Genomic DNA, 57,671 nt, shown 5'->3' with positions numbered 1-57,671 from the left:
CCAGGTGCACCAGTGCCCGGGCCAGCCCCCGGCGCCGGTGCTCCGGCCGGACGTACACCCGGAACAACTGGGCGGTGCTCTCCTGCGGGTACCGGTCGACCAGGAACCGCGGATGCGGTGGGCTCTCCGGTGCCGCCGCCCGTACGGCGGTGGTGCCGACCACCTCGTCCCCGAGGGTGGCGACGAACAGCGCGTGACGGGCCGGCCGCAGGTAGGTGTCGGCCAGGTCGATCACGTCGGCGTGCCACTGTGGGCGGTAGCCGTGACCGAAGTCGTGGTAGAAGGTGTCGAGCATGACGCTGCGGGCACCGGCGAGGTGCCGGGGCGCGGCCTGCCGCACGGTGTGGTCGCCGACGAGGTGTCCGGTCACAGTGGTTCGCTCGCTTTCATGATCACATGCTCGGTGGGGCACAGCAGGGCGCGGGTCAACGGTTGCCGACCGGCGGTGAGCAGGTCCGCGGCCGGGCCGTGCTCGACGATCCGGCCCTGGTCGAGGACGACGACGTGGTCGGCGAGCCGGGCCACGACCTCCCGGTCGTGACTGATCACGACCAGGCTCAACTCCTCCGTCCGGCGTAACTGCCCGACGAGGTCGAGGATGCGGTCCTGGGTTCCGGCGTCGAGCCCGGAGGTGATCTCGTCGCAGATCAGCAGCCGGGGCCGGGCCAGCAGGGCGCGGGCCAGGGCAGCGCGTTGTAGTTCCCCGCCGGAGAGCCGCTCGGGGTGCCGGCCGGTGAACTCCCCGGTGAGGCCCACCCGGGTGAGGACGGCCTGCGCCGCGTGGCGGGCCGCCGCCGTCTCCAGGGCACGCAGCCGTACCGCGACCCGGGCCACCTGGTCGAGCAGCGGCAGGTACGGGTGGAAACTGGCCCGGGGGTCCTGGAAGACGTACTGCACGGCGGCGAGGTCGGCCCGGCCGCGCCGGTCGAGGCTCGCCGCCAGCCGCCGCCCGTCCAGCTCGACGGTGCCGCCGGCCGGTCGGTGCAGGCCGGCGATGCAGCGGGCCAGCGTGGTCTTGCCACTGCCGGACCGGCCGACCACGGCGACGCACTGCCCGGCGGTGATGCTGGCGTCGATGCCGTGCAGGACGGTGTGCCGGCGGGCGCCGTCGCGGTGCCGGGCCATCAGTCCCGTGACGCGCAGCACCGGGGGCCGGTCCCGGTCGGGTCGGTCCCCGTCCGCCGGTCGGTCGTCGACGGCTGCGGCGGGCGGCTGGTGCAGGGCGAGGACCTCGGCGGTGGGGCCGGTGGCGCGTACCGTCCCGTTCGCCAGGACCAGGGTTCGGTCGGCGACCAGGCGTACCAGGTCCAGATCGTGGCTGAGCAGCACGACGGCCAGGCCGGCCGTGGCGAGTCCGCGCAGCTCGGTGGCGATGTCGGCCCGGTTCAGGTTGTCCTGTCCGGTGGTGGGTTCGTCGGCGATCAGCAGCCGGGCCCGGGACAGCAGCGCGTGGGCGAGGACGAGACGCTGCTGCTGCCCGCCGGAGAGCTGGTGCGGGAAGCGGCGCAGCAACTCCCGTCCGTTCGGCAGGCCCACCCGGGCGAGTGCGTCGGCCACGGCCCGGCGGAGCTGCGCCCGGCCGGTCGCGCCCGCGGCGGCGTGCCGGTGGGCGATCTCGCGGAGCACCGCCCCGATCCGGCGGACCGGGTTGAGCACGGCAGCGGGCTGCTGGGGTACGTAGGCGACGGTGCCCGGTGACGGTGGGCGGTCCGGGGTGACCGGCTGGCCCGCGATCTCGATCCGGCCGGTGAGCCGTACCCCCGGCCCGGTCTCGCCCAGCAGGGCGCGGCCGGTGGTGGTCTTGCCGCTGCCGGACGCCCCGATGACGGCCAGGACCTGCCCGGCCGCCACGCCGAACGACACGTCGTCGACCAGGAGTTTCCCGTTGTCGGTGCGGGCGCCGAGCCCGGTGACGCGGACCAGCGCGGGACTCACCGGAGCACCTCCGCCGGATCCCGGTCGACGGTGGACCGCCGGCCGGCCAGCAACTGGTCGGCGACCAGGTTGACGCCGACGGCCATGGCCACGATCAGCGCGGCCGGTACGACGACCGCCCAGGGTTGCAGGAACATGCCGGTCCGGTTGCGGTCCACCATCACCGCCCAGTCGGATACGTCGGGTGCCACCCCCACGCCGAGGAAGCTGGCGGTGGCCACCAGGTACAGGGCGCCGATGAACCGGACCCCCGCGTCGGCGAGCAGCACCCGACGGATGCCGACGGCGACGTAGCCGACGGCCCGCCGCCACCAGGTTTCCCGGTACAGCCGCATGGCCTCCATCACCGTGCCGTGGGCCAGCGGCAGCGCGGCGGCCCGGGTGACCCGGGCGATCTCGGGCAGGGCGATCAACGCGACGATCACCGTCAGGGTGGCCGGGCCGCGCGGCGCGGTGGCCGCGACGAGGATGAGCAGCAGCAGGGACGGTACGGCCAGCAGCAGGTCCAGTGGCCGCATCAGCAGCTCGTCGACCGGGCGGTGCCGGGTCGTCGCGGCCAGCAGTCCCACCGGTACGCCGACCAGGTACGCCAGCGCGGTGGCGGTGAGCGCGACCAGCACCACGGACCGGCCGCCGAGGAGCAGTTGGTCGACGACGTCCCGGCCGACGAAGTCGGTGCCGAGCGGGCCGGCCGGGTCGAACGGGCGCCCGTGCCCGGCCGGGCCGTTAACCAGCAGCGGCCCGGCCAGGGCGAGCAGCAGCGGTCCGCCGAGCAGCACCGACCCGGCGACGGTTCGCAGCCCGCGGTTCACCGCGCATCCGCCGTGCGTGGAGCGAGCCGGAACGCCACCAGGTCGGCGGCCAGGTTGACGGTCACGGTGGTGACCGCGACCAGCACGCACAGGCCCTGCACGGTGGGCACGTCACGGGCGGTGACCGCGTCGACCAGGGCGGTACCGAGGCCGGGGATGACGAACACCGCCTCGACCACGATCACCCCGCCGAGCAGCCAGTCGGTGGTGCGGGCGAGCTGCTGCACCACCGGGGCGAGGGCGTTCGGCAGCGCGTGCGCCAGCCACCGTCGGCGGGCCGGGATGCCCAGCCGGCGGGCGTGGGCGACGTACTCGGAGCGCACCGCGCCGACCATGCCGGCCCGGGTGAGCCGGCTGATCGAGCAGATCGGTCGGGCCAGCAGCACCAGCAGCGGCAGCACCAGCACCGCCGGCTGGGCCAGCAGGTCACCGCCGGTACCGACGGCGGTGGGCGGGAACCAGCCCAGATGTACGCCGAACAGGGCAGCGAGCAGGATGGCCAGCGCGAACTCGGGTACGGCGTAGAGGCCCACCGCCACCGCGGACAGTGACCGGTCGAGCCGGCCGCCCTCGCGGCGTGCCGCCAGCATGCCCATCCCGACGGCGAGGGGAACGAGCAGCAGCAGGGTCGCCGCGGCCAGCAGGACCGTCGGTGCGGCGGTGGCCGCCAGCACCTCGGTCACTGGCCGGTGCGAGATCAGCGATACACCCAGGTCGCCGTGCAGCAGGTCGACCAGCCAGTCCAGGTAGCGTTCCCCGGCCGGTCGGTCGAGTTCGAGCTGGGCCCGGATGAGCGCGATGCGCGCCGGGTCGGGCTGGTCGCCGGCGATCACCACCGCCGCGTCCCCGGGCAGCGCCTCGGTGAGGACGAACACGGCGGTGGCGACACCGGCGACCTGCCCGACGCCGAGCAGTAGCCGCCCGGCGGCGTAGCGGGACAGGCTCAACCCAGCCAGACCTTGTCGAAGCGGGCCCAGTCCAGGGTGTTGGCAGGGGCGTCGGCGGAGACCCCGCCGACGTTCGGGCCGGTGGCGACCAGGAAGTCGGCGAACCCCCAGATCAGGAAGCCGCCCTCGGCGTGCAGCATCCGCTGCATGTCGTCGTACGTCTGCCGGCGGGCCGCCCCGTCGGCGGTGGACACCGCCTTGGCGTAGAGCGCGTCGAAGTCCGGGCGGGCCCAGCGGGTGGCGTTGGTGGTGGAGTTGGTCAGCAGCCGCTGGGAGATGTGCGTCTCGATCGGCATGGCCCCGGAGCGGTAGCAGGCCAGGACCCCGTTGGTCAGGATGTCCTTCCAGTAGGTGTCCTTGTTGCCGGTGGCCGGTACCACGGTGAGGCCGACCTGGCGGGCCTGGTCGGCGAGCACGGTGGCCGCCTCGACGAATCCGCTGGCCACGGCGGCGGTGTCCAGGGTGATCCGCAGCCCCTTCGCGCCGGCCCGGTCGATGAGGAAGCGGGCCCGGTCGAGGTCCCGGGTGCGTTGCGGGATGTCTGCGGCGTAGTACTGGTAGCCCTTGCCGTAGAGGTCGTTGCCGACCTGGCCGGCACCGGAGAGGACCGTGTCGACGAGCTGCTGCCGGTCGGTGAGCAGGAACATCGCCTCGCGCAGGTCCCGGTTGTCGAACGGCGGCCGGTCGACCTTCATGGTGAAGCCCTGCATGGTGCTGTTCGCCATCCGGGTGATGGCCACCCGTCGGTCACCGGCGTGGGTACGGGCGGTGGTGGGGGTGATGTCGTGTGCGTACTCCACCTGCCCGGCGAGCAGCGCGTTGATCCGCGCCGACTCGTCGTTGCTGATCAGGTACTCCAGCTCGTCTAGGTACGCCGCTCCGTCCCAGTGCTCGGGGTTGCGCTTGAGCAGCAGCGACCGGCCCGGCTGGAAGGAGTCGAAGACGAACGCGCCGGAGCCGACCGGCCGGTCGAAGGTCTCCGTGCCCTCCGGCACGATGTAGGCGCCGAACGCGGCGAGCAGGTTGCCGAACTCGGCGAACGGGCGGGTCAGAGCGAACTCGACGGTGCGTTCGTCGACCGCCCGGCTGGCCCGAAGGTCGATCATCGCCAGGCTGGCCTTCGCCCGGAACGCGCGCTTGGGGTCGGTGATCCGGGCGTAGCTGGCCAGCACGTCGGCAGCGCGGACCGGGCGGCCGTCGTGGAAGGTGGCCTCGCGCAGGCTGACCCGCCACCGGGTGAGATCGGCGGTGGGTTCCCAGCGCTGCGCCAGGCGCGGCTGGATCGACACGTCCGGGCCGTAGTCGGCGAGCTTGTCGTACATGGCCTTGGCTCGGGACGCCTCGACGAAGAGGTTCGCCAGGTGTGGGTCGAGGGTCTCGTTGGCGCCGCCACCGGCGAATGCGGCCCGCAGCCGGCCGCCGCGCCTGGGCTGCCCGGTCGGGACGGTGGCCGGCGCGTTGTCGGTACCGCAGCCGGTGAGCAGCACCGCGGAGAGCGCGGCGGCACCGCCGAGCAGGCCGCGACGGCTCAGCCCGCCTGCGGTGCCGGTCAGAAAGGGGGTCATGCGTGGCTTGTCCTTCCGAGGGTGTGCGTGGTTCGGGCCGCGTCGCCGCGGCGGCGGGCGACCAGGTGCAGGCGGTCACCGGAGAGCGTGGTGGACAGTTCGGCGTCCGGCTGCCACGGCGGTTCGGTACGCGGGCCGGGCAGGTCGAACAGGGCGAGTACGTCGAACCCGGCGGCGTCGAGCAGGTGCCGCAGTTCCAGGGGGAACAGCAGCCGCCAGGCGGAGTTCTGCACCAGCGGCTGCCCGCAGCCCGGCCAGGTCCAGACCCGTTCCCGGCGCAGCAGTTGCGCGGCGTGGTCGATCCAGAGCCGGGTCCGTGAGGTGTAGGCGACGCCGCGCCAGGTGACCGTGCGGGTGCGTGGGGCGTCCAGCAGGTCGGTGTTGCCCAGGAAGTACGCGCCGTTGCGCATCTCGGCGACCAGCAGCCCGCCGGGCACGAGGTGGGCGTGGCAGCGGTCCAGGAACGCGGTCAGGTCGGCGTTGCGGTGGCAGTACAGCATCGCGCTGTCCAGGCAGGTGACGACGTCGAAACGGGTACCGAGGTCGAAGTCGCGCATGTCGGTGGCCACGAACCGGACCTGCCGGTGGTGCCGGCGGGCGTGGAGCAGCATCCGGGCGGAGGTGTCCAGCCCGGTCGCCGCGTACCCGATCCGGGCCAGGTGGCCGGCGTCCCGGCCGGTACCGCAGCCGATGTCGAGCAGCCGCCGTCCCGGTCCGCCCTGCGGGGCGAAACGCCGCACCAGGTCGTCGACGAAGGTCGCCGCCGCATGATGCGGGTCCGGGAACTGCGCCTCGTACAGTTCGGGGTTGTCGGTGAGCAGGTTGGCCGTGGCCACGACCGGGTCGGTCATGCGGGCACCTCCGCGTCGACGGGTACCGGTCGGGGTCCGAGCCGACGCCGGCGGTGCAGCAGCCGGACCGCTGCCGCCGAGGCCAGGCCGAGCGCCGCGCAGAGCAGCCAGGCGCCGGCCGGTACCGCGGCACCGTCGCCGTCGCCCATCACCCGGCCGACCGTCGTGGTGGCCGCCGCCGCGACCACTCCGGAGACCAGGTAGAACAGGCCGAAGTAGGTGCCGGTCAGGCCGGCGCGGGCGAAGCCGGGGATCAGTTCCAGTACGAACGGCTGGGCGATCATCACCCCGACGGCGAGCAGCACGGCTGCGCCGAGGACGGGCAGCAGCCCGACCGGCCCGGTGCCGGCCGGTAGCAGCGGCAGCAGGAAACCGCTGCCCATGGCCGCCATCCCGACCGTGATCGCGGTGCCCCGGGCCATCCGACCGGACAACCAGCGGGTCAGCGGGACCTGCCCGGCCAGGGTCACCACGGTCGACGCCACGAACAGTGCCGCCACCGCCACGGGTGACCCGGTGGCGTGTTCGGCCTGGACCGGCAGGACCAGGTAGAGCTGGTTCTGCAGGGCGAACATCGCACTCAGCGCGAGGGTGAAGACGAGGAACCGGCGGTCGGTGAGGCACTCCCGCCAGTCCCGGCCGAGGGCCTGCCCGCTGCGCGCCACCGGCTGCGGGGGCAGGACGAGTGCCTGCGCGACGGTCAGTGCCGCGAAGACCGCCGCCGCGCCCCACGCGGCGGCGGTGAAGTCGACCAGCAGCAGCGCGCTGCCGACCAGCGGGCCGAGCAGCGCGCCGGCGCTGGCGAACACGTTGAAAAGGGCGAACGCCTCGGCCCGACGGTCGGGGGCGGCCTGGGCGAGGTAGGCGCGGACCGCCGGGTTGAACAGCGCCCCGGCCAGCCCGGACAGCACCGACGCGGCGAGCAGCGCCGGCAGGGACACTCCGAGGGCGAACACCGCGAAACCGACGGTACGCAGCGCACAGCCGGCGATGATGACACCCCGGGCACCGAGCCGGTCGGCGGCGGACCCACCGATCAGGAACATGCCCTGCTGGCTGAGGTTGCGTACCCCGAGCACCAGCCCGATCAGGGCGGCGGAGAGGCCCACCTCGTCGGCGAGGTAACCGGCGAGGTAGGGCAGCAGCATGTAGAAGCCGATGTTGACGCCGAGCTGGTTGACCACCAGCAGCCGGACCGGCAGCGGGAAGCTGCGCAGCGTCGCCCAGGTGGCGGTCATCGGGGCGCCACCGCCCGGTCACCGGTCCCGGCCGGGGTGACCCCGAGCCCCGACGTGCCGGCCAGCCGCAGGGTCCCGTCGTGACCGCCCAGGCCGGTCCACGGGTCGTCGGCCAGCAGCAGGTGCCCGTCGAGGTCCACCCAGCGGGCCCGCGCGCTCAGGTGTACGGCAGGGGCGATGCCGAGGGAACTGGCGACCAGGCAGCCGAGCATGATGTCCATGCCGTAGCCGGTGGCGACGTCGATGATCTCCCGGGCGGCGGTGATCCCGCCGCACTTGGCGAGCTTGACGTTGACCCCGGCCACCGCTGCGGCCAGCCGGTGCACGTCGGTGACGGTGACGGCGTCCTCGTCGGCGACGACCGGCACCGGGGTACGGGCCGCGATCCAGGCCAGCCCATCCGGGTCACCGGGTGGCACCGGCTGTTCGACGGCGTCGACGCGGTGTGCCGCCATGGCCTCCAGCAGCCGGACGGCCTGCTCGGCGTTCCAGCCGCCGTTGGGGTCCAGCAGCAGCCGGGCCTGCGGGGCGGCGGCCCGCACCGCCGCGACCCGGGCCAGGTCGGTCGCGTCGCCGGCCTTGATCTTCAGCGTGGTGAAACCGGCTGCGACCAGCCGCCGCGCGGCCGCGGCCGCCGCGTCGGGCGCGACCAGCCCGAGGGTGTACGCCGTGCCGACCGGGGTGCCGTCGCGCAGCCCGAGCAGTCGGTGCACCGGTACGCCGGCCCGCCGTGCGACGAGGTCATGCACGGCGGCGTCCAGCGCGGCCCGTACTCCGGGCGTCACCGCCCCGGTCAGCGTGGACAGGTCCGCGTGCAGTGTCTCCGGGTCGGGGTAGCCGGCGATCCGGCCGGCGACACCGGCCAGCGTGGTGATCGCCGTGGTCAGGTCCAGCCGCTGGTAGTTGCTGGTCACCAGCTCGCCGTGGCCACTGACCCCGTCGTGGCTGACGGTGACCTGCACCGCGTCACGTCCGGCCATGCTGGACCGGGAGATTCTCAGCGGCTCACGCAGCACCAGCGGGTACGACCGCCAGGTCAGTTCCATGCCGGCCCCCGTGCCCCGCCCGGTGCAGCCGTGCCCGGTGCCGTGCCGCTCGCCGTGGTCTCGCGCCGCCCGGTCGGACCGACCGGATCGACGACGACCCGGCAGCGGCTCCACCGGCTCACCTCGACCGCCTGTGGATGATGGATCTCCACCGGATGCCCCCGGGTCGGGCCGAGCAGCCCGTGCCGGGCGCAGTAGCCGTCGTCGAAGATGGAGTCGAGGTAACGGTGCGGTCCGTCGGGGAAGACGGTCAGTACCCTGGCGCCAGGCTGGGTACGGGCCGCCCAGGCGGATACCCGGGCCACTGCGCCGGTGCTCCACCCGCCGGTGACGAAGTTGCTGGTCGCCAGGCGCCGGCAGCTGTCCACCGCCTCGGCCGGGCCCACCCAGTGCACCTCGTCGAACGCCCGGTAGTCGACGTTGCGGGGGTGGATGCTGCTGCCCAGGCCCCGCATCAGCCGAGAGCGGGCCGGCTGGCCGAAGATGGTCGAGCCGACGGTGTCGACCCCGACCAGTCGCAGCGCCGGCCAGTGCCGGCGCAGCGCCCTGGCCAGTCCGGCGCTGTGCCCGCCGGTGCCCACACTGCACACCAGCACGTCGACGGCGTCGACCTGCCCGGCGATCTCGTCGGCCAGCCCGGCGTAGCCGGCGGCGTTGTCCGGGTTGTCGTACTGGTCCGGCCAGTACGCCCCGGGCAGGCCGGCCCGGATCTCGGCGAGCCGGTCGAGGCGGGCCTGCTGCCAACTGCCCACCGGGTGCGGTCGGTCCACCACCTCCAGCCGGGCCCCGTACGCGCGCAGCAGGGCCCGCATCGACGGTTCCAGCTCACCGTCGACGACCAGGACCACCGGGTGCCCGAGGGCCTGCCCGGCGAAGGCCAGCCCGATGCCGAGAGTGCCGCTGGTCGACTCGACCACCGGGGCACCCGGGCGCAACTCGCCCCGCATCCGGGCTCCGGTGAGCATGGACACCGCCGCGCGGGCCTTCATCCCACCGGGGCTGAGACACTCCACCTTCGCCCAGAACCCGTCGTGCGGGTACGGCAGCGGGGTGTCCACGAACAGCACCGGGGTGTGTCCGACCAGGTTCAGCAGGTGCGGGGCGGTCACGGTGCCGCCCGGTACTGGTAGAGCGGCGTCGGGCCGCCGTCGAGCCAGAAGAACGGGTACGGCTCGGCGGACACCGCGGTCACACCCGTGCCGACGAACCAGGGAAGCACCCCACTGCCGGTCTGGGCGAACATCACCAGCGGGGTACCGGTGGCCGCCGCGTGTGCCAGCAGCGGCGCGAAACTGCCGTTGCCCAGGGTCATCCCGGAGGCCAGGATCGCGTCGGCCGCGCCGAGCAGCGCCTGCGCGTCGGGCAGGCAGGCCTCGTCCCACTCGGTCCGGCCTCCCGCGTAGTCGCAGGGCAGGTAGCGCAGACCGCGTCGGCGCAACTGCTCCAGCAGCGAGTTGACCACCCCGATCACCAGTACCGTCTGCCCGGGTGTGCAGGGCAGCAGGTCCACGACGGCCGCCGCGCGGGCGGTCGACTTCGCCAGGGACGTACCGGCGGGCACGGTCAGCACCGTGTCGGCCGCGTCCAGGTGCGGGCGGACCGTGAGCAGGTACGCGTCCAGCGCCGCGACCCGCACCGGCAGCGCCGGATGGGTCAGCAGCTCCGCCACCGACTGGCCGACGCAGGCGTAGGCAACGTCGTCGGGCAGTTCGTCCGGCTCGACGGCGCACGAGCCGACCGCCGCCCCGACCCGCAGGCTGAGCACATGGTTGCGGTAGCCCCGGCCCCGGGTGACGTGCCGGGCCCCCTGGCGGGTGACGAAGCCGACGCTGACCCGCTGCTGTGCCGGATCGGGGCCGACCCGGCCGTCGCGCACGTCGGTGACCAGCGCGCCGAACGACCGGTACCCGGGTCGGACGGCCGGGCCGGTCACGCCGGCACTCCGGCCGGCACCCCGGCGTACCCGACCCGCAGGCCGGCGACCAGCCGGTCCGCCAGCGACCGGGCGCCGGCACCCGTGGGGTCGACGACCATGACGTGACCCAGGTAGTGGTTGTTGCTGCTGGCCTCCCCGGCCCGGTGCCCGGCCGGTTTCACCGCCCAGTCCACCACCCGGGGCTCGGCGGCCACCGCCTCGGTGCCGGTGATCCCGGTGACCGTGCCGGGGCGTGGGGGTAGCAGGAACGCGATCGCCGCGCTGCGTACCCCGGTGTCGGTCGGGGTCAGGTCGGGCCGCTCGCCGAGCGCCAGTTGCGCGTACCCCATCGGCAGGTCGATGCCGGTGACCCGGCGGACCAGTTCGGTGATCTGGTTGCCCGCGGGCCGGGGGTTGACCTCCACCACCCGGGGGCCGTCCGGGGTCAGCCGCAGCTCGGTGTGGGCCACGCCGTGGTCGAGCCCGACCGCGGCCAGGGCGGCGGTGGCCGTCGCGCCGACGGCGCGGGCGAGGGCGGCGTCGACGGGCGCGGGGAACATGTGCCCGCTCTCCACGAATCCGGAGGTGCCGGCCAGGCTCTTGTCGGTCACCCCGATCACGGTGGTGACGCCGTCCACAATGACCGTCTCCACACTCACCTCCGGCCCGTCCAGCAGTTTCTCCAGCAGCACCAGCGGCATCCTCGGCTGGCGTCGGGCGTTGACCGGGAAACCGGCCAGTGCGTCGTAGGCCGCCCGCAGTTCGGTCCGGTCGTCCACCCGACGGACGTACATGCCGGCGCAGAGGTCGACGGGTTTGACCACCAGCGGGTAACCGATGCCGTCGGCCGCGTGGCTGGTAGCGGTCCAGTCCTGGGTCACCGCGAACGCAGGCTGGGGGACCCCGGCCCGATGCATCGCGGCGCGGGCCAGATCCTTGCGGTACGCGCACTCCACCGCCTCCGGCGCGGCGCCCGGTAGGCCCAGGTGCGCGGCCAGCCGGGCGACGGTGCCGAGGTAGTAGTCGCAGGAGGTGACCACCCCGTCGAAGCGCAGCACCCGATGGACGTCCTCCACGAAGGACACCAGTCTCGGCAGGTCGTTGGTCTCGGTCGTCAGCACGTTCTCGGCCGCCAGTAGCGGGTGCGGCCTGTCTGTCGGCGCGCTGCGGAGGTAGTGGTGCAGGTCGCGGGTCAGGAACGAGAAGCGGTGACCGGCCTCTCGGATGGCCCTCGGTAGCAGGCCGCTCATGGCGCCTACCCAACTCTCGACCACCAACAGATGCGCCATCGCCGACTCCGCTCCCTGCGACTACCGGATTCGGTGATGGTAACGGTTTTCATTTCGAATGACTAGGTCGACACTCCCGTCACATCTGGTGTGGATCGGCCCGGCTGACCTCGTCGATCAGGCCGGCGAGCAGTGCCGTCCGGGGTGCGACGGAGCCCAGGTCCAGCCATTCCGAGGGGCTGTGGTCGTTGCCGCCGACCGGGCCGAGCCCGTCGAGCACCGCCGCGCCGGCTTCGGCGAGAAGGTTCGCGTCGGCGCAGCCACCGGTCGCGGTGTGTGACACCGGTACGCCGAGCCCGGCGCCGACCTTCGCGGCGAGTTCGGTGAGCCGCTGCCCGGCCGGCCCCAGTTCCCACGGTGGGGTGGGGGCGTGCACGGCCACCTCGGCGCGCACCCCGCAGACCCACGGCTCGACGACCAGGCGGCGGATCTCGGCGAGCGCGGCCTCGTACTCCCGGCTGTGCCAGGCACGCAGGTCGACGAGCATTCTGGCCCGGTCCGGGACGACGTTGGGCCGGTCGCCGGCGGTCAGGTGGCCGACGTTGACGGTGACCCCCGGCCACCGGCCGTTGAGGGCGTCCAGGGCGACGGTCAGCCGGGCGGCGGCGAGCAGGGCGCTGGCTCCGCGTTCCGGTTCGATGCCGGCGTGGGCGGCCCGACCCCTCAGGGTGACCTCCAGGTCGGCGACGCCCTTGCGCGCCGACACCAGGTCGCCGTTGTCGCGGGCGCATTCCAGGCAGAGGGCCACGTCGGCAGCGGATCCGAGGGTACGCAGCAGCGTCCGGCTGCCCGTCGACCCGATCTCCTCGTCGGGGGTGCAGACCAGCACCAGCTCGGCGTACTCCGTCCGGTCGAGCGCGAGGAGGACCTCGACGGCGGCCAGACCCGCGAGCACGCCGCCCTTGTCGTCGCTGACCCCCGGTCCGTACGCGCGGCCGTTCTGCACCCGGAACGGACGGGCGGCGGCCGTGCCGGGCGGGAAGACGGTGTCGAGGTGGCCGGCGAGCAGGATCCGCCGGCGGCCCCGGCCGCGGTGCCGGCCGATCAGCACGTCGCCGAGGGGCCGGCCGGACGGGTCCGCCACCGGTTCCCGCTCGACGGCCATGCCGGCTTCCAGGCACCAGGTCTGCATCAGGTCGGCGACCTGCCGCAGGCCGTCCACCTGTCCGGACCCGGAGTCGATGTCGACCAGCCGGGCGAGTCGCTCGTGGTAGGGGGCGAGCCGGTTCCCGGCCGCCGCGAGCAGCTCCGCACTGTGCAATGCCCCGCCGCTCACGGTGCCTGCCTTTCGTTCGGGGCTGCGGGGCTCCGCTTCGCTGCACTCCTCGCGCTCACGGTGCTTGCCTTTCGTTCGCGCCTGCGGGGCTCCGCTTCGCTGCACTCCTCGCGCTCACAGGACCTTGTCCAGGAAGGCGCGGGTGCGGTCGTGCTTCGGGTTACCGAGCACGTCGCGCGGTGTGCCCTCCTCGACGACGCAGCCACCGTCGAGGAACGCGACGGAGTCGGCGACCTCACGGGCGAAGCCCATCTCGTGGGTGACCACGACCATCGTCATGCCGTCGGCGGCGAGGCCCTTCATCACGTCGAGGACGTCGCCGACGAGTTCCGGGTCGAGCGCCGAGGTCGGCTCGTCGAAGAGCATCAGCTTGGGGTGCATGGCCAGTGCGCGGGCGATGGCGACCCGCTGCTGCTGCCCGCCGGAGAGCTGACCGGGGTAGCTGTTCGCCTTCTCGGCGAGACCCACCCGTTCCAGCAGGGCCGTCGCCTCGGCGCGGGCCTGGTCGCGGGGGGTGCCGAGGACACGTACGGGTGCCTCGACGACGTTGCCGAGCGCGGTGAGGTGCGGGAAGAGGTTGAACCGCTGGAAGACCATGCCGATGTCGCGGCGGCGACGGGCGACCTCGCGGGCCTTCAACTCGTACAGCTTGTCGCCCTGGCGACGGTAGCCGACCAGTTCACCGTCGACCCAGAGCTGGCCGCCGTCGATGCGTTCCAGGTGGTTGATGCAGCGCAGGAAGGTGGACTTGCCGGAGCCGGAGGGCCCGAGCAGGCAGGCAACCTCGCCGGGGGCGACGGTCATGTCGATGCCCTTGAGGACCTCGACCGGCCCGAACCTCTTGGTGACGCCCTCGGCCCGCACCATGGGTTCGGCCCCGGCCTGGCGGGTGGGGCTGATGGAGGTGTCGGTCTGGGTGGTCATCGGACTCCTCCCCGGGCGAAGCCACGGCCGAACCGCCGCTCGATCGCCCACTGGCCGGCGGACAGCACGCTGACGAGCGCGAGATACCAGATCGCCGCCACGACGAGCAGCGGGATCACCTTGTAGTTGCCCTGGTAGACGGTCTGCACGGCGGTCATCAGGTCACGGCCGGCGATGATCGACACCAGCGCGGTGGACTTGAGCATGGTGATGGTCTCGTTGCCCATCGGCGGGATGATGACCCGCATGGCCTGGGGCAGGACGACCCGGCGCAGGGTGAGCGTGGGGCTCATGCCGAGGGCTGCGGCGGCCTCGCTCTGCCCGGTGTCCACGGCGAGGATGCCACCCCGGATGACCTCGGCGGCGTACGCCATCTCGTTGAGCGACAGGGCGAGGACGGCGGCGACGGTGCCGGTGACCACGACGCTGGTCGGTTTGTCGAACAGGACCAGGTCGGTGAACGGCAGGCTGAACGTGATCCGGGGGAAGAGCGCGCCGAGGAAACCGAAGAAGATGATCTGCACCAGCAGGGGAGTGCCCCGGAAGACCCAGACGAAGGCCCAGGAGACACCCCGCAGTACGGGGTTGGCCGACAGCCGCATCACCGCGAGCAGGACGCCGCCGAGGGTGCCGAGCACCATGGCCAGCAGGGTCAGCCAGAGCGTGGTGACCACGCCGTCGAGGATGTAGTCCCTGAACAGGTACTTGCCGATGGTGGCGGGTTCGAGGTTGGGGCTGTCCAGCAGAGCCCGGAGGAAGAGGGCCGCCACGCCGACCACGAGGATCGCGGCCAGCCAGCGTCCGTAGTGTCGTACGGGGACGACCCGTACGGTCTCGGTGTCGCTCGTCATTGGGTTGCCTCCAGCGGGGGACGGGGTGCGGCGGTCGCCGGGCGCGCCTTCCGGGCCCGCCCTCACGGGGTGTCGAAAGGGCGCCCGGCGACCGCGGTTCAGGGAGTCGTCTCCGCCGGGGTCAGTCGATGGCCTGGTCGATGGTGGCCTGCTTGACCGCGATCGGCTCCTGCTTCCACTGGGCGAGGATCTTGGTGTAGGTGCCGTCGTCGATCAGCGACTGCACGGCGGCCTGGTACGCCTGGGCGAGTTCCCTCTGTGCCTTCAGGAACCCGAAGCCGTTGGGGCTGGCCAGCCAGCCGTTCGGGGCGGACGGGTCCTCGACCAGGTCGGCCTTGCCGGTCAGGGCGGGGGCGATGTCCACCAGGTTGACCTTGGTGGCGGCGACCACGTCGACGTTGCCGGCGATGAGGGCCTGCACCGCCTGCGGGTTCTCCGGGTACTCCTTGACCTCGACGGCTCGGCCGGCGCAGTCGGACCTGCTGTACTCCGCGAGGTTCTTGGCCTGGTTGCTGGCCTTCTGCACGGCCACCTTGCGTCCGCAGAGGTCGGCGACGGTCTGCACGCCGAGCGGGTTGCCGGTCTTGACGAGGAAACCGGTGCCGGAGGCGGAGTAGTCGACGAAGGTGGCGACCTGCTGGCGTTCCTTCTTGTCGGTGATGCCGCCGGCGATGGCGTCGTACTTGGCGGCCTGGAGGCCGGGCACGAGGCCGTCGAAGGGCTGCTGGGTGAAGGTCGCCTTGATGCCGAGCCGGGCCGACGCGGCCAGGAACAGGTCGTGGTCCAGACCCTTGAACTCGTCGGTGCGGCCCTCGGTCTTGAAGTCGATGAAGGGTTCGTACGGGGCGTTGGTGGCGACGGTGATGGTGCCCCGGTCCCGGATGTCGCCGGGGACCTTCCGGGCGAGGGCGGCGTCGGTGGTGACCTCACCGACACCCTCGATGGTGACGGAGACGGTCGTGACCTCGTCGCCGGAGCCGGCGGCGGTGGAGTCGCCGCCGCAGCCGGCGGTGACCGCGAGGAGGGCCGAGGCCACGGTGGCCAGGGTGAGGTGACGGATGCGCATGGGGTGTCCTTCCGGGTGCCAGCCGAACCAGCACCCGGACTGTAACGCACATTACTATTTCGGTGGGGTTACAGTTTTCTGTAACGAGCCTCCGGCGCTCTCAGCTGCCCCCGTACGTCTGCTGGGCCTGCTCCATCGCCTTCAGGCGCTTGCCGGCGACCGGCCCGAGACGGTCGATCAACGCCGCCACCAGCGTCTCCACCAGCGCCAACGTGGGTACGAAGCTGTCGTACGGCGACGGCGACTCGACCCGGCTCGGCAGCACCACCTCGGCCAGGCCGGCCACCGGGGAGAGCCACCGATCGGTGAACAGGAGCACCCGGGCGCCCCGTGCGGTGACCTCCCGGGCCAGGGCCAGGGTGGGCTCCTCGTACCGGCGGAAGTCGAAGAGGACGAACAGGTCCCGGCGGCCCACGTCGACGAGCATGTCGGTGCGCTCCACCGGCGTGGACGGCAACAGGCGGCTGCCCCCGCGCACCTGCATCAGGTGCAGCACCAGGTAGTGCGCGAGCAGACCGGAGAACCGGCCACCCACCGCTGTCACCCGCAGTTGCTGGTCGGCCAGGAGGCGGACCGCCGCGTCCAACTCGCCCTGCGGCAACTCGGCCAGCGTCCCGGCCACGGCCTCCGGTAGGCTCGCCGCCGCCCGGGGCAGCGCGCCCTCCGGCCGACCGCCGGTCCGCTCCGCCGCCCGGTACGCCGTCAGCGGCGACGTCTCCCGCTCGGTGAGCTCGTCGCGCAGCGCGCGCTGGAACTCCGGATAGCCGCCGAACCCGAGCCGGCTGAGGAACCGCAGCACGGTCGGCCCGCTCACCTCGGCCCGCTCGGCCAGCGAGGCGACCGTGCCCAGCCCGGCGGCCGGGTACGAGGCCAGCAGCGCACGCGCCACCCGACGTTCGGCCGGGCTGCACTCACCCAACCGCTGTCGGACCAGGGCGGCCACCCCGACTGCGGGCGGCTCGACGGCGGCGTCGTCGGGCAGGTGTTCCGAACCGGCACCCGTGCCCGGCTCACCAGCGAGATCGAAGGTCGACACGCGCTGAGCGTATCCGCCGCTCCGTGCCGGCCCGCCCCGACACGGAACGGGCGAGGTGTCCCCGCCCGCGCACCACCCACTGGAGGATGGTCCCGGTGGTCAGACCACACGGGCCGAGGGCGCGCCCGCCCCGGGGGTGAGGAGGGCGCGCCTTCGACCGGGTGGGATCAGGACTTGGCGACGGTGCAGGCGTAGTCGGCCGTGCCGGATCCGGAGTACGCCTCCACCTCGACGTAGTAGGTGGCCGATCCGGACGACGTACGGGTCAGCGAGACCGACTCGTCCGCGCCCGCCCCGTCGTTGACCGACCGGGTCAGCGTGCTGCCGTTCGAGCTGAGCAGGTAGAGGTCGGCGTCGTACGCGCTCGGGACCGCACAGTCGACGGTGAGCGTCTGGCCACTGGTGAGGCTCACCTTGAAGTAGTCCCGGTCGCTGCCGCTCTTCATGTCACCGGTCACGGTCAGCGGGTAGCTGCGGCCGCTGACGTCGTTCGCGGCGGTGCGGCTGTCGTTCGGCTCGACCTCGGCGTACGCGGAACCGCCCCCGGGCGGGGGCGGCGGCGTGGTCGAGCAGTCGGTGACCGGCGTACCGCTGTAGAGGTTGCTGCTCGGCACCCCGTTGGTCACGCTCTTCAGGTAGTAGCCGCAGGTGGGACGGTTGGCGAAGTCGTAGGTCTGCCCGCCGGACAGCCGCCAGATCTTGAAGTTGGAGTACGTCAGCGGCTGCCCGGAGACCGCCACCTCCGGCTGGTGGTCGCCGAGGACCACGTACGCGTTCGAGCCGCTCAGCGTGGCCATCCCGGACTTGTCGATGAACAGCGACGCGCCCTCGTTGACGCCGACGCCCCAGGCCGCGCCGCCGCTGGTGCGACCGTCCTTGACCGCCCGCGCGACGAACGCCATCGTGCGACCCATCCGGTCGCGCTCCTGGAAGTGCGAGTCGTTGACGGTGTTGGCGTAGTTCGCCCAGCGGAACATGCCGGTGGTGAACGTCATCGACCGGTCGTACGGGTCGTCCAGGGCGACCGCCGACGTGGCGCTGGCGGCGCACGCGTCGTACACGATGTCGCTGTTGATGTGGTGGCCGGCACTGCCGCCGCCGACGCCACCGCCCTTGGCCACGACGGACTCCACGGACGCCTCCAGCGCCGTGCCCTTCCATGCCGCGTAGTTGCACTGGTTGCCGCCGGCGAAGTAGACGAACTCGGCGTTGCGGATGTCGGTGTTCACCTGGCTGTTGTTGCCGTCGTTCGTGGCGGTCAGCGTCAACGTGGTGCAGGAGTTGACCCCGGCCAGGCCCATGATGTCGTCGCATTCCGGGGTGCCGCCGTCGGACGCGGCGACGACCGCCACGTCGATCGTGCCGCTACCACCGCGGATCGCGTTGATCGCCCGCGTCATGGTGGCGGACACGACGCCGCCGGAGCCGTTCATCGTGTACGCCGGGCCGGACCAGCTCGCCCGGCTCACATCGGTGGAGCTGCCCTGCCGGTCGCGGATGACCTGGGCGTGGGCTGCGGTCGCCCCGATCGGGGTGAGGGTCGCGACGAGGCTCGCGGCGGTCAACACCGCGAGACGGGTACGCAGGGGGTTGCGGACAGGGGACATGGGCACCTCCGAGGGGCCACGGATCGATGAAACAGAAGTTACATCGATTAAGTTCCCTGCTCAATACGTAATCCCTGTTACGTCCGATGACGTGCTCCGACCCCACGCACGACTGTGGAAGGGCCCCTCGACAGGCGTCGAACGGCCCTTCCTCACCTCTCTACCGGACGACGCCTACCGGGCGGCGATGCCGATCACGACGCCGGTGAACGAGGTCGACTCACCGGCCCGGAACGCGGCGAAGCCCCGTCCCCGGGTCAGCGTCGCCTCCCACCGCGGGTCGTCCTCGTACGACACGTCGGACACCGACGCGCAGCCGGCGTTGCCGATCAACGCCTCGGCGCCGGTGACCAGGCCGTAGTTCCAGAACACGTCCCCGGTGGGCGTCACGTCGCAGCCCGGCGCCCCGCTGACCCGCTGCTTCGACCGGGCGACGACCGGCTGCCAGCGGTCCGAGCGGTACTGGTCGCCCTCGGTCAGCCGGGTCCAGCGCACGCCCCCGACACCCCAGACGGGAGTACGGTTGGCGCGCGCCCACCGCAGGTCGAGCACGGTCACCCCGTGCTGGCCGAGCACCCGCAGCTGCTGGTGCCGCGAGCCGACGCCGGTCACCTCCAGCGCGGTGTTCTCGTCCAGGCCGAAGACCCGCTTGTTGCGGGTGTCGGTGGCGAGCCGGATCGACCGGGCCTCCCGGCCGCGCCGGGAGAAGTGGGTGTCCACCAGACCGTCGCGGAAGAAGCCGAACCCGCCCTTCGGCAGGTACCCGAGGACGCTGGAGTCGTCGAAGTAGCCGGCCTTCGACCCGTCCCGCAGGCCGGGGTCAACCGACCCGCCGGTGATCATGTCGCGGCCGGCCATGATCTGCGCGCCCGCGCTGGTGCCGGCGACGACCGCGCCCGCGCGCAGCTTGCGCCGGACCGCAGCCAGCGCCGCCGAGTCGCGCTGCGCCCTGCCCCGCGTCATGGTGGTGACGTACCGGTACTGGTCGCCACCGCCGAAAAAGAAGCCGGTCATCGAGTTGATCTGGGCCACCACGGCCGGGTCGTCGGCCTTCTCGGGGTGGTCGACGTCGATCGGGATCCACTGCGCGTCGGCCACGCCGTACGTCTTGAACAGGTTCGCGTAGTAGTCGCCGTTGCAGACGCTGTTGTTGCAGTCCGGGGTGTCCGCGTCCGGATCCTCCGACGGGGTGGGCGCCGCCGCCGTGAAGATGCCGATGCGGGCCCTGCCGGTGCCGCCGGCCAGCCGGACGATGTCGCCGTAGATGGTCGCGTTGTCGTCGGCGAGCGCGCCGCCGACCAGCACGAGGCTGCCACCGGAGCGGTGGGACGACGAGGTTGCCGAGGCGGGGACCGCAGCCAGGGGGACGCTCAACGCGACCGCCGTGCACGCGCCGACCCCGAGGGCCAGCAGACGGTTCAAGGGCATGACTGTTCCTCACTGGAGACCGTGAGGGCGGGCCGACGTGAGCGTACGACAGAACACCCACCCCGACAACGGCCGATCGCGACCGCTCGTCGATGGGTGGGTTCGGCTCACCGGCGCGGCAGACAGGACCGGTCCCCGCGGTGGTCGGCGCGTCGACGATGCCGTGGGTGCGGGCCGCGCCTCGCCAGGCTCGGACAGCCCCGGCCGTCACCCGCCGGACACTCAGCGTCGCGTAAAAGCCGATCGGCGGTACGGCCGCACGCGGGACGGTAGCGCCGACACCGGCGTCGTGGAGCGGATCCTGCCCTTGACCGGGTGGCGCACGTCAACGCAGCACCGCTGTCTCGGTGGGCGGCCGGCCCTGGTGACGCATCCCGAGGCGAACGAGCATGTTCGATTTCTTGACACCTCAGATGGTATCGCTAACACTGGTCCGCAACGCGAGCTTAACGAAGAGAACACACTGCGCCTGCGCCAGCGTGGCGCATCAGAGCTGCCCGCACGGCAGACCACCCACCGTCAGAATCGCGGAGCCCGAAACCGTCATGCTGCTCCTGTTATCGCTAACATGACAGTCGGGTCCGGAAGGGGGACGTCACCGTGGCCCCACGGCGATTAGCAGCGGCTTCGGCCGTCCGGTGTGCCCACGAGACCTGTGTCAGCACGGATGGCATGCCGGACAGGCCTTCGGGCCGCCCCTCGTGACGAAGCCGAAGCGCCGGCCCTCGGCCGGGCGCCCAGGTCGCGGCAATGTGTCCTTCGTTCGTTGCCGACCCACCAACTGAACCCGGCCGGGTATGGAAACAGCGTTTCCGACGGTCCCCGGACACGCCCCACAAAGGCCCGGAGGCGGGCGCCGGCACACCGCCCGCCCGAACCATCCGTGGCGCTGCGGTACGGCTTCCGCGCCGACAACCGGCTGTCGACACAGGGGGCGACGGCGTGCGGCGGATGGGAGGCGCCCGGCACCGACACCTGCTACATCCGCCCCGTCACACCGGCCCTCTAGCTGACTTGAACGCCCCTCCGCGAAGGAGAGAACCCATGTCGAGAGTCCTTGCCCGGCTGGGCGCGGTTTCGGTCGCCGCGTGCCTGCTGTTCACCACCTGGTCGGTGGCGACGCCGAAGGAGGCGGCCGCGCTCGACCCGACCGTCGGCTACCTGATGGCGCACTTCACCGGTGAGTCGTCGACCGATCAGCAGATCCACCTCGCCCACAGCACCGACGGCCTACGCTGGACGGACCTCAACAACGGGGGACTCGTGCTGCGTTCCACCGTCGGCACCCGCGGCGTCCGCGACCCCGCTCTGGTCCGCTCGCCCGCCGGCGACCGGTATTGGATCGTCGCCACCGACCTGTGCATCGGCTGTGGCCAGGACTGGTCGACCGCGATCAACAACGGCAGCCGTAACCTCGTCGTGTGGGAGTCCACCGACCTCGTCAACTGGTCGGCACCGTGGCTGCTGAACGTCGCCGGCGCGATCCCGGACGGACGCAATGCCTGGGCTCCGGAGGCGATCTGGAACCCGGCCACCGGCGACTACGTCCTCTACTGGGCGACGAACGTCCCACTCGACGGGGCGACCAAGCATCGCGTCTACTCCGCGCGCACGGCGGACTTCCGCAGCATCACGGCCCCGCAGATCTACATCAGCCGGCCCGGCAGCCAGGAGATCATCGACACCCAGATCGTCGAGGTGCCGGCCGGCGTCGGCGCCTACCGCTACGTCCGGGCCTCCCGGGACGACCAGATCACCGTCGAAGGCAGCAACTCCATCCTCGGCACCTGGACGAACCTTGGAAACCTGTCCGGCCTCGGACTGACCGGCGCCCAGGTCGAGGGTCCGATGTGGCTGAGGTTCAACAACCGCAACGAGTGGGTGCTCTACCTTGACCAGTACGCGTCCGGGCGCGGCTACCTGCCCGTCCTGACCACCAACCCGTCGAGCCCCGGCGGCTTCCGGCTGCCGGCGTCCGGCTCGTACGCCATGGGCGGCACCAGGAAGCGGCACGGTTCGATCCTGAATCTGACCGCCGCCGAGCAGAGCCGCGTGCTCGCCCGCTGGGGCACCACCGCGGCCAGCCGGATCCAGTCGTACAACTTCCAGGACCGGTACGTGCGGCACGCCGACTACGACGCCCGCATCGACCCGAGCGTCAGCCCCGCCCAGGACGGCCAGTGGCGGCTGGTGCCCGGCCTGGCCGGCTCCGGCACGGTGTCCATCCAGTCGGTCAACTTCCCGGGCTACTACCTGCGCCACTACGGGTTCGACCTCCGGCTGGAAGCCAACGACGGCACCGCCGTCTTCGCCGCCGATGCCACCTTCCGGCAGGTCGCCGGCCTCGCCAGTTCCTCGTGGACGTCGTTCCGGTCCTACAGCCACCCGGACCGCTACATCCGGCACTCCAACTACCTGCTCCGGCTCGATCCGATCACCGACGCGCAGGGCCGTGCTGACGCCACCTTCCGCGTTACCGGCTAACCCGGCCCCCCGTGCGAGGAGGTCCGATCGGATCCACGTCGGCAGGTACCCCAGCGGTGGTATCTGGACGGCGACGAGCGCGAACCTCACCCGTCCCAGGTGGCGACCAATGGTTCGTCGCCTCGCTACGTCGCACCACGTCCGTCGAAAGGACCCGCATCATGCGCACACGTACACGATCCATGGCCATCGCGTTGGTCACCGCTGTCGTGCTCAGCGTCAGCGCGCTCGCCGTTTCCACCCCGAGCAGCGCCGCTCCTGGAGCGTCGTTCCAGAATCCCATCGTCGGTACGCCCAACAGCGCCGACCCGTGGCTCGGTTACCACGACGGCAACTACTACTACACGGCCACCACCTGGACAGGGAACATCTACATCCGTAAGGCGTCGACCCTTGGCGGCCTCCGTACCGCGCCGGAGACGCGGGTGTTCACGATGTCGCAGCCGAACGCGACATCGAACATGTGGGCGCCCAGCATGCATCTGCTCAACGGTCCGAACGGGCAGCGCTGGTACCTGTACTACTCGGCCGGCCCGAGCTCGTGCTGCGGGGGGCAGCGACAACATGTGCTGGAGAGCGCGGGAACCGATCCGATGGGTCCCTACACCTATCGAGGCCCGCTCAACCTGATGCCGAACAACGGCTGGTCGATCGACGGTAGCGTCATGACGGTCAGCGGAGTGAACTACTTCGTGTTCTCCGCGTTCAACAACAACTCCGGGTTCGAGAATGGCGGCCTGCAGAGTCTGTACATCACGCGTCTGACCAACCCGTGGACGCCCGCGTCGTTGGGAACGCTGATCTCTGAGCCCACACTCTCGTGGGAGCGCCAGGGCAACCCCGTCAACGAGGGCCCCTACGTGCTGCAACGCGCCGGCCGCACGTTCCTCACGTACTCGGCCAGCTTCTGCGGCACACCCGACTACAAGATCGGGGCGCTTGAGCTGACCGGCTCCAACCCGCTGAGCCGCACCTCGTGGACCAAGCTCACCAACCCGCTCTTCCAGCGCAACGACGCCAACGGGGTGTACGGTCCCGCCCACCACTCCTTCTTCACCTCGCCCGACGGCACGGAGGACTGGATCGTCTACCACGCCAACTCCTCGTCCTCGCAGGGATGCGGGACCACCCGCACCAGCCGCGCGCAGCGGATCTCCTGGAACCCGGACGGCACGCCCAACCTCGGCGTTCCCGTATCCACCTCGACCGTCCTGGCCGGCCCGTCCGGCGAATTCGGCAACGCGGGCGCGGTGCCCGTCCAGCGGTTGCAGTCGTTCAATTTCCAGGACCGCTATGTGCGGCACCAGAACTACGCCGTCCGGATCGACCCGAACGTCAACCCGGCGCTGGACGGGCAGTTCCGGGTGGTCCCCGGGCTGGCGAGCAGCGGGCCCGGGTACGTGTCGTTCGAGTCGGTCAACTTCCCCGGCTACTACCTGCGGCACAACAACTATGTGCTGGGACTGGAACCGAACAACGGCTCGACGACGTTCAGGGCGGACGCCACCTTCCGTGAGGTAGCCGGGATGGCGAACTCGTCGTGGTCGTCGTACCAGTCCTACAACTTCCCCGACCGGTACGTCAGGCACAGCAACTACGTGTTACGGATCGACGTGATCAGCACCGGCACCGACCGCGCCGACGCCACCTTCCGCCGGACATCCTGATACCCCGACATCACGTCGCGGTGTGGTGCGCCGTAGCGCGGGCGTGCGACGGCCACCGCGTGACCATCGATCACCAACGGTCACGCGGTGGCCGCGGGCGGCCGGCGCGGTCCGTCGTGGAGCGTCACCGGTGCTCGCGGTGGCTGAGCGGGATGGTCGCGGCGGTCCCGCGTCGACGCAGGTAGCGGCAGTTGACCCGACACGTGTACGCCTTGTCCGCCAAACCCGGTGCGGCGGGTGCGGAGGTCGACCGAGCCCGCTCATCCCTCGCCGCGGACCTCGGCCGAGCCCCTACGCCGCGCCGGTCGGTCGCCGGTGACCGCCCGCCGCAACTCGCCCCACGGTGCTCTCCCGTGCCACGAGGCGGTGCGGTGCGCGCAGCTCCATGCCGGGCAGCGGTGTGCGACTGGCGATACGCAGCAGCAGACGCTCCACCGCAGTCGTCGCGATCACCTGCTTGTCCGGGGAGATCGTGCTGACCGGCGGGTTCGAATATGCGCCGTCCTCGATGTCGTCGTAGCCGATCACGGCGACGTCCTCGGGCACCCGCAAGCCGCGCGAGGCCGGTCGGGGGTGTGCGCCGACATTGCCGGAGAGCGGCTCGTACTTCTCGACGAGCCGTGCGCGGACCCTCTCCGGAAACGCCCACCGGTGGCCGGGTGGTGCCGCGCTGCGCAATTCCACGCTCGCTCAAAGTAGTCAATGTGGATCGACCTCCGAGCTTGACATCCATCGATGTTAACGCAAACATTTATTCGTAACGAGGATGTAATGCTGCTGTCACGTCCCTCGGCGGGCGTCGCTCCGCGTGCGAGGTCGCTGTGCTGGGCTCCGTCGTCGAATGGGCGAGCGACCGCGCGTCGTCATGGCGACGTCCCTCACCGGGATCGAGGGCTCGGCGTCCGGGGCGGTCCAGACATTCGAAGGAGATTTCGATGGTGATTGTGGATCGGGTGCCGCGGGTGGGTGCGCGGCGGCGTGGGTGGCGGGTGGGGTTGGCCGCGGGTGTGGCGGTGTTGGTGGCGGGTGCGGGGGTGGTGTTGGGGGTGCCGTCGGCGTCGGCGGCGACGGTGGATACCTCGGCGTCGTACGTGTTCGTGAATCGGCACAGTGGTAAGGCGATGGATGTCTATGACTGGTCGACGGCGGAGGGTGCGCCGGTGAACCAGTGGGCACGTAACGATCTTGCGGTGCAGCAGTGGCAGTTCGTCGATGCCGGTGGTGGGTACTACAAGGTGCGGTCGCGGCACAGCGGGAAGGTGCTGGAGTTGCCGGGCGCCACCGATGGCACCCGTTTGGTGCAGACCAGTGATCGGGGGTCGGCTACGCAGCAGTTCCGGTTGCTGGACTCCGTGGGTGGGTTCGTGCGGTTCGTGAACCGGCAGTCGGGCAAGGTCGTCGATGTGTGGGAGTGGTCGACGGCCGACGGTGGCCGGTTGGCCGGCTTTTCCGACGTGGACGGGGCCAATCAACAGTGGCAGTTGGTGCGCCTGGGGGGTGGAACACCCACCACCCCACCGGGCGGCAGCCGGACGTTCACGAACCCGATCAAGCGCAACGGTCCTGATCCGTGGCTGCGCGTGCACAACGGGGTCTACTACCTGGCCACGACGACGTGGAACTCGACGATCACCATGCGCCGGTCCAACACCCTCGCCGGGCTGGCCACCGCCCAGGATCAGGTGATCTTCAACCTGGCCGGACGTGCCAACGGCTGCTGCAACATGTGGGCGCCCGAGTTCCACCTGATCAACGGGCCCAACGGGCCGCGGTGGTACTTCTACTACACCGCCGGGCAGAATGTGCCCGACTTCAACCCCACGCAGCGGCTGCACGTGCTGGAAAGCGCCGGCACCGACCCGATGGGCCCGTACACGTTCAAGGCCGATCTCGGCAGCGACTGGCAGCTCGACGCGAGCATCATGACGGTCAACAACCGGCTCTACCTGATGGGTACGTACAACCCCGGTGGCAGCTACGGGCAGAGCCTGTTCATCACGCCGATGAGCAACCCGTGGACGCTCAGCGGCAGCCGGGTCCGGTTGAGCTCCCCGACGCTGGCCTGGGAGCGGCAGACCCACCCGGTCAACGAGGGTCCGGAACCGCTGTACCGCAACGGGCGCACGATGATCGTGTATTCGGCGAGCGCCTGCTGGGGACCGGACTACAAGCTCGGCCTGCTCACCTTCACCGGCAGCGACCCCCTCAACCCGGGGCACTGGACCAAGGCGCCGAACCCGGTTTTCCAGCGCAGTGACGCCAACGGTGTCTACGCCCCGGGCCACAACGGGTTCTTCACCTCACCCGACGGCACCGAGGACTGGATCGTCTACCACGCCAACGACTCCGCTGGCGGCGGCTGTGACATGGACCGGTCGACCCGAGCCCAGAAGTTCACCTGGAACGCCGATGGGACCCCCAACTTCGGCGCCCCTGCCCGGCTCGGGGTCACCCTTACCGCTCCCTCCGGGGAGTGAACCAGCCCCTCCGCCCGGGCGCGACCGCTCGCACCTCGCACCCGGCCCGCACCGAGGCCGGAAAGGAGCCCCCGATGGTTTCCCGACGCACCCTGCTGGCCGCTGGCGCATCCGCGGCGATGGCCACTGGCGCCGGCGTCCTGTCTCACGGCGCCGCGCCGGCCCGGGCCGCCCTGGCCTACGGCGGCTACGTCATGGGCTACTTCACCGAGTCGCCGTCCTCGGCGGCCAACAACTACGGCCTGCACCTGGCAGTCAGCACCGACGGGCTCACCTGGACGCCGCTGAACCAGAACAACCCGGTCGTCACCCCCACCGCCGGCACCGGCGGCCTGCGCGACCCGTTCATCATGCGCAAGCAGGACGACACCTTCGTCGTGCTCGCCACCGACCTCAAGGGCACGGACTTCACCCAGCAGAACCAGTACATCCACATCTGGGATTCTCCCGACTTACGCAGCTTCACCGGCTACCGCCGGGTGCGCATGCACACGATGGCCACCCACACCTGGGCGCCGGAGGCGTTCTGGGACGCCTCGCGGGGCCAGTACGGCATCTTGTACTCCGCCAGGAACAACAACCGGGACTCCTTCTACGTCAACTACACCACCGACTTCCGTACGGTCAGCGCCCACCAGCTGTACTTCGACCCGGGATTCGACGTGCTGGACGCCACCGTGCACGTCGGGAGCGGGGCGAACTACCTGTACTACAAGAGCTTCGCCGACGGCCGGCTCTACGGCGCCCGGTCCAGCAGCCTCGCCCCGCGCAGCTTCGACCGTGGCACGTACACCAGCGGCGTGGTCAATGGCGGCATCGAGGCGCCGATCGTGGTCAAGGCCAACGACCGCAACGAATGGTTCCTCTGGGGCGACTCGTTCTCCCCGAACAACGGCGAACTCTACGTCTGGCGCAGCGGCGACATCGACAGCAACAGCTGGACCCCGCTCGGCAAGGAACGCTACACCCAGCCGCTGAACGCCAAGCATCCCACCATCGCACCCATCACCGCCGCCGAGCACGCGGCGATGCTGGCCCGTTGGGGCACACCGAACTGGAACCGGATCAAGTCGTTCAATTTCCCCGACCACCTGATCCGTCATGCCGGCAACGCGGCGCGGATCGACCCCTACCCGTTCGACCCGTACGCCGACGCCCAATGGCGCCTGCGACCCGGACTGGCGAATTCCTCGGGCGTGTCGTTCGAATCGGTCAACTACCCCGGCCAGTACCTGCGGCACAGCAACTACGTCCTCGTCCTGGCCGGGAACGACGGATCCTCCGGCTTCGCCGCCGACGCCACCTTCCATCGGACCGCCGGCCTCGCCGACGGCGGATGGTCCTCGTTCCGCTCGCACAACTTCAGCAACTACTACCTGCGTCATGCCAACTACGTCCTGCGCATCGACCCGCTCAGCGCGTCCTCGAGCGCGATGGATCGGGCGGACGCCACGTTCCAGGTCGGGCACTGAACGGCTGACCCGGATCCAGCGACTTCGAAGACCGCGACCACGTACCCGAGCCGGCATGGTCGGAGCCCGGCCGCACGTCGCATGCCGGCTCCCGCCGTATCAGTCCAGGCGGTCCTTGGCGACGCCTCTTGTCAGAAGGAGATTTCGATGGTGATTGTGGATCGGGTGCCGCGGGTGGGTGCGCGGCGGCGTGGGTGGCGGGTGGGGTTGGCCGCGGGTGTGGCGGTGTTGGTGGCGGGTGCGGGGGTGGTGTTGGGGGTGCCGTCGGCGTCGGCGGCGACGGTGGATACCTCGGCGTCGTACGTGTTCGTGAATCGGCACAGTGGTAAGGCGATGGATGTCTATGACTGGTCGACGGCGGAGGGTGCGCCGGTGAACCAGTGGGCACGTAACGATCTTGCGGTGCAGCAGTGGCAGTTCGTCGATGCCGGTGGTGGGTACTACAAGGTGCGGTCGCGGCACAGCGGGAAGGTGCTGGAGTTGCCGGGCGCCACCGATGGCACCCGTTTGGTGCAGACCAGTGATCGGGGGTCGGCTACGCAGCAGTTCCGGTTGCTGGACTCCGTGGGTGGGTTCGTGCGGTTCGTGAACCGGCAGTCGGGCAAGGTCGTCGATGTGTGGGAGTGGTCGACGGCCGACGGTGGCCGGTTGGCCGGCTTTTCCGACGTGGACGGGGCCAATCAACAGTGGCAGTTGGTGCGCCTGGGGGGTGGAACACCCACCACCCCACCGCCTCCGCCGACGGGCAACCCGCCGGCGTCCTACCCGCAGCCCATCAGGGTCTCGGGAGACATCGGTGTCCACGACCCGACCGTGGTCAAGCGGCCCGACGGCACCTACCTGCTCGCGCACACCGGCAACGACATCGCGCTGAAGACCTCGACCGACCGGGTCACCTACCGCAACGCCGGCGCCGTCTTCCCCGGTGGCGCGCCGTGGACCACCACGTACACCGGTGGCGCGCGCAACCTGTGGGCGCCGGATCTGTCGTACCGCAACGGCCGCTACTACCTGTACTACTCGGCGTCGACCTTCGGCTCCAACCGCTCGGCGATCTTCCTGGCCACCAGCACCACCGGCGCGTCCGGAAGCTGGACCAACGAGGGCCTCGTCGTCGAGTCGCGGACGTCGGACAACTTCAACGCGATCGACCCGAACCTCGTGGTCGACGACCAGGGCCGCTGGTGGCTGAGCTTCGGCTCGTTCTGGTCCGGGATCAAGATGATCCAACTGGACCCGGCTACCGGACGTCGGCTCGGCACCTCGATGCAGGGCCTCGCCGCCTATGGTCCCGGCATCGAGGCACCGGTCGTGGTCAAGCGCGGTTCGTGGTACTACCTGTACGTCTCGTTCGATCGCTGCTGCCAGGGCGCCAGCAGCACGTACCGCGTCATGGTGGGCCGGTCGGCGAGCCCGACCGGGCCGTTCGTCGACCGCGCCGGTCGGGACATGCTTTCCGGCGGGGGCACGCAGATCCTCGCCTCGCACGGCAGTGTCCACGGCCCCGGCCACCAGGCGTTCCTCGCAGACACTGACGGCGACTACCTGTTCTACCACTACTACGCCGACAACGGCGCGTCGCTGCTCGGCATCAACCGCATCGGCTACGACGCCGCTGCCTGGCCCTACGTGTACTGACCCGGCTGATTCCGGTGGGCGGGCCCGTGCCTGCCCACCGGGATGCTCCGCACCCTCGAACCACACTCGGGTCACGCCGAGCTGGATGCCTTCACGCTCACCTCGCTGACCGACGATCTCGCCCAACTGGGAGGGCACATGCCGCATCAGCACCCGTTCCGTCCAGTCAACCGCCGGGCAGTCGGCCCGGGGCCCACCGACCGCCGTGCCCGCTGGCGCCTGCGGTCGGTGCTGGCCGCGGTGCTCGCGATACTCGCCGTGTCGGCCGGCCTTCCGGTGGCTGGCCCGGCGCACGCCGCGCCGTCGGTGGACTACACCAACCCGCTGGCGAACCAGCGGGCCGACCCGCACATCGTCAGGCACACCGACGGCTACTACTACATGACCGCGACGGTGCCGCAGTACGACCGGATCGTGCTGCGCCGGGCCACCACACTGCAGGGGCTGGCCACGGCAGCGGAGACGACGATCTGGCGCCGGCACACCAGCGGGGAGATGGGCGCCCACATCTGGGCACCGGAGATCCACTTCATCAACAACCGGTGGTACGTCTACTTCGCCGCCGGGCGGACCGACGACGTGTGGCGGATCCGGATGTACGTGCTGGAGAACGCGAACGCGAACCCGCTGGGCGGGTCGTGGACCGAACGCGGTCGGATCACGACCCCGTGGGACACGTTCAGCCTGGACGCCTCGACCTTCGTGGTCAACGGGGTGCGCTACCTGACCTGGGCGCAGCAGGAGCCCGGCATCTCGACCAACTCCAACGTCTACCTCGCCCGGATGGGCGCCAACCCGTGGCAGATCACGGGTACGGTGACCCGGCTGGTCGTGCCGACGTACGACTGGGAGACCCGCGGCTTCCGGGTGGCCGAGGGGCCGGCGGTGATCCAGCGCAATGGCCGGGTCTTCCTGACCTACTCGGCCAGCGCCACCGACGCGAACTACTGCCTCGGGATGCTGAGCGCCTCCGCCGGCGCGAACCTGCTCGACGCCGCCGCCTGGAGTAAGAGCCCGACCCCGGTGTTCGCCAGCAATCCGGCCACCGGACAGTACGGCCCCGGCCACAACTCGTTCACCGTCTCGGAGGACGGGCAGAGCGACATCCTGGTCTACCACGACCGCAACTACCGGGACATCGTCGGCGACCCGCTCGACGATCCGAACCGCCGGACCCGGGTGCAGAAGCTGTACTGGAAAGCCGACGGCACCCCGAACTTCGGCATCCCGGTGCCCGACGGGGCCACCCCGGTGCGGCTGCGCTCGCACGACCTGACCGCCAGCTACATCCGGCACTACGACTACCGTGCCCGCCTCGAACCGAACGTGACCAACCTGGCCGACTCGCAGTTCCGCATCGTCGCCGGCCTCGCCGGCGCCGGAACCGTGTCGCTGGAGTCGACCAACTTCCCGGGCTACTACCTGCGCCACCGCGACTTCGCCCTGTACGTGGAGCAGAACGACGGCTCGGCCCTCTTCGGCGGCGACGCGAGCTTCCACCGCCGGTCCGGCCTGGCCGCCAGCGCCGGGCTCTCGCTGGAGTCACAGAACTTCCCGGGCCGGTACGTACGCCACCGCGGTGGACTGCTCCACGTGGAAGCGATGAGTTCGAGCGCCGAGCGTGCCTCCGCCACCTTCCACCTGGAATAGCCAGCCACCCGGATCAGCCATCCACCGGATCAGGCGACCGCGATTCCCGGCCACCTCGGTGTGTTCGCCCCGGGCCCTTCTACTACGCAGGAGAAACGATGCCCCTGAAGACCATGAGAATACCGTTCAGCGGCGGATCGATCCGCCGCGGCCGGCGTAGCGGCCTGGCGCTCGCCATGATCACGGCGCTGGCCGGCGCGGCCGGTGTCGCTGTGGTCAGCGCACCGCCGGCGCAGGCGGCAACCATCGACACCAACGCCTACTACGTACTGGTCAACCGACACAGCGGCAAGGTCCTCGACGTCCGGGACACCTCGGCGGAGGACGGCGCCGTGATCCAGCAGTGGTCCCGCAACGACGGCGGATGGCAACAGTTCCAGTTCGTCGCCTCCGGCAGCGGCTACTACCGCCTCAAGGCTCGGCACAGCGGCAAGGTCGTCGACCTCTGGGAGTGGAACGTCGCCGACGGCGCCGAGTACCGTCAGTGGCCGGACCTCAACGCCACCAACCAGCAGTTCCAGGTTCTCGACTCCGACGGCGGTCACGTCCGGCTGATCAACCGCCATTCCGGCAAGGCGCTGGAGGCATGGGAGTGGTCCACCGCCGACGGCGCCAGGATCAGTCAGTACACCGATCTCAACGGTGCGAACCAGCAGTGGCAGATGGTTCGGGTGGGTGACGGGGGCACTCCGACCACGCCGCCACCGGGCACCGGTTGTGGCAGCGGGTCGACCAACGCCGAGGCCGTGCTGAGCGGAAGCACCTGGACGGCCCGTAATGGCTCGTCGACGGTCTATTCGGGTTCGAGCATGCTGTCGGCGATGCAGGCGGCGGTGAACTCGCTGTCGGCGGGCCGGACGTCGAAGCAGCGGGTGGTGGTTCGTGGCTCCGGGTCGATGAGCGCGGGTTCGCGGCTGTCGCTGCCGTCGTACACGACCCTTGCGGTGTGCGGCACGATCAACGTCACCGGGTCAGGTTCGGGCGACCAGGCGCCGGTGTACTCGCGGGGCACCACGGACGTCGAGGTGCAGAACCTGACGCTGACCGGGTCGCCGTTGTACGGGATCTTCATGCGTAACGTGAACAACCTGACCCTGGGCCAGATCGACATTCGGGTCTCCTCGGGTCTGGGAGTGCGCATCGACAACCACGGTGGAGACCGGGCGGTGAAGGTGCGCAACGTCCGCATCGACAACGTGTACGTCTCGGGGACCGGTGCGCACGGAGTGGAGACGTACGGTGTGGACGGTCTGACGGTGGGAACGGTCACGGCGCGGAACACCGGCTACTCCGGCCTGCTGCTCAACGACACGATCAACGCCACGGTCGGCACGGTCGACGCGCAGGGCGCCGGCACCGGAACCGGGTACGCGGCGTTCCGCATGGCCAACCGCAACGGCCGCGTGGGTAGCTCGTACCCGACCAACATCCGGGTCGGCAACGTGATCGCCTCCGGCGGCGGCCGGGGGATCTTCTGCGTGTCCGAGTCCGGGGGCGCGGTCATCGACCGGGTGACGATCTCGAACACGGGAAACAACGCGATCCTCGTGGAGAACTGCTACAACGTCACCATCGCCGGGGTGTCCGGGACGGTGACCGGCGGCGGCGAGGTGAGGATCTCCTCGCGCACGGAGTTCCCGATCTCCTCCGGCATCCGGTTCCAGAACCTGACGGTCAGCGGCACCAACATCACCCAGAGTCCCTGCGGCGGGGCGAACAACACGATCAGCAATGTCACCAGGATCAACTCGACGTTGAACTGGTGCTGAGCTCTGGTGCGCCGCGCCGGCTCGATTCGGCCCGTGCCACCTTCAGGAGTCCCTCTCTCGGGTCCCGCACGGGACCGGCCCGCACCGATGCGAGAAAGGGCGTTCGCCGCACCCCCAGCGCTCACCGTGACACCGTTCACCACCGTCGAGAAGAGGCAGGTTCTTGTGACGAACACTCTCACCAGTCCCGCTGACGAGCGCCTGCGGCGCCGCTGGCGGTCCCTGATCGCTGCCGCCGGTGCCCTCGTCGTCGGCGTAGTTGGCGCGGTGATCGCGTCGCCTCCGGCCCAGGCCGCGGTCATCGACACCAACGCCTACTACGTGCTGGTCAATCGGCACAGCGGCAAGGTTCTCGATGTCGCCGACACGTCGACCGCCGACGGCGCGTCGATCCAGCAGTGGTCCCGCAACGACGGTGCCTGGCAGCAGTTCCGGTTCGTCAGTTCCGGCAGCGGCTACTACCGGTTGCAGGCCCGGCACAGCGGAAAAGCGATCGATCTGTGGGAATGGAACACCGCTGACGGCGCGGAGTACCGGCAGTGGCCCGATCTCAACGCGACCAACCAGCAGTTCCAGGTCCTCGACTCGGACAGCGGCTACGTCCGGCTGATCAACCGGCACTCCAACAAGGCCCTGGAGGTGTGGGAGTGGTCCACCGCCGACGGCGGACGGATCTCCCAGTACGCCGACCTCGGCGGATGGAACCAGCAGTGGCAGCTGGTTCCCATCGGCGGTAGTCCGGGAACGCCACAGACCGGCCTCGTCGGTTGGGCCACCCAGAACGGTGGCACCACCGGCGGCGGTAGCGCCGCGACCACCACGGTGACGAATGCGTCCGCTCTCTCCAGCGCGCTCGGCTCGTCCAGCGCTGCGGTCATCCGCGTGTCCGGCACGATCTCCTGCTCCGGCATGCTGCGGGTCCGGTCCAACAAGACGATTCTCGGCAATGCCGGAGCGACCATCTCCGGCTGCGGTTTCACCGTCAACGGGGACCGCAACGTCATCATCCGCAACCTGAACTTCCGCAACTGGAGCGACGACGCGATCAACGTCGAACAGTCGGCCACCAACATCTGGGTCGACCACAACAGCTTCACCGGCGGCTACGACGGCGCAGTCGACATCAAGCGCGGATCCGACTTCGTCACCGTCTCCTGGAACCGGGTCCACGGTCATGACAAGTCGATGCTGCTCGGCCACAGTGACAGCAACGCCAGCCAGGATGTCGGACGCCTACGGGTCACCTACCACCACAACTGGTTCGACGGCTCCAACCAGCGCCACCCACGGGTCCGCTTCGGCAACCCGGTCCACGTCTACAACAACCTGTACAGCAACGTCGGCGGCTATGGCGTCGCATCGACGATGAATGCCGGGGTGCTCGTCGAGGGCAACTACTTCGAGAACACGGCTGATCCCTACCATCTGGGCGAGGGCTCGTCCGGTCCCGGATCCCTGGTCGCCCGCAACAACTGCTTCGTCAACTCGGGTGGTGGGCAGACCGGCGGCAGCGTTGCCACCATCCCGTACCCGTACCAGCTCGACACCGCCTGCAACGTGAAGTCCATCGTCACGGCGGGCGCCGGGGCCGGTCGGATCAGCGTCTGATCCGGCGCCGCTTCGAACGATCACGGCGCCAGCAGGGCCGGGCCGTTCCGGGGCCTCCGGAGGGTCCGGCCCGGCCGTTGGTGACGGGGAGGGGCGCACGCCGGGACCGTGTCCTGGCGCCGCTGGTGGTGGCAGGCCGACGCGCTCGCCCACACAGGCCCGTCGACGTGAACGCCAGTGGGAGCGGCCGGCAGGACACCACCTCCCGCGTCTTGTGATCCCCGTCGATCCCGTCCCGACTCCGAAGGCAGGTCCCCCTTGAGAACAGCTACGCGGCCGCCGACGGCCGTCCTGGCCGCTCTTGCCACCGCCCTGGCAGGTGCGATCCTCGTTTCCGTCCCGCCCGCCGCGGCGGCGCCCGGCAGCCCCGCCGTCCGGCCGCCGCTGGGCTGGAACAGCTGGAACACGTTCGGCTGTGACATCAACGAAGCCAGGATCCGCGCGGCTGCCGACGCCATGGTCAGCTCCGGCATGCGGGCGGCCGGCTACGAGTACGTCGTCGTCGACGACTGCTGGCAGGCGACGACCCGTGACGCCTCCGGCAACCTCCGCTCCGACCCCGTGCGCTTCCCGTCCGGCATGAGGGCGCTCGGCGACTACATCCACGGCAGAGGGCTGAAGTTCGGCATCTACCAGGCGCCGCGCGAGGAGACCTGCGCGCAGTACTTCAACACCATCGGTGGTGCCACGGGCGCGCTGGGCCACGAGCAGCAGGACGCCAACACGTTCGCCTCGTGGGGCGTCGACTTCCTCAAGTACGACTGGTGTTCACCCTGGGGCACCGTCGACGACCAGGTCGCGAGCTTTTCGAAGATGCGCGACGCACTACGCGCCACGGGGCGGCCGATCGTCTACTCGATCAACCCCAACAGCGCGCACGCCAACACGGGCCCGTCCTACAACTGGGGTTCGGTGGCGGACATGTGGCGCACGACCGAGGACATCACCGACCGGTGGAGCACCGGCTGCCGCGCCGACTGCTTCATGGGAATCACCGAGATTCTCGACGTGCAGGCGCCCCTGCACTCCTGGGCGGGGCCGCAGCACTGGAACGACCCCGACATGCTCGAAGTGGGCGTACGTGGCACGTTCACCCCCACCGAGAACCGGGCGCACTTCAGCATGTGGGCCATCATGGCCGCCCCGCTGATCGCGGGCAACGACATCACCTCGATGTCGTCGGACGTACGCACCGTACTGACGAACCCCGACGTGCTCGCCATCAACCAGGACAGCGGCGGTCGGCAGGCCCGCCGGGTCCGTGACTTCGGCGAGACCGAGGTGTGGGCCAAGGCGCTCAGCGACGGCTCAGGCGCGGTCGCCCTGCTGAACCGCTCGGGCAGCACCGCGACGGTCTCCACCACCGCCACGGAGATCGGCATGGACACGGCAGGTGCCTACAACCTGTTCGACGTCTGGACCAAGGCAACCCGGAACACCACCGGTGTGATCAGCGCAGCCGTCCCGCCGCATGGCGCGGTCGTGTACCGGGTCCGGTCCGGCTCCACGACCCCCGTCACGACCTTCAGCCTGCGCGGAGCCGGATCGGGTCGTTGCCTGGATGTGCTCGGCGGTGTGCCGAACGACGGCACGCAGGCGGTCATCTGGGACTGCAACGGTGGCGTCACCCAGATCATCACCGCTACTGCCGGTCAGTTGCGGATCGGCGGCAGATGCCTCGACGCCGAGAACAACGGCACCGCGGACCGTACCAGGGTGATCCTCTGGGCCTGCGGCACCGGCGCGAACCAACAGTGGACGATGCAGGCCGATGGCACCGTCCGTGGCGTCCAGTCGGGCAAGTGTCTCGATGTCAGCGAGGCCAGCACCGCCAACAACGCTCCGCTGATCCTGTGGACCTGCACCGGCGCGGCGAACCAACGGTGGACCCGCATCTGAACGCGACGGACGGGACCGGCGCATCGGAACGACGATGGCGCCGAAGCCGCAGGGCGGGGTGACGTCCCGATCAGGGAAGAACGCTCTGCTCGTCGCTTCCGTTACGGAGCTGTTGCGGCCTAATGTCTTGACGGCGCTGTATGTGAGCGTTAACACTATGCCGGTCATCGATCGGAGGTGGTCATGAGCAGTGCGGATGGTGGGGACGAGCGGTACGTGGTCGGAGTCGACTACGGCACGCTCTCCGGGCGGGCTCTCGTGGTGCGGGTTCGTGATGGCGCGGAGGTCGGGAGCGCGGTGCACGAGTACCGCCACGGCGTGATCGACTCCGTGCTCCCCGACGGCGGCCCTGCGCTGCCCCCTGACTGGGCGCTGCAGGACCCGGAGGACTACCGCGACGTCCTGCGGTACGCCGTCCCCGCCGCGCTGGCCGACGCCGACGTGGACCGGTCCCAGGTCATCGGCATCGGCACCGACTTCACCGCCTGCACGGTGCTGCCGACGCTCGCCGACGGCACCCCGCTGTGTGAGGTCCCGGAGTTGCGGCACCGTCCGCACGCCTGGGTGAAGCTGTGGAAGCATCACGCGGCCCAGTCGCACGCCGACCGCATCAACGCGCTGGCCCACGAGCGGAACGAGCCGTGGATCGGTCGTTACGGCGGCAAGATCTCCGCCGAGTGGCAGTTCGCCAAGGGCCTGCAGATCCTCGAGGAGGACCCAGAGGTCTACCGGCGCGCCGAGCGCTTCATCGAGGCGGCCGACTGGATCGTGTGGCAGTTGTGCGACGAGGAGACCCGTAACGTCTGCACCGCCGGCTACAAGGGCATCCGGCAGGACGGTCGGTATCCGTCGACGGAATACCTGAGCGCTCTGCATCCGGGCTTCGCCGACTTCGTGACCAAGCTGGACGGGCGACTGCTGCCCCTGGGCGACCGGGCCGGCACCCTCAGCGCCCGCGCCGCCGCCTGGACCGGGCTGCCAGCGGGCATTGCGGTCGCGGTCGGCAACGTCGACGCCCACGTCACCGTGGCCGCCGCCCAGGCACTGGAGCCCGGCCGGCTGGTGGCGATCATGGGCACGTCCACCTGCCACGTCCTCAACGGCACCCACCCGGCCGAGGTGGCGGGGATGTGCGGTGTCGTCGACGGCGGCATCAGCTCCGGCGCGTGGGGCTACGAGGCCGGACAGAGCGGAGTCGGGGACATCTTCGGCTGGTTCGTGGAGCACGCCGCCCCGGCGGGGAGCGCGTCGCACGAGCGCCTCACCGAACTGGCCGCATGCCAGCCGGTCGGCGCGCACGGCCTGATCGCGCTGGATTGGTGGAGCGGCAACCGGTCGCTGCTGGTCAATCACGACCTCAGCGGGCTGGTCGTCGGGCTGACGCTGGCGACCCGGCCGCAGGACGTCTACCGGGCGCTGCTGGAGTCCACGGCCTTCGGCACACGGATGATCATCGAGGCGTTCGTCGAGGCCGGGGTACCGGTCAGTGACCTGGTCGTCGCGGGCGGTCTCACCTCGAACCGGCTGCTCATGCAGATCTACGCCGACGTCACCAACCGTCCGCTGAGCATCATCGGCTCCGCTCAGGGGCCGGCGCTCGGCTCGGCGATCCACGCGGCGGTCGCCGCCGGGGCGTACCCGGACGTCCACCGCGCCTCGGAGGCGATGGGCCGGGTGGACGAGGGCGTGTACCAGCCGGACCCGGACAACGTGCGGGCGTACGACGCCCTCTACGCCGAGTACCGGGCACTGCACGACCACTTCGGTCGAGGCGGCAACGACGTCATGCTCCGCCTGCGGGCGATTCGGAACGCTGCCGTGGACGCGGCGCCGAGTGAAACGGTTCTGGAGGTGGTCGCATGAACTCCGATGTGGCGCGGCAGGTGAGCACCCTGCGCGAGACGGTAGCCTCTCTGCACGGCGAGCTGACCCGGTACGGCCTGGTGGCCTGGACCGCCGGCAACGTCTCGGCGCGCGTTCCCGGCCAGGATCTCATGGTGATCAAGCCCAGCGGCGTCGACTACGACGCCCTGACGGCGGACACGATGGTCGTCTGCGACCTGAACGGGGCGGTGCTCGACGGGAACGGGTCGCCGTCCAGCGACACGGCCGCGCACGCCTACGTCTACCGGGCCATGCCCGAGGTCGGCGGCGTCGTGCACACCCACAGCAGCTACGCCACCGCCTGGGCGGCCCGGGGTGAGGCGATCCCGTGCTGGCTGACCGCCCAGGCCGACGAGTTCGGCGGGGAGATCCCGGTGGGACCGTTCGCGCTGATCGGTGGGGACGACATCGGCAAGGGGATCGTCAGCACCCTGTCCGGGCACCGCTCGCCCGCGGTGCTCATGCGTAACCACGGTGTCTTCACCATCGGCAGAGACGCCCGCGCGGCGGTCAAGGCCGCGGTGATGTGCGAGGACGTCGCCCGTACCGCGCACCTGGCGAGGGCACTCGGGCAGCCACTGTCGATCGCACAGGCCGACATCAACTCGCTCTACGACCGCTACCAGAACGTCTACGGCCAACGTTCGACCATCGGATGACCGGCCACCCTCGAACGTCCTGACCGGGCACGCTCAGCCGGCACAGCCCCTTCTCGCAACATCCCCACCACCACACCGGACACGGCCTGGCAGGCCGCGTGTCCGGATCACCCATCCCGAGGAGAACCGATGAGAACCTGGAGAACGGCACGTACCGTCATTGCGGTCGCCGCCGCCGTGCTACTCGCGGGCGGCACGGCGGCCTGCGGCAACAGCGACACCGGCGGCGATTCCGCCGCCGACGGCAAGATCACGCTGGGCTTCTCCCAGGTCGGCGCGGAGAGCGGCTGGCGCACGGCGAACACCATCTCGATCAAGGAGGCGGCGGCGGCAGCGGGCGTCGAGCTGAAGTTCGACGACGCCCAGCAGAAGCAGGAAAACCAGATCAAGGCGATCCGCAACTACATCCAGCAGAAGGTCGACGTGATCGCCTTCTCGCCGGTGGTGGAGTCCGGCTGGGACACCGTGCTCAAGGAAGCGAAGGACGCCGGCATCCCGGTGATCCTGACCGACCGCGCCGTCGACTCGGCGGACAAGTCCCTCTACAAGACCTTCCTCGGTTCGGACTTCGTCAAGGAGGGGCGCCTGGCCGGGGAGTGGCTGGTGGAGAACAAGAAGGCCGCCGCCGGGCCGGTCACCATCGTCGAGTTGCAGGGCAGCACCGGATCGGCGCCGGCCAACGACCGCAAGAAGGGCTTCGCCGAGGCGATCGCCGCCAACCCGAACCTGAAGATCGTCGCCTCCCAGTCGGGTGACTTCACCCGGGCCGGGGGCAAGCAGGTCATGGAGCAGTTCCTCAAGGCCAACCCGAAGATCGACGTGTTGTTCGCGCACAACGACGACATGGGTCTGGGCGCGCTGGAGGCGATCACCGCCGCCGGCAAGACGCCCGGCAAGGACATCACCATCATCACCATCGACGCGGTGAAGGACGGCATGCAGGCCCTCGCCGACGGCAAGTTCAACTTCATCGCGGAGTGCAGCCCGCTGCTCGGCCCGCAGCTGATGGACCTGGCGAAGAAGGTCCACGCCGGCGAGGAGGTGCCGCCCCGGATCGAGACCGAGGAGACCACCTTCACCCAGGAGCAGGCCAAGGCGGCCCTGCCCAACCGCAAGTACTGACTGACGTCGGGGTCGCCGTCCGGGGGACGGCGACCCCGACCCGTCGCTCACTGTCGTCTATCGACACTATGCAGAAGAGGTCCGATGGGATGACGGGTAGCCGTCCGGTCCTGACCATGACCGGGATCAGCAAGACCTTCCCCGGGGTACGCGCGCTCGACGATGTCGACTTCCGGCTCTTTCCGGGCGAGGTCCACGCTCTGATGGGCGAGAACGGTGCCGGCAAGTCGACCCTGATCAAGGTGTTGACCGGCGTCCACGGCACCGACGAGGGCACCATCGTCCTCGACGGTCGGCAGGTCGCCTTCCGCGGCCCGATGCAGGCGGCCGCCTCCGGCGTGAGCACCGTCTACCAGGAGGTCAACCTCTGCGCCAACCTGTCCGTGGCGGAGAACATCTTCATCGGCCGGGAACCGCGCCGCCTCGGCGCCATCCGGTGGGGCGAGACGCGACGGCGGGCGCAGACCCTCCTGGCCAGGCTGGAACTCGATATCGACGTCACCGCACAGCTGGGAACGTACTCGCTGGCGGTGCAGCAGATGGTCGCCATCGCCCGGGCGATCGACGTACGGGCCCGGGTGCTGATCCTGGACGAGCCGACGTCCAGCCTGGACGCCGGCGAGGTCGCGCAGTTGTTCCGCATCATGCGGCAGCTGCGCGACGAGGGTATGGCGATCCTCTTCGTCACCCACTTCCTCGACCAGGTGTACGGCATCGCCGACCGCATCACGGTGCTGCGCAACGGCACGCTGGTGGGGGAGTACCGGACCGGGGACCTGCCCCAGTTGAGCCTCGTCGAGAAGATGATCGGCAAGGAGCTCGACGTGCTGGAGCGCCTCGACGAGCAGCAGAAGCGAGCCAGTGCCATCCGGTCCGACGAGGCCCCGCTGGTGGACGCGTCTGCATTGGGTCGTGAGGGTGCGGTCGCCCCGTTCAGCCTGCGGATCCACGCCGGTGAGGTGGTCGGGCTCGCCGGCCTGCTCGGCTCCGGCCGCACGGAGGTGGCACGGCTGCTGTTCGGTGCCGACCGCGCTGACCACGGCAAGGTCGTCATCGACGGTGGCGGGGGTGCCCTGCGGAGCCCGGTCCAGGCCATCGACCGTGGCGTGGGGTTCTGCTCCGAGAACCGCCGCGCGGAGGGCATCGTTCCCGAGCTGTCGGTGCGGGAGAACATGATCCTCGCGATGCAGGCAGCGCGCGGCTGGCTACGGCCGATCCCCCGTCGCCGACAGGACGAGCTCGTCGAGAAGTACATCAGGGCGCTCAGCATCCGGCCGGCGAACCCGGACCTGCCGGTGCGCAACCTCTCCGGCGGCAACCAGCAGAAGGTGCTCCTGGCGCGCTGGCTCATCACCGAGCCGCGCCTGCTGATCCTCGACGAGCCCACGCGCGGGATCGACATCGGCGCGAAGGCCGAGATCCAGAAACTCGTGGTGCAGCTCTCCGACGGCGGCATGGCGGTGCTGTTCATCTCCGCGGAGCTGGAGGAGGTGCTGCGGCTGAGCCACCGCGTCGCCGTGATGCGCGACCGGACCATGGTCGCCCAGCTCGACAACGACGACTCTCTCGACGCCGACCGCGTCATGCGCACCATCGCCAGCGGAACGAGCAGTGAGGAGGTGTACCGATGAACGCCGTCGTCGAGCGCTTCCGTCCGCTGACCGGCCACCGCCTGTTCTGGCCTGCGCTCGTGCTGGTGGTCATGATCCTCGCCAACACGATCTACCGGCCCGGCTTCCTCGCCGTTGAGGTCAAGAACGGCCACCTGTACGGGACCCCGGTCGACATCCTCCGGCTGAGCGCACCGCTGATCCTGGTCGCGTTGGGCATGACCCTCGTCATCGCCACCGGCGGCATCGACCTCTCCGTCGGCTCACTGTCCGCGATCAGCGGCGCCATAGCCTGCCTCTTCATCAGCGAGGCAGCCGACCAGAGCAGCCTGTCGAACGTTCTCACGGCGCTCGCGCTGGCCTTCGGTGCCGCGCTCGTGCTCGGCGCCTGGAACGGGGTGCTGGTCGCCGTCATCGGCATCCAGCCGATCATCGCCACGCTGATCCTGATGGTGGCCGGCCGGGGGCTCGCGCAGTTGGTCACCGAGGGACAGATCATCACGATCAACTCTGGTCCGTACCGCGCGATCGGGCTCGGCCACTTCCTGACCCTCCCGCTGGCCGTCTTCATCGCCCTGGGGGCGGCCCTGCTCATCGCCGCGTTCACCCGCCGTACCGCGCTCGGCCTGATCATCGAGTCCGTCGGCGGCAACGCCGAGGCGAGCCGGCTGGCCGGTATCCGCTCCGGGCGCGTCATCTTCCTCGTGTACGTCGTCAGCGCCGCCTGCGCCGCGATCGCCGGGTTCATGATGACGGCGAACGTGTCCAGCGCCGACGGCAACGCCGTCGGCCTCTGGGTGGAACTCGACGCGATCCTCGCGGTGGTCATCGGCGGCACCTCACTCGCCGGCGGCCGATTCTCCCTCGGCGGCACCATCCTCGGTGCGCTGATCATCCAGACCCTCACCACCTCGGTCTACGCCATGAACATCTCGCCGCAGACGGCCCTGCTGTTCAAGGCGGTCGTCGTCATCGCCGTCTGCCTCATCCAGTCGCCGGCGTTCCGGGCCAGGTTCCGCCGCCGTCGCGGCGCAACCACACCCGGGCCCACGGCGGCGCAGCGGGAGAAGGAGCAGGTGCCGGCATGAGCAGTACGTCGCTGACCACCGGCCGCATCCGGCGGCCCGGGGTGCCCCGGCGGCACGTCCCGGTCCTGGCCACGCTCGCCCTGCTGCTGGTCATGTACGGCGTCGGCGTGTCCCAGTACCGCGCGTTCTCCAACGTCCAGGTCGTCTTCAACGTCTTCATCGACAACGGGTTCCTGCTGGTCGTCGCGGTCGGCATGACCTTCGTGATCCTCACCGGCGGCATCGACCTGTCGGTCGGCTCCGTGGTCGCGATGACCGCGATGGTGTCGGCGTCGCTGCTGCGGGCCGGGCTGCCCGCGGGCCTGGTGCTGGTCATCGCGCTGCTGATCGGCCCGACCCTCGGGTTCCTGATGGGCTGCGCCATCCACTTCTTCGAGATCCAACCGTTCATCGCCACCCTCGCCGGGATGTTCTTCGCCCGGGGCATGTGCACCTTCATCAGTGACGCGTCGATCCCCATCACCGACGGCTTCTGGACTGCCGTGTCGCAGGAGCGCATCGGGGATCCCAGGGGGAACTTCGTGACGATCAGTGTGCTGATCGCGTTCGCGGTGGTGCTCGTGGCCGCCTACGTGCTCACGTACACCCGCTTCGGCCGCAACGTGTACGCGATCGGCGGCAACCCGCAGTCGGCGTTGCTGATGGGCCTGCCGGTGGGGCGTACCCGCATCGCCGTCTACACGGTGAGCGGGTTGTGCTCGGCCGTGGGCGGCATCCTGCTGTCGTTCTACACGCTCTCCGGGGCACCGCTGATCGCCGTCGGCATGGAACTGGACGTGATCGCGGCCGTCGTCATCGGCGGCACCGTGCTCACCGGCGGGTCCGGCTACGTGTTCGGCACGGTGCTCGGCGTGCTGGTGCTCGGCGTGATCCAGACCCTGATCACCTTCGACGGGAGTCTCAACTCCTGGTGGACGAGGATCGTGATCGGTGGCCTGCTCTTCGCCTTCATCCTCCTCCAGCGCCTCATCGGCATCCGCTTCAAGTGAACGCCCCTCTCGGAAGGCAATTGCATGGCATCGCACGCTGAACCCGAGGTCTGGTTCCTCACCGGCAGCCAGGGCCTGTACGGCGAGGACACCCTCCGGCAGGTCGCCGACCAGTCCCGGCAGATCGCCGCGCAGCTCGACGACGCACCGGGGATCCCCGTACGGGTGGTCTGGAAGCCGATCCTGACCTCCAGCACCGACATCCTCGACGCGTGTCGGGACGCCGCCGTGCAGGGCGCGGTCGGGGTGATCGCCTGGATGCACACCTTCTCGCCGGCCAAGATGTGGATCGCCGGTCTGGACGCCCTGCGCACGCCGCTGCTGCACCTGCACACCCAGGCCAACGTCCTGCTGCCCTGGGACGAGATCGACATGGACTTCATGAACCTGAACCAGGCCGCGCACGGCGACCGTGAGTTCGGCTTCATCCAGACCCGCCTCGGTGTGGCCCGCAAGACCGTCGCCGGGCACGTGAGCGATCCCCGGGTGACCGCCCGGATCGGGGCCTGGGCGCGGGCCGCGCTCGGGTACTCGGCGATGCGTTCGCTGCGGCTGGCGCGCTTCGGGGACAACATGCGCGACGTGGCGGTGACCGAGGGCGACAAGGTCGAGGCGGAGCTGCGCTTCGGCGTCTCGGTCAATACCTACGGGGTCAACGACCTCGTCGCGGTCGTCGACCAGGTGGCCGACGCGCGCATCGACGACCTGGTCAAGGAGTACGACGACACCTTCCGGGTCGACCCGCAGCTACGGCCGGGCGGGGCGCGACACGACTCCCTGCGCTACGCCGCGCGGCTGGAGCTGGGCCTGCGCGCGTTCCTGGACGAGGGCGGCTTCCGGGCCTTCACCACGAACTTCGAGGACCTCGGCGGCCTGCGCCAGCTCCCGGGCATCGCCGTGCAGCGACTCATGGCCGACGGCTACGGCTTCGGCGGGGAGGGCGACTGGAAGACCTCGGTGCTCGTGCACTCGCTCAAGTCGATGGCGGTCGGGGTGGCGGGCGGGACGTCCTTCATGGAGGACTACACCTACGACCTGACGCCCGGCGACGAACTGGTGCTCGGCGCCCACATGCTCGAGGTGTGCCCGACGATCGCCGGTGACACCCCGAAGGTCGAGATCCATCCGTTGAGCATCGGCGGGCGCGAGGACCCCGTCCGGTTGGTCTTCGACGCCGCGCCCGGTCCGGCGGTGGTGCTCGGCCTCGCGGACATGGGGGAGCGCTTCCGTCTGGTGGCCAACGAGGTCGACGTGGTGGCGCCGCCGCGTCCGCTACGCCGGCTGCCGGTCGCGCGGGCCGTGTGGCGACCCCGCCCGCACCTGGCCGGCTCGGCGGAGGCCTGGATCACCGCCGGCGCCCCGCACCACACCGTGCTGTCCCAGGCGGTGGGCGTGGAGGAGCTGCACGACCTGGCCGAAATGACACGCACCGAGCTGGTCGTCATCGACGCGCACACCGACACGCGCCGCTTCGCCGACGAGATCCGCTGGAACCAGGCCTACTACCGGCTCGCCCGGGGGTTCTGAGCGCACACACCTCGACGACCCGGGTGGCCCCTCGGCACGGGGGCCACCCGGGCGGGTGCCGGGTGGTGTCCTGCTCCTCTCCGCGTTTCGGCTACCGGCCATCGCCGGGGCGGGCGCGGAGCGTCGGGCGGGCGCTCATGGTGCGTTGATCGCCCTGAGCACACCGCGGCAGTGCCGCGCCGGATCGCCGGGTCAGCCGTTCCCTGGTCAGTGGGACGGCTGGCGTAGACTGTCGGGGTTCCAACCTGGGCCACCGCACACACACGCGCGCGGCGGTCGCGAGGGCGGATTTCGTACCACGAAGGCCGCTCCCGTCGACCTCGACGCGCGATCGCCGACGGGCAGGCGGGGAGAGTGAGGTGGCCGTGCGCGGTCCTGCGATGACGGACGTTGCTCGCCTCGCCGGCGTCTCCCACCAGACGGTGTCCCGGGTGCTCAACGGGCACCCGAACGTGCGTGAGCAGACCCGGCTGCGGGTCCAGGCGGCCATCGCGGAGCTCGGCTACCGACCCAACCGGGCCGCGCGGGCGCTGGTGACCGGTCGGTCCCAGGTGATCGGTGTGGTCGCGCAGAACACCACCCTCTACGGTCCGGCGTCGTTGCTGGCCGCCCTGGAGCAGGCGGCCGCCGAGGCGGGCTTCGCGGTCAGCGTCGGCAGCGTGAGCGACCTGGACCACCGGTCCATCTCCGCGGCGGTGGAGCGGCACCTCGTGCACCGGGTCGCCGGCATCGTGGTGATCGCGCCGGTCGAGTCGGCGGGGGAGGCCCTCGAACGGCTCCCCAAGGACGTTCCGTTGGTCACCGTCGACGGCGACCCGCGCCGTCCGGTGCCCCTGGTGACGGTCGACCAGGTCGCCGGGGCCCGGGCCGCCACGCAGCACCTCCTCGACGCGGGGCACCGGACGGTCTGGCACGTCTCCGGGCCGTCGGACTGGTTCGACAGCGCCGGCCGGATCGAGGGATGGCGGGAGACGCTGCGGGCGGCGGGCGCCGAGGTGCCGCCGCTGCTGCCGGCGGACTGGTCGGCGGCAGCGGGGTACCGGTGCGGACAGATGTTGGCCCGGATGCCGGAGGTCACGGCGGTCTTCACCGCCAACGACCACCTGGCGCTCGGTGTGCTGCGGGCGTTGCACGAGCACGGCCGACGGGTGCCCGACGACATCAGCGTGGTCGGCTTCGACGACGTGCCGGAGGCGGCCTACTTCATCCCGCCGCTGACCACGGTGCGGCCCGACTTCGCCGCCGTCGCCCGGGCGAGCCTGGACCTGCTGCTCGCCCAGATCGAGTCCGGTGTCGTCGGCCCACTGCGACGGACAGTCGCACCGAGCCTGGTCGTGCGCGGCAGCGTCGGCGCCCCCGCGCGCTGACCCGGCCCGGCTCTCACCAACGGGGGCGTCGGCGGCGTGGAGCGGGTCGCGCCCGCCGACCCGCCCGCTCGGTCAGATGAAGCGCCAGCGCCGGTCGGCTGCCCCGCTGTCGTCGGCGAGGACGATCAGGGCGCCCTGGCTGCCGGAGCCGCCGCTGACGCCGAGGACCCGACCGCCGTTGGCGCACTGGATGCGGAAGTAGCCGCTGCCGCCGTAGCGCAACCGCCACCGGTGGTCGGTCGCGCCGTTGTCGGCCCACTGCACGATCCGGGCGCCGGCGGCACTGGAACCGCCTTCGACGCCGAGCACCTTGCCGCTGTGCGAGTTACGCAGGCGCAGATAGCCACCGGTGTCCACGATCGCGGTCCACAGGTGGTCGGCGGTGCCACTGTCGCCCCACTGGAGGACGAGCCCGCCGTCGGCGGTGGACATGTCCCGTACGCCGAGCACGAGCCCGCTGGCGAGGTTCTGGATCCGGCGGGCGCCGTTGGGCACGAACCGCCACTGGTTGTCCGGGCTGCCGTTGTCCCGGTCCTGCACCGCCTGGGCGCCCTGCGCGGTGGCGTCGCCGGCGATGGCGAGCAGCTTGCCGCTGTGCACGTTGCGCACCTTGTGCGTGCCGTCGCCCACGTCGACGGGCGTCCACAGATGGTCGGCGGTGCCGTTGTCGGCCCACTGGAGGATACGGGCGTTGTCGGCGGTGGACATGTTCTCCACCCCGAGCACCTTGCCGCTGTTGACGTTGCGCAGCCGGACCGCCGATCCGTCGACCAGGATCTGCCAGTCGTGGTCGGCGGTGCCGGTGTCGCCCCATTGCAGGGCGAGGCCGCCGTCGGCGGTGGACATGTCCCGGATGCCGAGTACGAGACCGCTGGCCGCGTTGACGAGGCGGAAGCTGGCCTCGCTGCCGCCCCCACCTGCGACGCTCCAGTAGACCGTGTAGTTGTGTCCGTGCGCGTCGTAGAACGGTCCGAGGTTGACCGTGGCGCCGTTGGCCACGGCGGTGAACGCGAGCGCGCTGGTGCTGGTCCGGGTGATCGAGGCGGTGTTCAGCGAGGGCAGCCCACTCAGAGCGGTGTTGCCGTAGTTGCCGGAGAGCACCACCGGCCCGTACGTGATCGCCTGCACTGCGGCGTTGTCGTTGGCGGGGGACAGCACGACCCGCATCGGCAGTTGGACGGTGACCACGTCGCCGGAGGCCCAGGATCGGGTGAGGCTGGCGTAGCTGCCAGGTGTCGTGGCGATGTTCTGCGGCGTGCCGTTGACGCTGACGGTGGCTCCGCTCGTCCACCCGGGGATCCGGATCCGCATCGTCCACGATCCGCCGGCTGTGCCGGTGACGGTCAGGGTGGTGGTGTCGCCAACCGGGTACGAGGTGGTCTGGGTGACGGTGATTCCGCGCTGGGACCAGGTGAGCACAGAAGGCATAAAGAGGTTCACCGTCAGCGTGCTGCCGTTGTGGAAGTAGATCGAGTCCATCAGCGTGGTGTTGGTCTCCAAGCCGGTGCCCTGACAGCACCAGAACGAGTGGTAGTCGGTGCTCCAGGTGCCGCCTCCCCACGCCGGGCCGACACCGCGCCGGCCGCCCGGGCTCAACGGCGTGAAGTAGGTGATGTGCCCGTGGTTGTCGGCCGGGTTCTGCTGCCCGATCATGTGGTTCAGCAGGGCCCGCTCGTAGAAGTCGAAGTAGGCGGCCCGGTTCGGGTCCAGCAGCCACAGCTCCCGGGTGAGCTTCAGCATGTTGTACGTGTTGCAGGCCTCGCAGGTGTCCGAGCGTAGGTATCCGGCGATGGCATGGGGCGCCCGGAAGTGCTCGGCCTGGCTGTTGCCGCCGATCACGTAGCTGTGCGCGTTGACGGTGATGTTCCACGCGTTGCTGGCGATGTCCCGGTAGCGCGTTGTGCCGGTGGCCTTGAACTCGCGGGCGGCGCCGATCCACTTCGGCACCTGCGTGTTGGCGTGCAGGCCGTTGAGCTGGTCGGAGTTGGCGGCGAGGGGGTTGAACACGGCGTCGTGGTCGAACCGCTGGGCGGCGGTGAGCCACCGGACGGTGCCGGTCTGCTGGTAGAGGTCCGTCAGAACGGCGTTCATGCCGCCGAACTCGGTGCCCAGCATGGCCTGCATCTGGGCGGTGGTGAGTCGGGCGGTACGCCAGTCGACCCAGCCGGCCAGCGCCAGCAGCACGTCGCGGGCCTGGGTGTTGCCGATGAGGCGCCAGACGTCGAGCAGCCCTGCGAGGGTCTTGTGAACGCAGTAGTACGGCACATTGCCGTTGCCCAGCGTTCGCGCCTCCAGCGCGGTGAAGTCGGACTCGGGGAATCCGGACAGGTAGCCAGCGTTGAAGCCGGCGGCAGCGTTGTTGGCCTGACACTTCGCCAGTTCGGCCACCATGAGGTTGGCCTTGTCCCGGCAGGTGGTGTCGCCGAGGACCACCCACGCGTGGGCCCACGCGGTCAGGAAGTGTCCCTGCACGTGGGTGCGGAACGGAAACGTCGGGGCGTCCCACCCGCCGGTTGCGGCGGCACCGGCGGTGGAGAGGCGGTGGTTGGCGCGAAAGTTGTACAGAAGCCGGTTGACGTCGACGAAGCGTAGGTAGTTCAGCGTACGGCCCTGGTTCTCCTGCCAGCGGCTCGCGGACAGCCGGACCTGACCCGGCTCGAAAGCGTAGGCGGAGACGCCGATGTCGGACCGGGCCGGGGGCAGGGCGGCGCTGGCCGCACCGCCGCCGCTGACGGCGCCGAGAACGGACCCGCCGGTGCTGGCGACGGCGACCACGCCAGCGGACCTGAGCAGGAGTCGACGGTTGAGGAAGGGAGAGGGCATCACGGCCTCCGGGCGCGGTGGGCGGGTGGTGGTCGGTCCGGCCCACGCGGTCCATCGCTGGACGAGCACCGCCGGGCCGGGTTGGGCGTACGGGGTGGGCGGCGCTGCCCCTGTGGAGGAGGACTCCGTCAGCGCACCCATCGCTGGTGGGAGCGCTGTATCGGGAAGGCGGTGCTGAGCGGGGCGTGCCTGCCCCGGGTCCGGTGGCAGGGTCGGCCAAGAGCCCGATGGATGCGAAGCATGTCGATGTTATCGATAACATTACATGGATCGGCGACATTCGGTCGAGTGCCTTGGTCGGCTTTCGACCGATCAAGGAGGCGCGCCGGATGACGACCGCGATCACCCCGGGGCAGGGCCAGCGGGTGACTACGTGCTGCCGACCAGGCCGGCCGCCTCGACCGGCGACGGCGTCTGACCCGCACGTAAGAAAGCGGTAATGCTGCCCGACCAGGAGGCCGGGCTAGTATCCGCTCATGCCCGGTCCCCGTACCGCATCCCTGCCCGGTGTGGCCGCCTTGACGGCGGTCGTTCTCGCCCTCGCCGCATGCGGCGGCACCGAGCCGCCCGCCGCCCCGGACGGCACGACCGTCGGGCCAAGCGCAGCGGCCCCGCCGACCACTGCGGGCACTGGCGGCCCGGCGGCCAGCGGTGCGACGAACGCCGCAGCCCCGGAGACGATCTCGTTCACCGGCCGGACGATCGATGGCGGGTCCTTCTCGGGTAGCAGCCTCGCCGGCAAGCCTGCGGTGCTGTGGTTCTGGGCGGCCTGGTGTACCCGCTGCCGTGCGGTCGCCGACGAGGTCGCCGCCGTGCAGCGCGAGAACGCCGGCCGGGTCAACGTGGTCGGCGTGGCCGGGCTCGGCAGCGGCGACGAGGCGATGCGACGGTTTGCGAAGGAGACCGGGATCGAGGGCTTCCCCCACCTGGCCGACGACAACGGTCAGGTCTGGCGCCGCTTCGAGGTGACCAGCCAGGAACAGTACGTGCTCATCGACTCAGCCGGCACCGTCGTGCACACCGGACCACTGTCCCCGGCGGACCTGCGCAAGCGGGTCGCCGGGCTGAACTGACCATGCCGGACACGCCATACGGCCTCGCCGTCGGCGCCGGGCTGCTGGCCGCGGTCAACCCGTGCGGCTTCGCACTGCTGCCCGCGTACCTGTCGATGCTGGTGCTGGGCGACGAGCCGTCGGCCGAGCGGGGCCTGCTCGCACCGGTCGGCCGGGCGGTCGCGCTGACCGGCGCGATGACGCTGGGGTTCGTCGCGGTGTTCGGCGCGTTCGGGCTGCTCGCCGCCCCTGCGGCGGACGCGGTCGCCCGTCACCTGCCCTGGGTGTCGATACTGATCGGTCTCGCCCTGGTGGCCGCCGGCTGCTGGTTGCTGGCCGGACGCCAACTGCCGGCCTTCACCCCGAAGGTGACGACCGGACCGGTGGTCCGCCGACGGTTCGGCTCGATGGTGCTGTTCGGCATGGCCTACGCGATCGCCTCGCTCGGCTGCACCATCGGCCCCTTCCTGGCCGTCGTGGTCGCCGGCTTCCGCGCCGGGTCGGCGCTCTCCGGCGTCGGCCTCTTCGTGGCGTACGCGATGGGTATGGGGCTCGCGGTGGGGGCCGCCGCACTGGCCGTCGCGTTGGCCCGCGATTCACTGGTGCGCCGTACCCGTCGGGCCGCACCGCTGCTGGGGCGTGTCGCCGGCCTGCTGCTGATGGTCACCGGTGGATACGTGGCCTGGTACGGCTGGTACGAGGTGCGGGTCTTCACCGGTCGAGGTGACACGGACGACCCGATCATCGACGCGGCCGGCGCCGTTCAGACAGCGCTCAGCGGCTGGCTGGCGGATCTGGGGCCGTGGACCGTCGCCGCGTTGGCGCTGGCGCTGCTCGCCTTGGCCGCTGGCGTGACACTGACGCGCCGGCGCCGGGCACTGGCCCAGCAGGGCCGTCGCCCATCCACCTGAGGGATCGGGACAGCACTGATCGCGCGGCTGCGCGGGCAGAGCACCATCCCCGCGACGTCGCCGTCGCCGTGCGGCTACGACCCACCGCGGCCGGCGGCGTGCCGTGCCGCAAGTGCACACGTCCATTGTCGAGGCTCAGACGGCCGCGAGTCGGACGACAAACCGGCATCCGTCTGCGGTGTTGCTTACCTCGACCCGGCCGCCGTGCGCTTCGACCAGTCCGCGCACGATCGCTAGTCCGAGACCTCCGGACGCGCTGTCACCACCTGAAGCGCGGGGGGTGCGGGCGGGCTCGCCCCGGAATGCGACGTCGAACAGTCGAGGTAGATCGGTAGGGGGGATGCCGCCGCAGGTGTCGGCGACGGACAGCCAGGCGAGGTCCCGGTCGCGGCCGGCCTCGACGACTACGGTGCCGTCCGGTGGCGTGTAGCGCACCGCGTTGAGCAGCAGGTTCGCCACTACCCGGGTCAGCTCTGGTTCACTGGCGGCGACCGTCGGCCAGCCGGACTCCGCGGCGACCAGCTTGATTCGTCGGGCTGCGGCCAGAGGGGCGGTGCTGGCCAGTGCGTCCGAGACCACCTCGCCGAGCGGTACCGCCGCCATGGACAGCCGCAGGGCCCCGGCGTTGATCCGGGACAGTTCGAACAGATCGTCGACGAGCCTGGTCATCCGGTCCGTCTCCAGCCGGATACGCCGGTGGTACTCCTCGACCGTCGCGGGATCACGGACGACGCCGTCCTCGAGCGCCTCCGCCATCGCCCGCAGCCCGGCGAGTGGGGTCCGCAGGTCATGGGAGACCCAGGCGACGAGGTCCCGACGCCCGGCCTCCACCTGCCGCTCCCGTTCGCGGGCCTGGTCGGCCCACACCGCGGCAGTGGCCAACCGGCGGCCGAAGTGCCCGCCGACGCCGAGGCTGACCACCGCCGCCGCGCCAACGGTGATCAACACCACCTCCAGGTCGTGCGGGGACAGGAACATCGCCTCCGCGACCGCCACGACTCCGAGGACAACCGCGACCACCGCCGTGGTGAGCAGCACGCAGAGGTGCACGATGATCGAGCTGCCTCGGAGCAGACGCAGCAGCAGCGCTCCGACGACGCCGGCGGCGAGCGCCGCGCCGAGAGCGATCGCGAAGATCAGTGCCAGATCACGCATCGGCGGGCCCGTACCGGTAGCCGATGCCCCAGACAGTCACGAGCCGTCGGGGGTTGGCAGGGTCGGTCTCGATCTTCTCGCGCAGGCGCCGGACGTGCACGGTCACGGTCGAGTGATCGCCGAAGCTCCAGCCCCAGACCCGCTCGAGTAGTTCGGCTCGGGTGAACACCCGGGCCGGGTGCCGCATCAGGTGGACGAGAAGGTCGAACTCGCGCAGGGTCAGAGCGAGTTCCCTGCCGGCGAGATGGACCGTGCGGGGGCCGGTCTGCACCATCAGGCTGCCGTCGGTGAGAGTCTCTGGCCGCCCGAGGGCCTGCTCACCGCCGGCACGGCGAAGCACCGAACGGACCCGCAGCACCAGCTCCCGCGGCGAGAAGGGTTTGGTCAGGTAGTCGTCCGCACCCAGTTGCAGGCCGAGGATCCGGTCGGCCTCGTCACCAAGCGCGGTGAGCATGATGATCGGTACGCCGTGTGGCCCGGCCCGCAGTTCACGACACACCTGCAGGCCGCTGACCTCGGGCAGCATCAGGTCGAGCACCACCAGGTCTGGCGTCTGCCTGGCGACGGCCGCCAACGCCGCTGCCCCGTCGCCCGCGTGGCTGGCCTGGAAACCGTCGTGCTCCAGATAACGGCAGATCACGTCGCTGACGTTGTGGTCGTCGTCGACCACCAGCACCTGCTTCTTGGCCTGCGGCCCTCGTTCCCGCCATGTCCCGGCCGCATCCATCCGGCCAGCGTAGCGACGAATCGGTTGCCGACGGCCGGCCCAAAGCTTGCCAGGTTCTTACGGCTGCGGCCTGCCAGGGGCGGAGGTCATGGCGCGGCGGGACGGTCCAAGCGGGTCAACTCGGCGAACCAGCGACAGTCAGACCGGAACACCTCGCCGACCGCCAGTCCCGCCGCAGCAGCGACACCTGACACCGCATCCGTGTCCAGCCACGCCCAGCGGAAGGTAGGGCCCCGGTGCCGTCCGGTCGCCACGTGGACCTGCCCCTGCCAGGCGCCGGCGCCAGGCGGTTCCAGCTCGACCAGCACCGTGCCGGACGGACGCAGCAGCGCCCCGCACCGTCGCAGCAGCGCGACCGGGTCGCCCCCGATGCCGATGTTCCCGTCGAGCAGCACCGTGTGTGCCCACCGCCCCTCGGCTGGCAGCGGGCCGAACAGGTCGGCGTGCACGGCGACCGCGCCGCGCGCCCGGGTCAACGCCACCGCCTGCGACGACACGTCCACCCCCACGGCGCTCAGCCCGGCCCTGGTCAGTGCCATCGACATCCGGCCCGGACCGCACCCCAGGTCGAGGGTGGGCCCGGCACAGCGGGCGACCACCGTCGCGTCCGCGGGGGTGGCCGGTCGATGCCACCGCTTCACCGGCAGGCGGCGGCGGGGCCCGTCCGCAGGCATCAGCCAGTGCACGTCTCCAGCGTGGTCGCGTAGCGCGGAGGCGAATCCGTCCCCGTTCACGCGCGTACCACCATGGCGCGACGCACGGCCTCGACCTGGCGGGCGAACCGGCCATCCGGGATCGCCGCCGCCACGTCGCGCGCGTCGGACCAGTTGTCGACGTCGCGCAGCACGGGCAGCGGCACGGCGCGTAGCCCGCGTCCAGTCAGTGCGGACCATGTCGATCGGCCCGTGTCCGGCGTCGACATCGGCACCGCGCGCAGCATCACCGCCTGCCGGGGGTCGCGTAGCCCCAGCGCCCACCAGCCGCCGTCGTGGGCGTACCCAAGCGCTGCGTCGGCATCTTCGAGCCGGCACATGGCGGCGGCCAGCCGCGCCGGGGTCAGTTGCGGGGTGTCCATCCCGATCTGCAGCACCCGACGGTCGGGGAAGGTCTCGGCGACGTCGAGGTGGGCGTGCGCGAGTCGGTCGGCGAGATCCGTGCCTCGCTGCGGCAGGACCGACCAACCGGCGAGGGCGGCGGTCAACTCCACGCCGTCCACGGCTTCCGCGAGGTGTCCGGCCAACGCCAGAACGGGTGTCACCCCTGGTGTCTCCCGGACGGCATCCAGGGTGTCCCGCAGCGCGGCGGCGGCCAACTCAGCGGCCTGGACGGGAGTCGCCGGCGGGCACAGCCGGGTCTTCACCAAGCCGGGCACGGGCGCCTTGGCCATCACCAGCACGACGGTCACCGGGGCTCCCGTACGGTACGCAACACGGCGGCGAAGTCTCGGGTGGCCCGTAGGGTGCCCCGTACGGAGCCGGAGACCTTGGAACGGGTGCCGGCAGCGCGCGGGGCGTAGGTGACATCCACCTCGTGGATGCGCCAACCCGCCGCGGCGGCCCGGATCAACAGCTCCAGCGGATAGCCGAAGGCCCGGTCTGTGACTCCGAGGGCGAGCAGTGCCTCCCGGCGGGCCACCCGGATCGGGCTGAGGTCACGCAGCGGCACGCCCCGGTGCCGCAGCAGCGCGGCGACCAGCGCCGTGCCCGCCCGGGCGTGCCAGGGCCACACCCCGACACCGACCGGTCGACGACGGCCGACGGCCAGATCAGCGACCCCGTCGGCGACGAGGGCGACCAGGGCGGGTAGCTCTCGGGGGGCGAAGGATCCGTCGGCGTCCAGCACGCAGACGAGTTCGGTGTCGGCCACCTCGATCCCGGTGTGCACGGCCGCTCCGTACCCCCGCCGTGGTTCGTGCACCACCCGCGCACCGTGCCGGGCGGCCACCTCGGGTGAGCCGTCGCGCGACCCGTTGTCAACGACGATCGCCCGGTATCCGGGCGGCAACGCGGTCAGCACGGCGGGCAGGGCAGCGGCCTCGTCCAGGCACGGCAGCACCACGTCGATCTGTGTCGGCATACCGCCGACGCTAGGGCCGGCCCAGGGCGGCCCGCGCCCGATCCGACCTTACGGAACACTTACCGCACAGACACTTCTTACCGTCCGGTGACATACCGACGAAGTGGCTGACGGGGGCGTGGACCGAGCCGTACCGTCCGGTCGACATGAGACCCGGTGCCACCGTTTCCCGCTCGTCCGTCCACCACCGCATCCCGAACCGCCACCGGGGCGACCTGCTGGTGCTGGGCGTCGAGGCGACGCTGTTGGTCACCGCCGTGGCGGTGGGCGCGATGCTCAACCGCGCAGGCGTGGGCCTGCACGCCGACGCCGCGCCGCTCTACGCCACCTGGAGACCGCACCTGGGCTGGGGCACGCCGGCCGCGTTGGCGATCGCCGTCGCGGTGGTCGGGCCCGGATCGCAGTGGGCCCGCACCGCCCGATGGGGCACTCTGCTGTCCGTCGGCTACCTGGCGGCGGTCGGCTGGACGCTCGCCCTGGCCCTCGTGGACGGCTGGTCGGAGGGGCTGACGAGACGGCTCACCCCGCAGGCGGAGTATCTGCACGAGGTACCCCGGGTGACAGACATCGGGCGGATGCTGGCCGGTTTCGCGGACCGCATTCTGGACTTCCAGCCCGGCTCGTGGTCCACCCACACCGCCGGCCATCCACCAGGTGCCCTGCTGGTGTTCGTCGCACTCGACCGGGTGGGCCTGGGTGGTGGCACGGCGGCGGCGCTGGCCTGCGTCCTGGTCGGGGCAAGCGTCGTGGTATCCGTGCCGATCGCCTTACGGGCCCTGGGCGCCGGCGGGGCCGCCCGAGCATCGCTGCCGTTCCTGGTGCTGCTGCCCGGAGCGGTCTGGATAGGTGCCTCCGCCGACGGTCTCTTCACCGGGGTGGTAGCCGCCGGCCTCGCGCTGCTGGCAGTACGAGGAACCGCGACCGCGTTGGCCGGCGGCGTACTGCTCGGCTTCGCGCTGTACCTGTCCTACGGCTTCGTGCTTGTCGCGCCCCTGGCTCTCGTCGTGCTCGCGCTGCGTCCAGGAGGCCGGGGTGCCGCGCTGCTCGCTGGCGCGACCGGTGTGGCCACGGTGGCAGTGGCGTTCACCGTGGCGGGGTTCTACTGGTGGCAGGGGTACGACCGGGTGGTCGAGCGCTACTACCAGGGTTGGGCGGCCGACCGTCCCTACACATACTGGGTCTGGGCCAACCTGGCGGCGCTGCTGCTCTCTGCCGGGCCGGTGGTCGGGCCGGCGCTGCGCCGCACTCTGCACTCGGCCCGCGGGGCCTGGCGGGCGTGGGCCAGCCCCCCGGAACTGACCGCGCCGACGCCGAGGACCAGCGGATCGGGACCGGGCGGTGGACTGCTGACCCGCGTCGCGGTGCGAAACCGGCGGCTCGGCGCGCTCGCGCGACGGGTCGAGACACTCGGGCCTACCGTTCTGCTACCGGCCGCCGCGCTGCTGGCGGTGCTCGCCGCCGACCTGTCGGGCATGAGCAAGGCAGAGGTGGAGCGGATCTGGCTACCGTTCACGGTCTGGCTGCTCGTGGCCACCGCGCATCTGCCCGCCGCGACGCACCGCTGGTGGCTGGCCGGGCAGGCGCTCACCGCCCTGGCCGTCAATCACCTGCTGTTCACCGTCTCGTGAGCCGGCCCCCCGCCGTCGCTGGGTGGGGGTGGGGCGAGTCTGCTCAGACCGACACGACGGCGGGTTCCCGTAGCGGATCGGTGGCGAAGGCGCTCACTCCGTCGACGAAGCTGACCCGGGCGGTGTATCCGAGCAGGTCGCGCGCGCGGCCGGGGTCGGCGACCACGTGCCGCACGTCGGCGGCCCGGGCGCCGCCGACGACCACCGGTGCTGGCCCGTCCATCGCCGCCGCCAACGCGGTGGCGAGATCACCGACGGTGTGCGGCTGGCCGGAGCAGACGTTCACCGGTACCAGACCGTCCGGAGCCGAAGCGGTCAGCGCCAGCACGTTCGCGCGCGCCACGTCGGAAACGTGCACGAAGTCGCGCCGCTGCAAGCCGTCCTCGTAGACCCGCGGCGGCCGACCATGGGCCAGCGCCGACCGGAAGATCGACGCGACGCCGGCATAAGGGGTGTCGCGGGGCATCCGGGGGCCGTACACGTTGTGGTAGCGCAGTGCCCAGACCCCTGCCCCGGTCTGCCGGCTCCACGCGGCGGCCAGATGCTCCTGGGCCAGTTTGCTGGCCGCGTAGGTGCTGCGCGGTTCGAGCGGGGCGTCCTCCG

46 protein-coding genes (2 of these 46 running past the window's edge) are annotated in these 57,671 nt (G+C 70.9%); 20 read left to right on the top strand and 26 right to left on the bottom strand.

Going from position 1 to position 57,671, the window contains the following annotated elements:
- From ACTMS2_RS15250 to ACTMS2_RS15165, 18 genes are all read right to left on the bottom strand, one after another.
- Window positions 1-370 carry the 5' portion of a GNAT family N-acetyltransferase gene (locus ACTMS2_RS15250; protein WP_441175951.1) on the bottom strand. 188 nt of this gene lie to the left of the window's left edge, so the window shows 370 of its 558 coding nt (coding positions 1-370); its start codon is at window positions 368-370; its stop codon lies off the left edge, out of view.
- Window positions 367-1,935, bottom strand: a complete 1,569-nt coding sequence (locus ACTMS2_RS15245) for an ABC transporter ATP-binding protein (RefSeq protein WP_441175950.1) — start codon at window positions 1,933-1,935, stop codon at window positions 367-369. Before ACTMS2_RS15245 ends, ACTMS2_RS15250 begins: the two co-directional genes overlap by 4 nt.
- Window positions 1,932-2,747 (bottom strand): ABC transporter permease, encoded by an 816-nt coding sequence (locus tag ACTMS2_RS15240; protein ID WP_441175948.1) that lies wholly within the window; start codon window positions 2,745-2,747, stop codon window positions 1,932-1,934. Before ACTMS2_RS15240 ends, ACTMS2_RS15245 begins: the two co-directional genes overlap by 4 nt.
- A complete protein-coding gene (locus tag ACTMS2_RS15235) occupies window positions 2,744-3,694 on the bottom strand; it encodes an ABC transporter permease (protein ID WP_441175947.1) in 951 nt (316 codons plus the stop codon). Before ACTMS2_RS15235 ends, ACTMS2_RS15240 begins: the two co-directional genes overlap by 4 nt.
- Complete coding sequence (locus tag ACTMS2_RS15230) at window positions 3,691-5,259, bottom strand: ABC transporter substrate-binding protein (RefSeq protein ID WP_441175946.1); 1,569 nt, start codon at window positions 5,257-5,259, stop codon at window positions 3,691-3,693. Before ACTMS2_RS15230 ends, ACTMS2_RS15235 begins: the two co-directional genes overlap by 4 nt.
- Window positions 5,256-6,110 (bottom strand): class I SAM-dependent methyltransferase, encoded by an 855-nt coding sequence (locus tag ACTMS2_RS15225; RefSeq protein WP_441175945.1) that lies wholly within the window; start codon window positions 6,108-6,110, stop codon window positions 5,256-5,258. Before ACTMS2_RS15225 ends, ACTMS2_RS15230 begins: the two co-directional genes overlap by 4 nt.
- A complete protein-coding gene (locus ACTMS2_RS15220) occupies window positions 6,107-7,348 on the bottom strand; it encodes an MFS transporter (protein WP_441175944.1) in 1,242 nt (413 codons plus the stop codon). Before ACTMS2_RS15220 ends, ACTMS2_RS15225 begins: the two co-directional genes overlap by 4 nt.
- On the bottom strand, window positions 7,345-8,394 hold the full coding sequence (locus tag ACTMS2_RS15215; RefSeq protein ID WP_441175943.1) for a dipeptide epimerase: 1,050 nt from the start codon (window positions 8,392-8,394) through the stop codon (window positions 7,345-7,347). The genes ACTMS2_RS15220 and ACTMS2_RS15215 overlap by 4 nt, the downstream gene beginning before the upstream one ends.
- Window positions 8,385-9,503: a PLP-dependent cysteine synthase family protein gene (locus ACTMS2_RS15210; protein WP_441175942.1), complete on the bottom strand. Its 1,119-nt coding sequence runs from the start codon at window positions 9,501-9,503 to the stop codon at window positions 8,385-8,387. The genes ACTMS2_RS15215 and ACTMS2_RS15210 overlap by 10 nt, the downstream gene beginning before the upstream one ends.
- Window positions 9,500-10,327 carry a Rossmann-like domain-containing protein gene (locus tag ACTMS2_RS15205; protein ID WP_441175941.1) on the bottom strand — a complete coding sequence of 276 codons (828 nt, stop codon included), beginning with the start codon at window positions 10,325-10,327 and terminating at the stop codon, window positions 9,500-9,502. Before ACTMS2_RS15205 ends, ACTMS2_RS15210 begins: the two co-directional genes overlap by 4 nt.
- Window positions 10,324-11,559 carry an ATP-grasp domain-containing protein gene (locus ACTMS2_RS15200; RefSeq protein ID WP_441175940.1) on the bottom strand — a complete coding sequence of 412 codons (1,236 nt, stop codon included), beginning with the start codon at window positions 11,557-11,559 and terminating at the stop codon, window positions 10,324-10,326. Before ACTMS2_RS15200 ends, ACTMS2_RS15205 begins: the two co-directional genes overlap by 4 nt.
- Window positions 11,560-11,677: 118 nt before the next feature.
- Window positions 11,678-12,874, bottom strand: coding sequence for a M20/M25/M40 family metallo-hydrolase (locus ACTMS2_RS15195; RefSeq protein ID WP_441175939.1), 1,197 nt, complete (start codon window positions 12,872-12,874; stop codon window positions 11,678-11,680).
- Between the two features lie 114 nt (window positions 12,875-12,988).
- Window positions 12,989-13,798, bottom strand: a complete 810-nt coding sequence (locus ACTMS2_RS15190; RefSeq protein ID WP_441175938.1) for an amino acid ABC transporter ATP-binding protein — start codon at window positions 13,796-13,798, stop codon at window positions 12,989-12,991.
- The gene (locus ACTMS2_RS15185) at window positions 13,795-14,649 is read right to left on the bottom strand and encodes an amino acid ABC transporter permease (RefSeq protein ID WP_441175937.1); all 855 of its coding nucleotides are present in this window, start codon (window positions 14,647-14,649) and stop codon (window positions 13,795-13,797) included. The genes ACTMS2_RS15190 and ACTMS2_RS15185 overlap by 4 nt, the downstream gene beginning before the upstream one ends.
- A gap of 121 nt (window positions 14,650-14,770) precedes the next feature.
- On the bottom strand, window positions 14,771-15,715 hold the full coding sequence (locus ACTMS2_RS15180; protein ID WP_441175936.1) for a transporter substrate-binding domain-containing protein: 945 nt from the start codon (window positions 15,713-15,715) through the stop codon (window positions 14,771-14,773).
- A 100-nt stretch (window positions 15,716-15,815) separates the two neighbouring features.
- The gene (locus ACTMS2_RS15175; RefSeq protein ID WP_441175935.1) at window positions 15,816-16,751 is read right to left on the bottom strand and encodes a MurR/RpiR family transcriptional regulator; all 936 of its coding nucleotides are present in this window, start codon (window positions 16,749-16,751) and stop codon (window positions 15,816-15,818) included.
- A 167-nt stretch (window positions 16,752-16,918) separates the two neighbouring features.
- A complete protein-coding gene (locus tag ACTMS2_RS15170; protein WP_441175934.1) occupies window positions 16,919-18,358 on the bottom strand; it encodes a pre-peptidase C-terminal domain-containing protein in 1,440 nt (479 codons plus the stop codon).
- Between the two features lie 174 nt (window positions 18,359-18,532).
- Window positions 18,533-19,786: a cyanophycinase gene (locus tag ACTMS2_RS15165; RefSeq protein ID WP_441175933.1), complete on the bottom strand. Its 1,254-nt coding sequence runs from the start codon at window positions 19,784-19,786 to the stop codon at window positions 18,533-18,535.
- Between the two features lie 1,044 nt (window positions 19,787-20,830).
- On the opposite strand from ACTMS2_RS15165, the gene ACTMS2_RS15160 reads away from it, so the two are divergent.
- Window positions 20,831-22,270, top strand: a complete 1,440-nt coding sequence (locus ACTMS2_RS15160; RefSeq protein WP_441175932.1) for a glycoside hydrolase family 43 protein — start codon at window positions 20,831-20,833, stop codon at window positions 22,268-22,270.
- Between the two features lie 161 nt (window positions 22,271-22,431).
- Window positions 22,432-23,937 (top strand): family 43 glycosylhydrolase, encoded by a 1,506-nt coding sequence (locus tag ACTMS2_RS15155; RefSeq protein ID WP_441175931.1) that lies wholly within the window; start codon window positions 22,432-22,434, stop codon window positions 23,935-23,937.
- A 291-nt stretch (window positions 23,938-24,228) separates the two neighbouring features.
- On the opposite strand, the gene ACTMS2_RS15150 is transcribed toward ACTMS2_RS15155, so the two are convergent.
- Window positions 24,229-24,621 (bottom strand): substrate-binding domain-containing protein, encoded by a 393-nt coding sequence (locus ACTMS2_RS15150; RefSeq protein WP_441175930.1) that lies wholly within the window; start codon window positions 24,619-24,621, stop codon window positions 24,229-24,231.
- 251 nt (window positions 24,622-24,872) lie between these two features.
- Between ACTMS2_RS15150 and ACTMS2_RS15145 the strand changes: the two genes are divergently transcribed.
- From ACTMS2_RS15145 to ACTMS2_RS15075, 15 genes are all read left to right on the top strand, one after another.
- Window positions 24,873-26,414, top strand: a complete 1,542-nt coding sequence (locus ACTMS2_RS15145) for a family 43 glycosylhydrolase (protein ID WP_441175929.1) — start codon at window positions 24,873-24,875, stop codon at window positions 26,412-26,414.
- Between the two features lie 74 nt (window positions 26,415-26,488).
- On the top strand, window positions 26,489-27,886 hold the full coding sequence (locus tag ACTMS2_RS15140) for an AbfB domain-containing protein (RefSeq protein WP_441175928.1): 1,398 nt from the start codon (window positions 26,489-26,491) through the stop codon (window positions 27,884-27,886).
- 81 nt (window positions 27,887-27,967) lie between these two features.
- Complete coding sequence (locus ACTMS2_RS15135) at window positions 27,968-29,524, top strand: family 43 glycosylhydrolase (protein ID WP_441175927.1); 1,557 nt, start codon at window positions 27,968-27,970, stop codon at window positions 29,522-29,524.
- Window positions 29,525-29,662: 138 nt separating this feature from the next.
- Complete coding sequence (locus tag ACTMS2_RS15130) at window positions 29,663-31,174, top strand: family 43 glycosylhydrolase (RefSeq protein WP_441175926.1); 1,512 nt, start codon at window positions 29,663-29,665, stop codon at window positions 31,172-31,174.
- Window positions 31,175-31,272: 98 nt separating this feature from the next.
- Window positions 31,273-32,943 (top strand): RICIN domain-containing protein, encoded by a 1,671-nt coding sequence (locus ACTMS2_RS15125; RefSeq protein WP_441175925.1) that lies wholly within the window; start codon window positions 31,273-31,275, stop codon window positions 32,941-32,943.
- A 165-nt stretch (window positions 32,944-33,108) separates the two neighbouring features.
- On the top strand, window positions 33,109-34,551 hold the full coding sequence (locus ACTMS2_RS15120; protein WP_441175924.1) for a pectate lyase family protein: 1,443 nt from the start codon (window positions 33,109-33,111) through the stop codon (window positions 34,549-34,551).
- Between the two features lie 258 nt (window positions 34,552-34,809).
- On the top strand, window positions 34,810-36,450 hold the full coding sequence (locus ACTMS2_RS15115) for a glycoside hydrolase family 27 protein (RefSeq protein ID WP_441175923.1): 1,641 nt from the start codon (window positions 34,810-34,812) through the stop codon (window positions 36,448-36,450).
- A 183-nt stretch (window positions 36,451-36,633) separates the two neighbouring features.
- Complete coding sequence (gene araB / locus ACTMS2_RS15110; protein ID WP_441175922.1) at window positions 36,634-38,313, top strand: ribulokinase; 1,680 nt, start codon at window positions 36,634-36,636, stop codon at window positions 38,311-38,313.
- Entirely contained in the window at window positions 38,310-38,993 is a 684-nt protein-coding gene (locus tag ACTMS2_RS15105) for an L-ribulose-5-phosphate 4-epimerase (protein ID WP_441175921.1), read from the top strand. The genes araB and ACTMS2_RS15105 overlap by 4 nt, the downstream gene beginning before the upstream one ends.
- A 129-nt stretch (window positions 38,994-39,122) precedes the next feature.
- A complete protein-coding gene (locus tag ACTMS2_RS15100; protein ID WP_441175920.1) occupies window positions 39,123-40,115 on the top strand; it encodes an ABC transporter substrate-binding protein in 993 nt (330 codons plus the stop codon).
- 89 nt (window positions 40,116-40,204) lie between these two features.
- Complete coding sequence (locus tag ACTMS2_RS15095) at window positions 40,205-41,746, top strand: sugar ABC transporter ATP-binding protein (protein ID WP_441175919.1); 1,542 nt, start codon at window positions 40,205-40,207, stop codon at window positions 41,744-41,746.
- On the top strand, window positions 41,743-42,813 hold the full coding sequence (locus ACTMS2_RS15090; RefSeq protein ID WP_441175918.1) for an ABC transporter permease: 1,071 nt from the start codon (window positions 41,743-41,745) through the stop codon (window positions 42,811-42,813). The genes ACTMS2_RS15095 and ACTMS2_RS15090 overlap by 4 nt, the downstream gene beginning before the upstream one ends.
- A complete protein-coding gene (gene yjfF, locus ACTMS2_RS15085; RefSeq protein WP_441175917.1) occupies window positions 42,810-43,802 on the top strand; it encodes a galactofuranose ABC transporter, permease protein YjfF in 993 nt (330 codons plus the stop codon). The genes ACTMS2_RS15090 and yjfF overlap by 4 nt, the downstream gene beginning before the upstream one ends.
- Before the next feature lie 24 nt (window positions 43,803-43,826).
- Window positions 43,827-45,329, top strand: a complete 1,503-nt coding sequence (gene araA, locus ACTMS2_RS15080) for an L-arabinose isomerase (protein ID WP_441175916.1) — start codon at window positions 43,827-43,829, stop codon at window positions 45,327-45,329.
- A 380-nt stretch (window positions 45,330-45,709) separates the two neighbouring features.
- Complete coding sequence (locus tag ACTMS2_RS15075) at window positions 45,710-46,696, top strand: LacI family DNA-binding transcriptional regulator (protein ID WP_441175915.1); 987 nt, start codon at window positions 45,710-45,712, stop codon at window positions 46,694-46,696.
- 72 nt (window positions 46,697-46,768) lie between these two features.
- Here ACTMS2_RS15075 and ACTMS2_RS15070 read toward each other — a convergent pair whose 3' ends face one another.
- Window positions 46,769-49,519, bottom strand: coding sequence for a beta-L-arabinofuranosidase domain-containing protein (locus ACTMS2_RS15070; protein WP_441175914.1), 2,751 nt, complete (start codon window positions 49,517-49,519; stop codon window positions 46,769-46,771).
- A gap of 476 nt (window positions 49,520-49,995) precedes the next feature.
- Here ACTMS2_RS15070 and ACTMS2_RS15065 point away from each other — a divergent pair, with 476 nt between their 5' ends.
- Window positions 49,996-50,592, top strand: a complete 597-nt coding sequence (locus ACTMS2_RS15065) for a redoxin domain-containing protein (RefSeq protein ID WP_441175913.1) — start codon at window positions 49,996-49,998, stop codon at window positions 50,590-50,592.
- A gap of 2 nt (window positions 50,593-50,594) precedes the next feature.
- Window positions 50,595-51,482 (top strand): cytochrome c biogenesis CcdA family protein, encoded by an 888-nt coding sequence (locus tag ACTMS2_RS15060; protein WP_441175912.1) that lies wholly within the window; start codon window positions 50,595-50,597, stop codon window positions 51,480-51,482.
- A 135-nt stretch (window positions 51,483-51,617) separates the two neighbouring features.
- Here ACTMS2_RS15060 and ACTMS2_RS15055 read toward each other — a convergent pair whose 3' ends face one another.
- From ACTMS2_RS15055 to ACTMS2_RS15035, 5 genes are all read right to left on the bottom strand, one after another.
- On the bottom strand, window positions 51,618-52,637 hold the full coding sequence (locus ACTMS2_RS15055) for a sensor histidine kinase (protein WP_441175911.1): 1,020 nt from the start codon (window positions 52,635-52,637) through the stop codon (window positions 51,618-51,620).
- Complete coding sequence (locus tag ACTMS2_RS15050) at window positions 52,630-53,364, bottom strand: response regulator transcription factor (protein WP_441175910.1); 735 nt, start codon at window positions 53,362-53,364, stop codon at window positions 52,630-52,632. The genes ACTMS2_RS15055 and ACTMS2_RS15050 overlap by 8 nt, the downstream gene beginning before the upstream one ends.
- An 86-nt stretch (window positions 53,365-53,450) precedes the next feature.
- On the bottom strand, window positions 53,451-54,098 hold the full coding sequence (locus tag ACTMS2_RS15045) for a class I SAM-dependent methyltransferase (RefSeq protein WP_441175909.1): 648 nt from the start codon (window positions 54,096-54,098) through the stop codon (window positions 53,451-53,453).
- Window positions 54,095-54,769, bottom strand: a complete 675-nt coding sequence (locus ACTMS2_RS15040; protein WP_441175908.1) for a TIGR04282 family arsenosugar biosynthesis glycosyltransferase — start codon at window positions 54,767-54,769, stop codon at window positions 54,095-54,097. Before ACTMS2_RS15040 ends, ACTMS2_RS15045 begins: the two co-directional genes overlap by 4 nt.
- The gene (locus tag ACTMS2_RS15035) at window positions 54,766-55,440 is read right to left on the bottom strand and encodes a glycosyltransferase family 2 protein (protein WP_250101218.1); all 675 of its coding nucleotides are present in this window, start codon (window positions 55,438-55,440) and stop codon (window positions 54,766-54,768) included. Before ACTMS2_RS15035 ends, ACTMS2_RS15040 begins: the two co-directional genes overlap by 4 nt.
- Window positions 55,441-55,586: 146 nt before the next feature.
- Between ACTMS2_RS15035 and ACTMS2_RS15030 the strand changes: the two genes are divergently transcribed.
- On the top strand, window positions 55,587-57,068 hold the full coding sequence (locus ACTMS2_RS15030) for a hypothetical protein (protein ID WP_441175907.1): 1,482 nt from the start codon (window positions 55,587-55,589) through the stop codon (window positions 57,066-57,068).
- Window positions 57,069-57,111: 43 nt separating this feature from the next.
- On the opposite strand, the gene ACTMS2_RS15025 is transcribed toward ACTMS2_RS15030, so the two are convergent.
- Window positions 57,112-57,671 carry the 3' portion of an NAD-dependent epimerase/dehydratase family protein gene (locus ACTMS2_RS15025; RefSeq protein WP_441175906.1) on the bottom strand. Its footprint extends 502 nt past the window's final position, so only the last 560 of its 1,062 coding nucleotides appear in the window; its start codon lies off the right edge, out of view — the gene reads right to left on this strand; its stop codon occupies window positions 57,112-57,114.

Origin of the sequence: Micromonospora sp. SD12, assembly GCF_052068495.1 — a bacterium.
GTDB lineage: Bacteria > Actinomycetota > Actinomycetes > Mycobacteriales > Micromonosporaceae > Micromonospora > Micromonospora echinofusca.
The sequence above is the reverse complement of the archived record's forward strand: the minus strand, read 5'-3'. Positions and strand labels throughout refer to the sequence as shown.

Coding starts and splice junctions, on each gene's coding strand:
- ACTMS2_RS15230 (WP_441175946.1), bottom strand. CDS start 5,259: ATGACCCCCTTTCTGACCGGCACCGCAGGCGGGCTGAGCCGTCGCGGC.
- ACTMS2_RS15225 (WP_441175945.1), bottom strand. CDS start 6,110: ATGACCGACCCGGTCGTGGCCACGGCCAACCTGCTCACCGACAACCCC.
- ACTMS2_RS15220 (WP_441175944.1), bottom strand. CDS start 7,348: ATGACCGCCACCTGGGCGACGCTGCGCAGCTTCCCGCTGCCGGTCCGG.
- ACTMS2_RS15215 (WP_441175943.1), bottom strand. CDS start 8,394: ATGGAACTGACCTGGCGGTCGTACCCGCTGGTGCTGCGTGAGCCGCTG.
- ACTMS2_RS15200 (WP_441175940.1), bottom strand. CDS start 11,559: ATGAGCGGCCTGCTACCGAGGGCCATCCGAGAGGCCGGTCACCGCTTC.
- ACTMS2_RS15190 (WP_441175938.1), bottom strand. CDS start 13,798: ATGACCACCCAGACCGACACCTCCATCAGCCCCACCCGCCAGGCCGGG.
- ACTMS2_RS15185 (WP_441175937.1), bottom strand. CDS start 14,649: ATGACGAGCGACACCGAGACCGTACGGGTCGTCCCCGTACGACACTAC.
- ACTMS2_RS15180 (WP_441175936.1), bottom strand. CDS start 15,715: ATGCGCATCCGTCACCTCACCCTGGCCACCGTGGCCTCGGCCCTCCTC.
- ACTMS2_RS15170 (WP_441175934.1), bottom strand. CDS start 18,358: ATGTCCCCTGTCCGCAACCCCCTGCGTACCCGTCTCGCGGTGTTGACC.
- ACTMS2_RS15165 (WP_441175933.1), bottom strand. CDS start 19,786: ATGCCCTTGAACCGTCTGCTGGCCCTCGGGGTCGGCGCGTGCACGGCG.
- ACTMS2_RS15160 (WP_441175932.1), top strand. CDS start 20,831: ATGTCGAGAGTCCTTGCCCGGCTGGGCGCGGTTTCGGTCGCCGCGTGC.
- ACTMS2_RS15155 (WP_441175931.1), top strand. CDS start 22,432: ATGCGCACACGTACACGATCCATGGCCATCGCGTTGGTCACCGCTGTC.
- ACTMS2_RS15145 (WP_441175929.1), top strand. CDS start 24,873: ATGGTGATTGTGGATCGGGTGCCGCGGGTGGGTGCGCGGCGGCGTGGG.
- ACTMS2_RS15140 (WP_441175928.1), top strand. CDS start 26,489: ATGGTTTCCCGACGCACCCTGCTGGCCGCTGGCGCATCCGCGGCGATG.
- ACTMS2_RS15135 (WP_441175927.1), top strand. CDS start 27,968: ATGCCGGCTCCCGCCGTATCAGTCCAGGCGGTCCTTGGCGACGCCTCT.
- ACTMS2_RS15130 (WP_441175926.1), top strand. CDS start 29,663: ATGCCGCATCAGCACCCGTTCCGTCCAGTCAACCGCCGGGCAGTCGGC.
- ACTMS2_RS15125 (WP_441175925.1), top strand. CDS start 31,273: ATGCCCCTGAAGACCATGAGAATACCGTTCAGCGGCGGATCGATCCGC.
- araB (WP_441175922.1), top strand. CDS start 36,634: ATGAGCAGTGCGGATGGTGGGGACGAGCGGTACGTGGTCGGAGTCGAC.
- ACTMS2_RS15105 (WP_441175921.1), top strand. CDS start 38,310: ATGAACTCCGATGTGGCGCGGCAGGTGAGCACCCTGCGCGAGACGGTA.
- ACTMS2_RS15100 (WP_441175920.1), top strand. CDS start 39,123: ATGAGAACCTGGAGAACGGCACGTACCGTCATTGCGGTCGCCGCCGCC.
- ACTMS2_RS15095 (WP_441175919.1), top strand. CDS start 40,205: ATGACGGGTAGCCGTCCGGTCCTGACCATGACCGGGATCAGCAAGACC.
- ACTMS2_RS15090 (WP_441175918.1), top strand. CDS start 41,743: ATGAACGCCGTCGTCGAGCGCTTCCGTCCGCTGACCGGCCACCGCCTG.
- yjfF (WP_441175917.1), top strand. CDS start 42,810: ATGAGCAGTACGTCGCTGACCACCGGCCGCATCCGGCGGCCCGGGGTG.
- araA (WP_441175916.1), top strand. CDS start 43,827: ATGGCATCGCACGCTGAACCCGAGGTCTGGTTCCTCACCGGCAGCCAG.
- ACTMS2_RS15075 (WP_441175915.1), top strand. CDS start 45,710: ATGACGGACGTTGCTCGCCTCGCCGGCGTCTCCCACCAGACGGTGTCC.
- ACTMS2_RS15070 (WP_441175914.1), bottom strand. CDS start 49,519: ATGCCCTCTCCCTTCCTCAACCGTCGACTCCTGCTCAGGTCCGCTGGC.
- ACTMS2_RS15065 (WP_441175913.1), top strand. CDS start 49,996: ATGCCCGGTCCCCGTACCGCATCCCTGCCCGGTGTGGCCGCCTTGACG.
- ACTMS2_RS15060 (WP_441175912.1), top strand. CDS start 50,595: ATGCCGGACACGCCATACGGCCTCGCCGTCGGCGCCGGGCTGCTGGCC.
- ACTMS2_RS15055 (WP_441175911.1), bottom strand. CDS start 52,637: ATGCGTGATCTGGCACTGATCTTCGCGATCGCTCTCGGCGCGGCGCTC.
- ACTMS2_RS15050 (WP_441175910.1), bottom strand. CDS start 53,364: ATGGATGCGGCCGGGACATGGCGGGAACGAGGGCCGCAGGCCAAGAAG.
- ACTMS2_RS15035 (WP_250101218.1), bottom strand. CDS start 55,440: ATGCCGACACAGATCGACGTGGTGCTGCCGTGCCTGGACGAGGCCGCT.
- ACTMS2_RS15030 (WP_441175907.1), top strand. CDS start 55,587: ATGAGACCCGGTGCCACCGTTTCCCGCTCGTCCGTCCACCACCGCATC.